This window comes from Bradyrhizobium sp. WSM1743, assembly GCF_000473065.1.
Taxonomy (GTDB): domain Bacteria; phylum Pseudomonadota; class Alphaproteobacteria; order Rhizobiales; family Xanthobacteraceae; genus Bradyrhizobium.
The window spans coordinates 24,645-82,128 of sequence record NZ_KI421493.1; the positions used below are offsets into that span (position 1 = coordinate 24,645).

52 protein-coding genes (1 of these 52 running past the window's edge) are annotated in these 57,484 nt (G+C 65.1%); 40 read left to right on the forward strand and 12 right to left on the reverse strand.

Translation table 11 applies throughout. The features are described 5' to 3' along the window. Positions 1-84: 84 nt before the first annotated feature. The 5 genes from YU9_RS0139080 to YU9_RS0139105 form a co-directional block, all read right to left on the reverse strand. The gene (locus YU9_RS0139080; protein ID WP_027577534.1) at positions 85-1,425 is read right to left on the reverse strand and encodes a cytochrome c; all 1,341 of its coding nucleotides are present in this window, start codon (positions 1,423-1,425) and stop codon (positions 85-87) included. Further along, positions 1,422-3,590: a molybdopterin cofactor-binding domain-containing protein gene (locus YU9_RS0139085; protein ID WP_027577535.1), complete on the reverse strand. Its 2,169-nt coding sequence runs from the start codon at positions 3,588-3,590 to the stop codon at positions 1,422-1,424. Before YU9_RS0139085 ends, YU9_RS0139080 begins: the two co-directional genes overlap by 4 nt. 8 nt (positions 3,591-3,598) lie before the next feature. Then, a complete protein-coding gene (locus YU9_RS0139090) occupies positions 3,599-4,063 on the reverse strand; it encodes a (2Fe-2S)-binding protein (RefSeq protein WP_027577536.1) in 465 nt (154 codons plus the stop codon). 648 nt (positions 4,064-4,711) lie between these two features. Next, on the reverse strand, positions 4,712-6,136 hold the full coding sequence (locus YU9_RS0139100) for a methyl-accepting chemotaxis protein (RefSeq protein WP_027577537.1): 1,425 nt from the start codon (positions 6,134-6,136) through the stop codon (positions 4,712-4,714). A gap of 108 nt (positions 6,137-6,244) precedes the next feature. After that, the gene (locus tag YU9_RS0139105) at positions 6,245-7,993 is read right to left on the reverse strand and encodes a methyl-accepting chemotaxis protein (RefSeq protein WP_027577538.1); all 1,749 of its coding nucleotides are present in this window, start codon (positions 7,991-7,993) and stop codon (positions 6,245-6,247) included. 204 nt (positions 7,994-8,197) lie between these two features. On the opposite strand from YU9_RS0139105, the gene YU9_RS0139110 reads away from it, so the two are divergent. From YU9_RS0139110 to YU9_RS0139140, 7 genes are all read left to right on the forward strand, one after another. After that, positions 8,198-8,944, forward strand: a complete 747-nt coding sequence (locus YU9_RS0139110; protein WP_027577539.1) for a YebC/PmpR family DNA-binding transcriptional regulator — start codon at positions 8,198-8,200, stop codon at positions 8,942-8,944. A 214-nt stretch (positions 8,945-9,158) separates the two neighbouring features. Continuing rightward, positions 9,159-9,686: a crossover junction endodeoxyribonuclease RuvC gene (gene ruvC / locus YU9_RS0139115; RefSeq protein ID WP_027577540.1), complete on the forward strand. Its 528-nt coding sequence runs from the start codon at positions 9,159-9,161 to the stop codon at positions 9,684-9,686. After that, the gene (gene ruvA / locus YU9_RS0139120; RefSeq protein WP_027577541.1) at positions 9,683-10,300 is read left to right on the forward strand and encodes a Holliday junction branch migration protein RuvA; all 618 of its coding nucleotides are present in this window, start codon (positions 9,683-9,685) and stop codon (positions 10,298-10,300) included. Before ruvC ends, ruvA begins: the two co-directional genes overlap by 4 nt. 20 nt (positions 10,301-10,320) lie before the next feature. Next, positions 10,321-11,352, forward strand: coding sequence for a Holliday junction branch migration DNA helicase RuvB (gene ruvB / locus YU9_RS0139125; RefSeq protein ID WP_198028382.1), 1,032 nt, complete (start codon positions 10,321-10,323; stop codon positions 11,350-11,352). A 129-nt stretch (positions 11,353-11,481) separates the two neighbouring features. Continuing rightward, entirely contained in the window at positions 11,482-12,399 is a 918-nt protein-coding gene (locus tag YU9_RS0139130; protein ID WP_027577543.1) for a metallophosphoesterase, read from the forward strand. A gap of 69 nt (positions 12,400-12,468) precedes the next feature. After that, the gene (gene ybgC, locus YU9_RS0139135) at positions 12,469-12,918 is read left to right on the forward strand and encodes a tol-pal system-associated acyl-CoA thioesterase (RefSeq protein ID WP_027577544.1); all 450 of its coding nucleotides are present in this window, start codon (positions 12,469-12,471) and stop codon (positions 12,916-12,918) included. 94 nt (positions 12,919-13,012) lie between these two features. After that, positions 13,013-13,480, forward strand: coding sequence for a nuclear transport factor 2 family protein (locus tag YU9_RS0139140; RefSeq protein WP_027577545.1), 468 nt, complete (start codon positions 13,013-13,015; stop codon positions 13,478-13,480). A gap of 208 nt (positions 13,481-13,688) precedes the next feature. Here the strand turns inward: YU9_RS0139140 and YU9_RS0139145 are convergent, their stop codons facing one another. Together YU9_RS0139145 and YU9_RS0139150 are read right to left on the reverse strand one after the other, a co-directional pair. Beyond that, complete coding sequence (locus tag YU9_RS0139145; RefSeq protein WP_027577546.1) at positions 13,689-14,402, reverse strand: type 1 glutamine amidotransferase; 714 nt, start codon at positions 14,400-14,402, stop codon at positions 13,689-13,691. A gap of 39 nt (positions 14,403-14,441) precedes the next feature. After that, positions 14,442-15,368, reverse strand: coding sequence for a LysR family transcriptional regulator (locus YU9_RS0139150; protein ID WP_027577547.1), 927 nt, complete (start codon positions 15,366-15,368; stop codon positions 14,442-14,444). Between the two features lie 151 nt (positions 15,369-15,519). Between YU9_RS0139150 and YU9_RS0139155 the strand changes: the two genes are divergently transcribed. The 9 genes from YU9_RS0139155 to YU9_RS0139195 all read left to right on the forward strand — a co-directional run bounded on the left by YU9_RS0139155 (position 15,520) and on the right by YU9_RS0139195 (position 24,531). Beyond that, complete coding sequence (locus YU9_RS0139155; protein WP_084299228.1) at positions 15,520-16,476, forward strand: N-carbamoyl-D-amino-acid hydrolase; 957 nt, start codon at positions 15,520-15,522, stop codon at positions 16,474-16,476. 64 nt (positions 16,477-16,540) lie between these two features. Continuing rightward, positions 16,541-17,368 (forward strand): ABC transporter substrate-binding protein, encoded by an 828-nt coding sequence (locus YU9_RS0139160; RefSeq protein WP_027577549.1) that lies wholly within the window; start codon positions 16,541-16,543, stop codon positions 17,366-17,368. Beyond that, on the forward strand, positions 17,365-18,222 hold the full coding sequence (locus YU9_RS0139165; protein WP_027577550.1) for an amino acid ABC transporter permease: 858 nt from the start codon (positions 17,365-17,367) through the stop codon (positions 18,220-18,222). Before YU9_RS0139160 ends, YU9_RS0139165 begins: the two co-directional genes overlap by 4 nt. Next, the gene (locus tag YU9_RS0139170; protein ID WP_027577551.1) at positions 18,219-18,983 is read left to right on the forward strand and encodes an amino acid ABC transporter ATP-binding protein; all 765 of its coding nucleotides are present in this window, start codon (positions 18,219-18,221) and stop codon (positions 18,981-18,983) included. Before YU9_RS0139165 ends, YU9_RS0139170 begins: the two co-directional genes overlap by 4 nt. Before the next feature lie 16 nt (positions 18,984-18,999). Beyond that, positions 19,000-19,815, forward strand: a complete 816-nt coding sequence (locus tag YU9_RS0139175; protein ID WP_027577552.1) for an ABC transporter substrate-binding protein — start codon at positions 19,000-19,002, stop codon at positions 19,813-19,815. Beyond that, positions 19,802-20,686 (forward strand): polysaccharide deacetylase, encoded by an 885-nt coding sequence (locus YU9_RS0139180; protein WP_027577553.1) that lies wholly within the window; start codon positions 19,802-19,804, stop codon positions 20,684-20,686. Before YU9_RS0139175 ends, YU9_RS0139180 begins: the two co-directional genes overlap by 14 nt. Positions 20,687-20,694: 8 nt before the next feature. Then, positions 20,695-21,351 carry an aspartate/glutamate racemase family protein gene (locus YU9_RS0139185; protein WP_027577554.1) on the forward strand — a complete coding sequence of 219 codons (657 nt, stop codon included), beginning with the start codon at positions 20,695-20,697 and terminating at the stop codon, positions 21,349-21,351. A 226-nt stretch (positions 21,352-21,577) separates the two neighbouring features. Further along, positions 21,578-23,161: an ABC transporter substrate-binding protein gene (locus tag YU9_RS0139190; RefSeq protein WP_027577555.1), complete on the forward strand. Its 1,584-nt coding sequence runs from the start codon at positions 21,578-21,580 to the stop codon at positions 23,159-23,161. Further along, the gene (locus YU9_RS0139195; RefSeq protein WP_027577556.1) at positions 23,158-24,531 is read left to right on the forward strand and encodes an amidohydrolase family protein; all 1,374 of its coding nucleotides are present in this window, start codon (positions 23,158-23,160) and stop codon (positions 24,529-24,531) included. Before YU9_RS0139190 ends, YU9_RS0139195 begins: the two co-directional genes overlap by 4 nt. 188 nt (positions 24,532-24,719) lie before the next feature. Here YU9_RS0139195 and YU9_RS0139200 read toward each other — a convergent pair whose 3' ends face one another. Beyond that, positions 24,720-25,619: a LysR substrate-binding domain-containing protein gene (locus tag YU9_RS0139200; protein WP_027577557.1), complete on the reverse strand. Its 900-nt coding sequence runs from the start codon at positions 25,617-25,619 to the stop codon at positions 24,720-24,722. 276 nt (positions 25,620-25,895) lie between these two features. Here YU9_RS0139200 and YU9_RS0139205 point away from each other — a divergent pair, with 276 nt between their 5' ends. Genes YU9_RS0139205 through YU9_RS0139245 form a run of 9 tightly spaced genes read left to right on the forward strand, consistent with a single transcriptional unit; the run spans position 25,896 to position 34,032 of the window. Continuing rightward, positions 25,896-26,930, forward strand: coding sequence for an ABC transporter substrate-binding protein (locus YU9_RS0139205; protein ID WP_027577558.1), 1,035 nt, complete (start codon positions 25,896-25,898; stop codon positions 26,928-26,930). A 23-nt stretch (positions 26,931-26,953) separates the two neighbouring features. After that, positions 26,954-27,994 (forward strand): ABC transporter ATP-binding protein, encoded by a 1,041-nt coding sequence (locus tag YU9_RS0139210; protein ID WP_027577559.1) that lies wholly within the window; start codon positions 26,954-26,956, stop codon positions 27,992-27,994. Beyond that, positions 27,991-28,866, forward strand: a complete 876-nt coding sequence (locus tag YU9_RS0139215; RefSeq protein WP_027577560.1) for an ABC transporter permease — start codon at positions 27,991-27,993, stop codon at positions 28,864-28,866. Before YU9_RS0139210 ends, YU9_RS0139215 begins: the two co-directional genes overlap by 4 nt. Next, entirely contained in the window at positions 28,863-29,669 is an 807-nt protein-coding gene (locus tag YU9_RS0139220; RefSeq protein ID WP_027577561.1) for an ABC transporter permease, read from the forward strand. Before YU9_RS0139215 ends, YU9_RS0139220 begins: the two co-directional genes overlap by 4 nt. Positions 29,670-29,677: 8 nt before the next feature. Continuing rightward, positions 29,678-30,814, forward strand: a complete 1,137-nt coding sequence (locus tag YU9_RS0139225; RefSeq protein ID WP_027577562.1) for an FAD-binding oxidoreductase — start codon at positions 29,678-29,680, stop codon at positions 30,812-30,814. A 27-nt stretch (positions 30,815-30,841) separates the two neighbouring features. Continuing rightward, on the forward strand, positions 30,842-31,138 hold the full coding sequence (locus YU9_RS0139230; RefSeq protein ID WP_027577563.1) for a (2Fe-2S)-binding protein: 297 nt from the start codon (positions 30,842-30,844) through the stop codon (positions 31,136-31,138). Continuing rightward, positions 31,135-32,553, forward strand: coding sequence for an NAD(P)/FAD-dependent oxidoreductase (locus tag YU9_RS0139235; protein ID WP_027577564.1), 1,419 nt, complete (start codon positions 31,135-31,137; stop codon positions 32,551-32,553). The genes YU9_RS0139230 and YU9_RS0139235 overlap by 4 nt, the downstream gene beginning before the upstream one ends. Continuing rightward, positions 32,550-33,677, forward strand: a complete 1,128-nt coding sequence (locus YU9_RS0139240; protein ID WP_027577565.1) for an FAD-binding oxidoreductase — start codon at positions 32,550-32,552, stop codon at positions 33,675-33,677. Before YU9_RS0139235 ends, YU9_RS0139240 begins: the two co-directional genes overlap by 4 nt. Before the next feature lie 7 nt (positions 33,678-33,684). Beyond that, positions 33,685-34,032 (forward strand): RidA family protein, encoded by a 348-nt coding sequence (locus tag YU9_RS0139245; protein ID WP_025034068.1) that lies wholly within the window; start codon positions 33,685-33,687, stop codon positions 34,030-34,032. A 189-nt stretch (positions 34,033-34,221) separates the two neighbouring features. On the opposite strand, the gene YU9_RS0139250 is transcribed toward YU9_RS0139245, so the two are convergent. Further along, positions 34,222-35,550, reverse strand: a complete 1,329-nt coding sequence (locus YU9_RS0139250; RefSeq protein ID WP_027577566.1) for a dicarboxylate/amino acid:cation symporter — start codon at positions 35,548-35,550, stop codon at positions 34,222-34,224. A gap of 180 nt (positions 35,551-35,730) precedes the next feature. Between YU9_RS0139250 and YU9_RS0139255 the strand changes: the two genes are divergently transcribed. The 4 genes from YU9_RS0139255 (at position 35,731) to YU9_RS0139270 (ending at position 40,781) form a co-directional block, all read left to right on the forward strand. Then, a complete protein-coding gene (locus YU9_RS0139255) occupies positions 35,731-37,044 on the forward strand; it encodes a solute carrier family 23 protein (RefSeq protein WP_027577567.1) in 1,314 nt (437 codons plus the stop codon). 72 nt (positions 37,045-37,116) lie between these two features. Beyond that, entirely contained in the window at positions 37,117-37,953 is an 837-nt protein-coding gene (locus YU9_RS0139260) for an SDR family oxidoreductase (RefSeq protein ID WP_027577568.1), read from the forward strand. Between the two features lie 131 nt (positions 37,954-38,084). Further along, positions 38,085-39,884: a cation:proton antiporter gene (locus YU9_RS0139265; protein WP_027577569.1), complete on the forward strand. Its 1,800-nt coding sequence runs from the start codon at positions 38,085-38,087 to the stop codon at positions 39,882-39,884. A 75-nt stretch (positions 39,885-39,959) separates the two neighbouring features. Then, the gene (locus YU9_RS0139270) at positions 39,960-40,781 is read left to right on the forward strand and encodes an NAD-dependent protein deacetylase (protein WP_027577570.1); all 822 of its coding nucleotides are present in this window, start codon (positions 39,960-39,962) and stop codon (positions 40,779-40,781) included. Between the two features lie 9 nt (positions 40,782-40,790). Here the strand turns inward: YU9_RS0139270 and YU9_RS0139275 are convergent, their stop codons facing one another. After that, positions 40,791-41,426, reverse strand: a complete 636-nt coding sequence (locus YU9_RS0139275) for a TetR/AcrR family transcriptional regulator (protein WP_027577571.1) — start codon at positions 41,424-41,426, stop codon at positions 40,791-40,793. A gap of 112 nt (positions 41,427-41,538) precedes the next feature. Between YU9_RS0139275 and YU9_RS44980 the strand changes: the two genes are divergently transcribed. From YU9_RS44980 to YU9_RS0139325, 10 genes are all read left to right on the forward strand, one after another. Beyond that, positions 41,539-42,474, forward strand: a complete 936-nt coding sequence (locus YU9_RS44980; RefSeq protein ID WP_051380685.1) for an NAD(P)H-binding protein — start codon at positions 41,539-41,541, stop codon at positions 42,472-42,474. A gap of 126 nt (positions 42,475-42,600) precedes the next feature. Further along, positions 42,601-43,596 carry an alpha/beta fold hydrolase gene (locus YU9_RS0139285; protein ID WP_027577572.1) on the forward strand — a complete coding sequence of 332 codons (996 nt, stop codon included), beginning with the start codon at positions 42,601-42,603 and terminating at the stop codon, positions 43,594-43,596. A gap of 194 nt (positions 43,597-43,790) precedes the next feature. Continuing rightward, positions 43,791-45,875, forward strand: a complete 2,085-nt coding sequence (locus YU9_RS0139290; RefSeq protein WP_027577573.1) for a hydantoinase/oxoprolinase family protein — start codon at positions 43,791-43,793, stop codon at positions 45,873-45,875. Between the two features lie 2 nt (positions 45,876-45,877). Continuing rightward, on the forward strand, positions 45,878-47,536 hold the full coding sequence (locus YU9_RS0139295; protein WP_027577574.1) for a hydantoinase B/oxoprolinase family protein: 1,659 nt from the start codon (positions 45,878-45,880) through the stop codon (positions 47,534-47,536). Positions 47,537-47,574: 38 nt separating this feature from the next. Beyond that, entirely contained in the window at positions 47,575-48,576 is a 1,002-nt protein-coding gene (locus YU9_RS0139300) for a TRAP transporter substrate-binding protein (protein WP_027577575.1), read from the forward strand. A gap of 10 nt (positions 48,577-48,586) precedes the next feature. Next, complete coding sequence (locus tag YU9_RS0139305; protein WP_027577576.1) at positions 48,587-49,180, forward strand: TRAP transporter small permease subunit; 594 nt, start codon at positions 48,587-48,589, stop codon at positions 49,178-49,180. Positions 49,181-49,211: 31 nt separating this feature from the next. Next, a complete protein-coding gene (locus tag YU9_RS0139310; RefSeq protein WP_027577577.1) occupies positions 49,212-50,516 on the forward strand; it encodes a TRAP transporter large permease in 1,305 nt (434 codons plus the stop codon). A 310-nt stretch (positions 50,517-50,826) separates the two neighbouring features. Then, positions 50,827-52,545 carry a PQQ-binding-like beta-propeller repeat protein gene (locus YU9_RS0139315; protein WP_027577578.1) on the forward strand — a complete coding sequence of 573 codons (1,719 nt, stop codon included), beginning with the start codon at positions 50,827-50,829 and terminating at the stop codon, positions 52,543-52,545. 91 nt (positions 52,546-52,636) lie between these two features. Next, positions 52,637-52,975: a cytochrome c gene (locus YU9_RS47030; protein WP_245266742.1), complete on the forward strand. Its 339-nt coding sequence runs from the start codon at positions 52,637-52,639 to the stop codon at positions 52,973-52,975. Between the two features lie 17 nt (positions 52,976-52,992). Continuing rightward, a complete protein-coding gene (locus YU9_RS0139325) occupies positions 52,993-53,760 on the forward strand; it encodes an ABC transporter substrate-binding protein (protein ID WP_027577580.1) in 768 nt (255 codons plus the stop codon). 204 nt (positions 53,761-53,964) lie between these two features. Here YU9_RS0139325 and YU9_RS0139330 read toward each other — a convergent pair whose 3' ends face one another. Then, complete coding sequence (locus YU9_RS0139330; protein WP_027577581.1) at positions 53,965-54,609, reverse strand: glutathione binding-like protein; 645 nt, start codon at positions 54,607-54,609, stop codon at positions 53,965-53,967. Between the two features lie 106 nt (positions 54,610-54,715). On the opposite strand from YU9_RS0139330, the gene YU9_RS0139335 reads away from it, so the two are divergent. Next, a complete protein-coding gene (locus tag YU9_RS0139335; RefSeq protein ID WP_027577582.1) occupies positions 54,716-55,378 on the forward strand; it encodes a TetR/AcrR family transcriptional regulator in 663 nt (220 codons plus the stop codon). 177 nt (positions 55,379-55,555) lie between these two features. Here the strand turns inward: YU9_RS0139335 and YU9_RS0139340 are convergent, their stop codons facing one another. Next, on the reverse strand, positions 55,556-57,484 hold the 3' portion of the coding sequence (locus tag YU9_RS0139340) for a methyl-accepting chemotaxis protein (protein ID WP_027577583.1). The gene runs 39 nt beyond the window's last position; only the last 1,929 of its 1,968 coding nucleotides appear in the window; its start codon lies off the right edge, out of view — the gene reads right to left on this strand; the stop codon is at positions 55,556-55,558.

Here is a 57,484-nt window from a genome sequence, read left to right on the forward strand (position 1 = left end):
GAGACCGTCACCCCACCCCGGCTCACATCTCGCTGCGCTCCATGTGAGCCGACCCTCCCCCTCCAGGGGAGGGTAAGAGCAGCGCTACTCCGCCGTCTGCTCGCGCAGCTCCGCCACATCCTTCGCCGTCAGCTTCGAGCCCTTTGCTCCGAACCGTGCCGTGACATAATTCGCAACCGCCGCGATCTCGTCGTCCGTATACGCGCTGCCGAACGCCGGCATCGACAGTGCTCCATCCGGCGTGTGGCGTTTGGTCCCCGAGATCACGATCTGCGCGACGTTGGTGGCGGCGGGGTCGTTGACGGCCCAGGTGCCGGTCAGCGTCGCCATCGGCGAGACCGGGCTCTCGCCGCTCCAGCCGTGGCAGCTGGCGCAGGCGCTGGCGAACACCTTCTTGCCGCGTGCATCCGCCGTGACGCCGTCGCGGTGCGAAGCGGGTGCGACGGGTGCCGTGGTGGCGGGCAGGTCGGGCGAGGGCTGCGGCGGCACGCTGCGTAAGTAAGCAACGATGCTGCTTATGTCCTCGGGCGCGAACTGGCTAAAGCTGTGGTCGACCGCTTCGCCCATCGGACCCGAGGCCGAGCCATGGCTAGGTGCATGGCCGAGCGACAGATAGGAGATCAGATCCTGGTCGCTCCAACTGCCGAGACCTGTTGCCTTGTCGGAAGAAATGTTGAAGGCGCGCCAGCCCGCCGTGATCGCGCCGGCGAATTTCTTGCGATTGTCGAGCGCGAAGCCGAGATTGCGTGGCGTGTGGCACTCGCCGCAATGCGCCAGAGCCTCGGCGAGATACGCACCACGATTCCACTCCGGGCTCTTCGAGGTATCCGGCGTAAAGCGTGTGTCCGGACTGAACACCGCCGACCAGAACATCATCGCCCAGCGCTGGTTGAACGGGAAGGAGAGCGTGTTGTCAGGCGCTTTCGCGCGCACCGCCGGCAGGCTGAACAGATAGGCCTTCACCGCCAGCACGTCCTCATCCGTCATGAAGGTGTAGGACGTGTACGGCATCGCCGGATAGAGCCGCGCGCCGTCACGGCGCTTGCCGTGCTGGACCGCGTTCAGGAAATCCTGGTCGGTGTAATTGCCGATGCCGGTGTCCTTGTCCGGCGTGATGTTGGTCGAATAGAGCGTGCCGAACGGCAGCTTGAAGGCAAGCCCGCCGGCATAGTCCTTTTCGCCGGGCTTGGTGTGGCAGACCATGCAGTCGGCCGCCTTGGCGAGATATTCGCCGCGTTCGACCAGGCTCGCTTTCTCGAGTCTTGCCGGCACGCCCGTGGGCTTGCCGGCGCGGTAATCCGCCAGCGCCACCTTGGTGCCGCCTGCGAAGTCGAGCGGGCCGGGCCCGCGAACGATGAACACGCCGAGTGCCGCAACGATGGCGATCACGACCAGGCTTCCGAGGATACGCATCTTGCCGCTCATGCCTTCTTCCCCGCAGCCAGCAGTTTTCGGTCGATGGGTAAGCGCCGCAGCGCCACACCGGTTGCCGCGTAAATCGCGTTGCGCAGCGCCGGCGGTCCGGCATTGACGCCGGCTTCGCCGATGCCGCCGGGCGCCTCGCCGCTCTTGACCACGATGACCTCGATCTTCGGCGTCTCGTTGATGCGCATCATGCGGTAGTCGTGGAAGTTCGACTGCTGCACGCGGCCTTTGTCGATGGTGATCTCGCCATAGAGCGCGGCGGTGAGGCCGAAGATCAGCCCGCCCTCGATCTGCGCCTTCACCGTGTCGGGGTTGACCGCGATGCCGGTGTCGACCACCGAGGTGATGCGGCGAAGCGCGATCTCGCCGACATCGTCGATCTCGGCCTCCACCACGGTCGCGATGAAGCTTGCGAATGACGGCTGCACGCAGACGCCGCGGCCGACGCGCGGAGGCAGCGGCTCGCCCCAGCCGGATTTCTCCGCGACCTGGTTGAGCACCGCGAGCATGCGCGGGTTTTTCGTCAGCATGGACTTGCGGAACTCGATCGGGTCCTTGCCGGCCTTGCGCGCGAGTTCGTCCATCGCGCATTCGACCGCGAACACGTTGTTGTTCGGGCCGACGCCGCGCCAGAAGCCTGTCGGCACCGACAGCGGCTCGGCGCGGACATACTCGACGTGGAAATTGGCGAAGTCGTAGGGCGCATCGACCGCGGCGTCGACCGCGTCGATGTCGATTCCCTTCTGGAACGCCGGCGGCAGCCAGCGCGCCAGCACGGCGGAGCCGGCGACCTTATACTTCCAGCCTGCGACCTTGCCGTCGACCAGCGACGCCGTGATCTGGTCACGATAGACCGGGCGGTAGACGTCGTGCTGGATGTCCTCCTCGCGGGTCCACACCACCTTCACGGGGTAATCGACCTGTTTTGCGATCTTGACCGCCGCGACAACCATGTCCGGCTCGAGCTTGCGGCCGAAGCCGCCGCCGAGCAGATGGTTGTTGACGATGACCTTGTCGATCGGGAGTCCCGCGGCCTTCGCCGCTTCGGACTGCACGCGCGTCATGATCTGCGTGCCGGTCCAGATTTCGCAGGAGTCGGGCTTCACGTGCACCGTGGCGTTGATGGGCTCCATCGAGGCATGCGCCAGGAACGGCAGCTCGTAAGCCGCTTCGAACCTGTCGCCGCTCGCCAGCGCCTTGGCGATATCGCCGTCAGACTTGGCGACTGCGCCGTCCTTCTGGCTGGCCTTGCGCAGATCCTCCCAGATATCTTTCGTGGTGATCCCAGCGTTCGCTCCCTCGTTCCACTCGATCTTGAGCGCTTCGAGGCCCTTCTTCGCCGCCCACATGTGGTCGCCGATCACGGCGACCATGTCGTCGAGCACGACGACCTTGCGCACGCCGGCGAGTTTTATCGCGGCGCTGTCGTCGACCTTGCCGACCTTGCCGCCGAACACCGGGCAGGCGGCGATGGTCGCGAACTTCATGCCGGGCAGGATCGCGTCGATGCCGTAGACGGCCTTGCCGTTGACCTTGTCGGGCGTGTCGAGCCGCTTCAAGGGCTGGCCGATGAGAACGAAATCCTTGGGATCCTTGACGGCGACGTCCTTCGGTGGCATCTGGCCCTGCGCGGCAAGCGCCAGTTCGCCATAGCCGAGCTTGCGGCCGCTCGCGGCATGAGCGACCTCGCCCTTCGATGCGGTGCAGCTTGCGGCGTCAACGCCCCACTGGCTGGCCGCCGCCTGCACCAGCATGGCGCGCGCGGTGGCGCCGGCCTTGCGCAGCGGCAGCCACCAGGCACGGATCGAGTTGGAATTGCCGGTGACTTGCAGGCCGAAGGTCGGATTGCCGTAGAGCTTGTCGTTCGGCGGGGCGTGCTGCACCTCGACCTTGCTCCAGTCGGCATCTAGCTCCTCGGCGAGCACGGCAGAGATCGACGTGTACGTGCCCTGGCCCATCTCGACCTGTGGCATCATCAGCACGGTGCGGCCGGTCTCGTCGATGCGGATGAAGGTGTTGGGCGCGAACTTGCCCTCGGTCGTATCGCGCGGCTGCACCGGCTCGTTGACGGCGGCGCGCAGCGGCAGATGGAAGGCGAGAACGAAGCCCGTGGCGAGACCGCCGGTCAGAAGCGCGCGGCGGGAGACGCTGTGATGTGCATTCATGGCAGGCCTCACGACTGACGGCCGTTGGCGGCCTGCTTGATGGCCTCGCGGATGCGCACATAGGTGCCGCAGCGGCAGATGTTGCCGGCCATTGCAGCGTCGATGTCGGAATCATCCGGATTCGGAGTTGCCGCCAGCAGCGCCGCGGCTGCCATGATCTGGCCGGACTGGCAGTACCCGCACTGGATCACTTCGGCCTCGAGCCAGGCCTTCTGCACCTTCGCGCCCGCAGGCGTGCTGCCGACATGCTCGATGGTGGTCACAGTGCGGTTCTCGACCGCGCTCACCGGCAGCACGCAGGAACGGACGGCCTTGCCGTCGACATGCACCGTGCAGGCGCCGCATTGCGCGATGCCGCAGCCGAACTTGGTGCCGGTCATGCCGAGGATGTCGCGCAGCACCCACAGCAGCGGCATGTCAGGTGGTGCGTCGAAGGATTTTGTCTGGCCGTTAATGGTGAGTGTCGTTGCCATATGCATTCCTTTGCCCGGCGATCGCTTGCGACGATCACGTCGACGAATTTTCGCGTGACCCTAATCATATCGATGCGAAACGATGAAGCTTCCAAATTCGCAGCAATGCATATTTGCGCGCTCAGCACGTCAGACCATGACGTTCACGAATTTGTGCGGCGATCGCTGCAAGAGTTTTGGGCTATTTGATATGATAATCGTCATGTTTTGACGCATTTTCATCGCATGTGTCGCCGATCGCCGCAGATGATCGTGCAAATGCGCAAAGCCGTGCGATGACGAAATTCGTGCGATTGGGAAAGTCAGGCGGCGGCACGTCCTTGCTTGCGGCCATCCTTCGAGACGCCCGCCGTTGGCGGCCCTCAGGATGAGGACCGAGTGTGCGGCCGTAGTTTTGACGAGCACCGATGCGGCTAAGCCTCGTTCTGAGGAGACCGCGAAGCGGTCGTCTCGAAGGACGAGGCGCGCGCTCAGGCCCCGCCAAGGTCAAATGTACAATTTCGGAATAATAGCATTATGCGCCTGTTTTGCCCGACGAGTCAAAGCGCGCCATAGCCCGCCGGTAAGCCATTGATTTCACACACCCCGGCTACTGTGTATGGGGTTGTTTTCGAGCTTTTTATTTTGGGGATACGGAAACGCCGTCGGTCAGCCCTGCCGAAAGCCCATCCGGAAGGCGCCCCAGTGCTTGCCGCGGATCACGATCGGGGAGGACAGGTCCTTCATCAGCACGAACTGCCCGCCACCCATGTCGCGGCGATAGGTCTGGAACAGGAAGGGCTTTGTGTTGGCCGCGACCTTCTTCACGGCGCGGTCGGTGAACAGGCGGCGGTTGCGACAGTTGGCGTTGTTCCAGACGGGGTCCTTGCCTTGCGGCAGGCGGTAGTTCGGATTGTGGGTCGGCAGGTACCCGCCCTTGGCCCAGGCGACGCAGAACACGATGCGGGGATCGGATTTCTGGATCGGGTCCTGGATCGGCGGCAGCACGCGATCGGTGAAGTCGACGTAGTTGGTGAGGTACTGCTTCGGATCGGTGCCGGGGATCTCGCGGTAGTTCTCGTCCATGAGCTGGTCGAGCGTGATCTCGCCGCGGTCGATCGCGGCTTCGAACTCGGCGGAGATCCGCTTCGCAGTGTCGACGACGGCACGGATCAGCGGCGCATCCGACGTCTCGACGCCGCTGTCGGCGATCAGCGCGATCAGGCCTTCGGAGCTGTCGAGCAGTTTTGCGACGCGCTCGTCGGCGCTCTTGAGATCGCGCGAGGAGAGGTCGACGCCTTTTGCGAGTTCGTTGAGCTCGCTGATGACGGTGTCGCAGTGTCCGAGATTGGAGGTCGCCGCGCGCGCGACGCTGTCGATCTCCGCTTCCACGGAAGCAAAGCCCTGCTGGACGCGCGAGATGATGCCGGAGATCTGCTGGGCACCTTCGCCGGCGGTCTTGGCGCGCTGCGAGGCGTCGCTGCTTTCACCGATCAGGCCTTCGATCTGACCGTCGAGATCGCGCACGGTGTCGGAGATCTGCTGGGTGGCCTGGCGGGTGGCTTCCGCGAGGTTCTTCACCTCGCTCGCGACCACCGCGAAGCCGCGGCCGGCATTGCCGGCGCGGGCCGCTTCGATGGTGGCGTTCAGGGCAAGCAGATTGGTCTGCTTCGCGATCGCCTCGATCGAGCCTGATACCTTCGCCACCTGCGCCAGCGCCGCGCCGACGGCGCTGAGGCGCGCCTCGATCCGCTCTACGGCTGCGACGAGCTCGGAGATGTGACTGACCGCCGTGTCAACGGCGCTGCGCGACTGTGCGATCTCGCCGACTGCCGCCGATGTGGTCGTTTGCACCGCCTGCGATGCGTTGGCGATGTCGTGGTTGGCCGAGACCATCGTCTCGGCCGTCTTCTGGAGATGGTGGAACCGCTCCGACTGGTTGGCGACACGGTTCGCGACTTCCTGGACATTGCCGGCGATGTCGGCGAGCTCGACACCGAGACCGCCGATGCGGTCGGCGAGCTGGTCGATCAGCCGTGCGCCGAGCGTCCGGTTGGATCCGGTGTCCAATACTGCAAGTTGTGCGGCGGACATGTCTTGGGCTTCCTCCAGTCAGAGCCGTTCGTCGGCCCTCCGCGGCCTTCCCATTCCGATTTGCGACTTAGAGGATGATTCGGGGACGGCGTCTTGCCTGAGCGTGCACTACAGTTTGTAGGCGGTGCGAAATCCGCCCCAGTGCCGGCCCTGCACGCGGATCGGAACGTCGATCTCGCGCATCATCACCGTGTTCCCGTTGCCCATGTCGCGCGCATAGCTCTGGACCAGGTACGAGCGCAGGTTGCGCGCGGCGGCGAGCCCCGCCGGATCGTTGAAGATGCGCCGGTTGCGGCTGTTGGCCGTATTCCAGGCGACGTCGCCCGGCCGCTGCGGATGCGAATAGATCTTGTTGTGCACCGGCAGGAAGCCGTTGCGGTCGACCATGGCGCAGAACGCCATCCGCGGGTCCTTGGCGAGAAAGGCTTCCTGGAACGGCGGCAGCGCGCGGTCGGCCCAGTCGAGATATTTCGTGCGGTATTGCTGCGGATTGGTTCCGGCGATTTCGGCATAGTCGGTGTCGAAAAGATCGTCGATCCTGACTTCGCCGCGGGCAACCGCCTGCTCGCAGATCTTGGTCAGCGCATTGCCCGCCTCCATGGCGCGGGTGACGAACTCCGTGTTCTCCTCATGGATCGACCAGAGCTTGTCCTCGATCTTCTCGTTGAGCGCGGCGTTGGGACCAACGAATTGCGCGCGGGCGCCGGCCTTGGATTGCTCGATCACGCGCAGGCGGCAGGCGCCGATGTCTTCGAGGCTGCCCTCGATCATCGCTTGCGGTGCAAGCCGGCCTGCGTCCGTGCCACCGATCAGCACGCCGTCCATCGCGATTTCATAGACCGGCATCGTGCCGCGCGCGCTCTCGAATTTGAGATGGCAGGGCAGCCGCTCGGTCTTGCGGCGGTCGTTATGCTCGCTCTGGCGCAGCAGCACCGCGCAGCGCGATTTCAGCTTTTGCGCAAAAGTGGTGACGGCCTTGCCGGCACTGGCGACGCTCTCGCCATGGGTCTCGGCCGCCTTGGTCGCCGCATCAATCTCGGCCGCGCTCTCGCCGACCGAGATGATGAACTCCGAGGCGCTGGCGGCATTGCCGGAGACTTCACTGGTCGTGGCGTTCTGCTCGGCGACCGCGCCGTTGACGGTGTCGAACACCGGGCGGATCGCCTCGATCGCTTGCGAGATGCGGTGCACCGCGTCTGCAGAGCCTGCGGCATCGCGCTGCAGCGCGTCGATCTTTTTTGTGATCTCTTCGGTCGCACTCTGGGTCTGCACCGCGAGGGCCTTGACCTCAGTGGCGACGACCGCAAACCCCTTGCCGGCGGCGCCCGCACGCGCGGCCTCGATGGTCGAGTTGAGCGCGAGCAGCGTCGTCTGGCGTGCGATCTGCGCGATCAGATTGACGACATTGCCGATGGCGGCGGAGGATTCGCGCAAGCGATCGACATTGGCGCGGGCTTCCTGCGCCGCGGCGCTGGCCTCGTCGGCGAGCTTGCCGGCTTCGCGGACCTGCGCGCCGATGCCCAGCGCGGACTGGGTGAACTTGTCGGCGGCATGGGCGAAGGTTGAGGCGGTCGACTGGGCGGCGTTGGTGCGGCCGGTCAGGGCGTCGGTGCGGTCGCGGATGGCGGCAAGCGTCGCGGCGGTCGCCTCGGCGCCGCCGGCCACCGAATTGGCGGCGCGCTCGAGCTGGCGGATCATCGCGCCGAGCTCGAGTTCCAGCAATTCCAGGATTTCCCTGGCCGAATCGCCCTCGCTGGCCGGGGCGGGCTCGGAATTGGCCACCGGCTGCGCGGCCTGCGGGGTGGCCGCCGGCGCAGCCAAATCCGGCAGACGCTTCCGAAACAATCCGAATGCCATCGGGTCTCTCTTGTCGGGGAACGGTCGGGCGCTATTTTCGCAGTCCGGAGTGAAATCAGGGTTAACGGTGCCTGACCTCTAGGCAGGAGCCCGTACGGTGTTACCTTAAAGTCGGAGAGCCTCTTTCATTCCAGTGGGTGGACGGCCTATAAGGCCGCGCTTCCCACGCTCACCTTGGCGCACGATTCCTTTACGAGACCACGCATGGCCGGACATTCCCAATTCAAGAACATCATGCACCGCAAGGGGCGGCAGGATGCGCAGAAGTCGAAGCTGTTTGGCAAGCTGGCGCGGGAAATCACCGTCGCTGCCAAGCTCGGCACCCCTGATCCCGCCATGAACCCGCGCCTGCGCGCCGCCGTGATCGCCGCGCGCCAGGAGAACATGCCGAAGGACAATATCGAGCGCGCCATCAAGAAGGCGGCCGGCAATGAGGGCGAGAATTATGACGAGATCCGCTACGAGGGTTATGGCCCGGGCGGCGTCGCTGTCATCGTCGAGGCGTTGACCGACAACCGCAACCGCGCCGCCTCCGACATCCGCTCCTTCTTCACCAAGTCCGGCGGCAATCTCGGCGAAACCGGCTCGGTCTCCTTCATGTTCGACCGCACCGGCATCATCGAATACGACCGCAGCGTCGCCTCCGACGACGCCGTGCTGGACGCTGCGATCGAAGCCGGCGCAGACGACGTCGTTTCCGGCGAGGGCGGCCACGAGATCTACGCCTCGACCGAAAGCTATCGCGACGTCGCTAAGGCGCTCGAAGCCAAGTTCGGCGAGCCGCGCAAGGCCGCGCTGATCTGGAAGCCGCAGAACACTGTTACGGTGGACGACGAGACCGGCGAGAAGCTGCTCAAGCTGATGGACCTGCTCAACGAGCACGACGACGTCCAGAACGTCTACGCCAATTTCGAGGTGTCGGACGCGCTGATGGCGAAGATGGGCGGCTGACGCCGTTCTCGTGTCCCGGACGCGCTACAGCGTGAAGCGCTGCTGCGCAGAGCCGGGACCCATGGTGCGTCAGATGCCGGCGGCGATATGGGCCCCGGTTCGGCGCCGCACCGCTTTGCGCTGCGTCGCGCCCGGGGCACGGGACCGTCACTTCCCCTGTTACTTCCGTTCTGTTTCTGTTTCCCCCAGAGCAGCCAGCCGCTATCACTGGCCCATGACTGCGCTCCCGATTCGTGGCCCCGTTCGCATCATCGGCATCGACCCCGGCCTGCGCCGCACCGGCTGGGGCGTGATCGAGGCCGAGGGCAATCGCCTGATCTACGTCGCCTGCGGCTCGGTGGAACCGCCGGACGATTTGCCGCTGTCGAGCCGGCTGCTCGCGATCCATGAAGGGCTCGCTTCCGTCCTGTCCAGCCACCAGCCCATGGAAGCTGCGGTCGAGCAGACTTTCGTCAACAAGGACGGGGTTGCGACGCTGAAGCTCGGCCAGGCCCGTGGCGTCGCCATGCTGGCGCCCGCAATGCTCGGCATCTCTGTCGCCGAATACGCGCCGAACCAGGTCAAGAAGACCGTGGTCGGCGCCGGCCACGCCGACAAGCAACAGATCGCGATGATGTTGAAGATATTGCTGCCGAAAGCCGAGCCGCCGTCCGCCGACGCGGCTGACGCGCTCGCCATCGCCATCACCCACGCCCATCACCGCCAGAGCACGGCGCTCAGGCTGAAGGTGGTGGGGATATGATCGGCAAGCTCAAGGGCCTGATCGATTCCTATGGCGAGGATTTCGTCATCCTCGACGTCGGCGGGGTCGGCTACCAGGTGCACTGCTCGTCGCGTACCTTGCAGCATCTGCCGTCGCCCGGCGAAGCTGCCGTGCTGTCGATCGAGACTTACGTCCGCGAGGATCAAATCAAACTGTTCGGCTTCCGCACCGACCAGGAGCGCGAATGGTTTCGCCTGCTCCAGACCGTGCAGGGCGTCGGCGCCAAGGTCGCGCTCGCGGTGCTCGGCACGCTGTCGCCGGCCGACCTCGCCAACGCCATCGCGCTCCGTGACAAGGCCGCGGTGGCGCGCACGCCCGGCGTCGGGCCCAAGGTCGCCGAGCGCATCGTCACCGAATTGAAGGACAAGGCGCCGGCCTTCGCCAACGTCGATCCGCATGTCGTGCATCTCGCCGGTGCCGTCGACGACCAGCGCGCGCCGCGCCCGGTGGCGGATGCGATCTCGGCACTGATCAATCTCGGCTATGGCCAGCCGCAGGCGGCCGCAGCGATTGCGACGGCCTCACGCAGTGCGGGTGAGGGAGCCGAGACGGCGCAGCTCATTCGGCTTGGTCTGAAGGAACTGGCGAAGTGAGCGATCCCAAGGCCAACCGCATGGTCTCGCCCGAGCGCCGCAGCGACGATGTCGGCGACACCGCGCTGCGTCCGCAGTCGCTGTCCGACTTCGTTGGCCAGCAGCAGGCGCGTAAGAATCTCTCGATCTTCATCGAAGCCGCCCGCAAGCGCGGCGAGGCGCTGGATCATGTGTTGTTCGTCGGCCCGCCCGGCCTCGGCAAGACCACGCTGGCGCAGATCGTGGCGAAAGAGCTCGGAGTCGGCTTTCGCGCGACGTCCGGTCCTGTGATCGCCAAGGCCGGCGATCTCGCTGCCCTGCTCACCAATCTCGAAGAGCGCGACGTGCTCTTCATCGACGAGATCCATCGCCTGAGCCCGGCGGTGGAGGAGGTGCTCTATCCCGCGATGGAGGACTTTCAGCTCGACCTCATCATCGGCGAAGGGCCGGCGGCGCGCTCGGTGAAGATCGAGCTGTCGAAATTCACCCTGGTCGGCGCCACCACGCGCGCCGGCCTTCTCACCAATCCCTTGCGCGATCGTTTCGGCATTCCGGTCCGGCTGAATTTCTACACGATCGAGGAACTGGAGAGCATCGTCAGCCGCGGCGCGCGCGTGCTCAATGTCGGCATGAGCGCGGAGGGCGCCAACGAGATCGCGCGCCGCGCCCGCGGCACGCCGCGCATCGCCGGCCGTCTGCTCCGCCGTGTGCGCGATTTCGCTTCGGCCGCCGATGCGGACAAGATCGACCGCAAGATCGCCGACCACGCACTCAGCGCGCTCGAGGTCGACGCCGCGGGCCTCGATGCCATGGATCGCCGCTATCTCACGACCATCGCGCTCAACTATGGCGGGGGCCCGGTCGGCGTCGAGACGATGGCCGCTGCGTTGTCGGAGCCGCGTGATGCAATCGAGGACATCATCGAGCCCTATTTGATCCAGTGCGGCTATCTGCAGCGCACGCCGCGCGGCCGGCTGCTGACCTCGCACGCCTTCCGCCATCTCGGCCTCGCCGAGCCCAATCGCGATGCGGCGCAGTTCGGCCTGTTCGGCACGGATGACAGCGACGAGTGATCTGCTGAAACGTTCGCCGTTCCGGCTTTGATGAATTTCCGGTAATCTCGTGCAGACGATCTGCACGAACGCACCGCAATTCCGCTCCAATCGGATATCATCAAGACGCCGCATCACCAGCGAGCTTCCATGATCACGCGCCGTCATCTCATCCGTTCCATCGGCGGCCTGTCCGCCCTCGGCGTCTCGACCGCGGCTTATGGCGTCGGCGTCGAGCCGATGCTGCGGCTCCGCGTCACCCGCTATCATCCGACGCCGCGGCAATGGCCGGCGGATCTTCCGCTGAAGATCGCCGTCATCGCCGATATCCATGCCTGCGATCCCTGGATGCCGCTGGACCGGATCGAGGCCATCGTCGACCGCACCAACGCGCTGAATGCCGATATCATCGTGCTGCTCGGCGACTATGTCGCCGGCCTGCATCAGGTCACGCGCATCATCCCGTCGAGCGAATGGGCGAGGGTGCTGGCGGGCCTCAAGGCGCCGCTCGGCGTCCATGCCGTCATGGGCAACCACGATTATTGGGATGACAGGACGGTGCAGCGGGCCGGGCAGGGGGCGACCGTCGCGCATCGTGCGCTGGAGGCGGCCGGCATCCCCGTCTACGAGAACGATGTCGTGCGCCTCACCAAGGACGGTCGTCCGTTCTGGCTCGCCGGCCTCGGCGATCAGCTCGCCTTCCTGCCGGCGCGACGCTTCCGGAGCATGGTGCGCTTCGGTGCCGACGATCTCAATGCGACGCTCGCCAAGGTCACGGACGATGCGCCCATCATTCTGCTCGCGCATGAGCCCAACATCGCGCCGCGCGTGCCCGCGCGCGTCGCGCTGCAACTGTCCGGCCACACCCATGGCGGCCAGGTCCGCCTGCTCGGCTGGTCCCCCGCGGTTCCGCCGCAGCATGGCGTCCGGCTCGCCTATGGGCATGTCAGGCTGAAATGCGACGTCATCATCTCCGGCGGCCTCGGTTGCAGCATCATGCCGCTCCGCGTCGGCGTGCCGCCGGAGATCGTCGAGGTGACGCTGGGGCGAGAGCCTTTGGTGGCGTAACCCACGCTTGCGCGGCCCGCCGTTTTTGCGCAAAACGAGCCGGTTACCGACAGCGAAGAGGCTCGCGACGTGACAGCTCATCTCGACGGCGAGATCCGCGACGGCCGCCACCACATGCAGGTCCGTGTCTACTACGAGGACACCGATTTTTCCGGCATCGTCTACCACGCCAATTATCTGCGCTACATGGAGCGCGGACGCACCAACCATCTCAGGCTGATGGGCGCCGAGCAGCAGGCGCTGTTCGAGCAGACCGAGACGGAAGGCGCCGGCTTCGCCTTCGTGGTGCGCTCGATGCACCTGGACTTTTTGAAGCCCGCGCGAATGGACGACGTGCTCGACGTCGTGACTTGGCCGATCGCGGTGAAGGGGGCCTCCATTATGCTGGCGCAGGAGGTGCGGCGCGGCAACGACGTGCTGGTGAAAGCCGAGGTCCGCGTCGCCTTCATCAGCGGTGGCCGCGCCCAGCCGATCCCGAAGTCGATCCGCACGCTGATGAAGGCCGATTTGATTTCCTGATCGCCCGATAAGTGATCTCCTGATTTGTGCTGGCCTATCGACTCCGGCAGCTGCGGCGATAAATTCGCGGCCCCGATCAACCGATGAGGCCATCATGTCGCGCCCGCCGCTTCCACCCTTCACCCGCGAGACCGCCGCGCAAAAGGCCCGCATGGCCGAGGACGCCTGGAATTCACGCGATCCGGTGCGCGTGTCGCTCGCCTATACCGAGGACAGCCGCTGGCGCAATCGTTCGGAAGTTTTTCAGGGCCGCGAGGCCATCGTCGCGTTCCTCACCCGCAAATGGGAGAAGGAGCAGGACTATCGCCTGATCAAGGATCTCTGGGCCTTCGACGGCAACCGCATCGCCGTGCGCTTCCAGTACGAATGGCACGATTCGAGCGGCCAGTGGTATCGCTCCTACGGCAACGAGCAGTGGGAGTTCGACGAGCACGGCCTGATGAAGCGCCGCGAGGCCTCGATCAACGACATCGCGATTGCGGAGAAGGATCGGCGGTTTCACTGGGCGGCGCCGGGACCGCGGCCGGCGGATGTGGCCGGGCTGGGAAGCGATCCGTTCTGATGTTTGCGAGATAGAGCGGCGGGCGCGCTGCACCCTCTCCCCTTGTGGGAGAAGGTGGCTCGCCGCGCAGCGGCGAGACGGGTGAGGGGTCTCTATCCGCGAATCGACTCTCAATTGAGCGCGCAGACAGAACCCCTCATCCGGCGCTTCGCGCCACCTTCTCCCGCAAGGGAAGAAGGGAAGAGGTGCGCGGGGCGAATGCTGCGGACTACGGAGTCGTCCGCTTCGCCAAAAATCGCGTAATCGCCCCGCCGAGCTTCGCGCTATCCATCGGCTGCGCCAGCGACGCCCTTGCTGTGGCAACGACATCCTCCGGTGCCTTGCCATCACGCAGATCGCAACACACTTGCGCGAATGCCACGTCGAATTCCGGATGCGGCTGCACTGTCAGCGTCGTGCCGTTGGCGTAGAGCAGGCCGGCATGCGGGGTGAAGTCGGACGAGAGGATCGTCAGCGCATCATTCGGCGCCTCGATCACCTGATCCTGATGCGAGGCGGCGATCGCGATCGTTTCGCCCTCGACCACGCCGTTCTCCGGCAGCACCTGATAGACGTGCCGGCCGATGCCCCAGCCCTTCTCCGACTTGCGCACGATGCCGCCGAGCGCCTGCGCGATCAACTGATGGCCGAAACAGACGCCGACCATCGGTGTCTTGTTGGCGTAGGCCTTGCGGACAAAGTCCTCCATCGGCGCGATCCAGTCGAGTCCGTCATAGACACCGGCCGCCGCACCGGTGATCAGCACCGCTTCGAGCTTGCCGGGATCGGGAAGTGCATCGCCATTCGGGATGCTGATGACGTCGACCGTGGCAGTGGGATCCTCGGCGCGGATCATGCGCTCGAACATGTCAGGAAACGAACCGTGGCGCTCGCGATGCTCTTGAGGAACGAGCCCGGTCTCGATGATCGTGATGCGTGGCATGTGCCTCCCAGGCCAAAGGTTGCGCGTGTGATCGCAAGTTCAGTTGCTTTCTGCCCCATGTTGCTGGTGTGGCGCTGTGCGCTCCAGCAGCGCGCTCTCCTTTCGCACCTCGTTGAGAAAAGCCTTGGCGAGACGCGACAGCGGCTCGGCTTCCGACCATAGCATATAGGCGACCGCCTGCGTCATCGGCGTGAACGGCCGGACGATGAGGCCGCTGCCGCCGTTCTGCCGCGGCGAGAAGGGATCGACCACGGCGGCGCCGACGCCGGCAGCCGCGAGCACGCAGGCCGTGTTGCAGTAGCGCACCTCGACGGTCGGCCGGAACGGCGCGCCGGCACGGGCAAAACTGTCGCGCACGGCTTCGCCGAGCCGCGTGCCGCGCTCGAGCCCGATGAAGGGTAGGCTGGAAAGATCGGAAGCGGATATCACGGGTCGGTCGGCGAGCGGATGCTGCGGCGGCAGCACGCACACCATCTCGCCGGTATGCACCACTTCATGCGCGATGCCGGGATGATGCGTCAGCCCGAGCGCGAAGCCGAGCTCGGCGACGCGGCTCAGCACGCCCTCGATGATGCCCTCGTAGCGCCGCACGTCGAAGAACACACGTGTCTCCGGGCGGCGGCGCAGGAACCCCGATAGTGCGGAGGGAATGATGCTGTAGGCGAGCGGCGGGGTCGCCACGATGGCGAGATGTCCGGAGCGGTTCTCGCGCAGATCGCGCACGCGGTTCTCGAGCTTGGCGTGCAACGCGAAGATCGCTTCGCTCTCCTTGTAGAGCGCCATCGCTTCGGCAGTCGGAAACAGCCGGTTGTTGACGCGTTCGAACAGCGCAAAGCCTGCCTGCGCTTCCATCGTCTTCAGCGCATTGCTGACCGCGGGCTGCGACAACGCCAGTTCGTCCGCCGCCGCGACCGTGGTGCGGTGGCGGATGACGGCACGCAGGATTTCGAGCTGACGCAGGTTCATATCACTGCCGATTATACTCAGGGGCAAAAGATCATAGCAGAACGAATTGATTCTGCAGCCTCGCTCATCCGTAATGGCAGCGGATTTGCGCGCCGCATCAAAGGGTTCATTCGCCCATTGAGACGGCAATGCGCACAGATTGGAGGCAGTCTTGGTTCGTGTCCTTCGCGCCGCCGCCGCCCAGATGGGGCCGACGCAAAAAGCCGATACGCGCGAGCATACGCTGGCGCGGATGCTCGCGCTGCTGGAGGAGGCCGCCGGCCGGGGCGCTGGCCTCGTGGTGTTTCCGGAGCTTGCCTTCACCACCTTCTTTCCGCGCTGGCTGCTCGAAGGCGAGGCGCTCGACCAGTATTTCGAGCGCGGGATGCCGAACCCAGCAGTGGCAAAGCTGTTCGACCGGGCGCGTGCGCTCCGCGTCGGCTTCTACGTCGGCTATGCCGAACTGACGCCGGAGGGGCGGCGCTACAATTGTGCCATCCTGGTCGATCGCGACGGCGAGATTCTCGGGCGCTATCGCAAGGTGCACCTGCCGGGCTCGGTCGAGCCGCGGCCGGGCGCGCGCTACCAGCAGCTCGAGAAGCGCTATTTCGAATATGGCGACCTCGGCTTTCCCGCCTTCCGCGCCGGCTCGTCCTGGGCCCACGCCATCATGGGCATGATGATCTGCAACGATCGCCGCTGGCCGGAATCCTGGCGCGTGCTCGGGCTGCAAGGCGTCGAGCTCGTCTGCATCGGCTACAATTCGGCGGCCTACGATCCCAATGGCGGCACGACGGAAGACGGAGCGCTCCGCACTTTCCACTCGACGCTGGTAACGCAGGCCAACGCCTACATGAACGCGACCTGGGCGATCTCGGTGGCGAAGGCGGGCGAGGAGGACGGCTCCGGGTTGATCGGCGGCTCCTGCATCGTCGATCCCAACGGGCGCATCGTCGCACAGGCGCAGACGCTGGCCGACGAGGTGATCGTCGCCGACATCGATTTCGATCTCTGCCGCCAGGGCAAGGACAAGATGTTCAACTTCGCCGCCCACCGGCGGCCGGAGCAATACAGGGTGATCACCGAACGTGCCGGCGTGATCGAGCCGGCCGTTCTCGACGCCGACTGAGCAAATGGCACGGCGCTGGCAAAGGAGCTGACGCAAAAGAGCTGACGTGGGCAAAGGAGCTGACATGACACGCCTCTCATTTTCTCTCGTTGTTGCCGCGCTTGCTGCGGTGACCTCTGCGCGAGCCGCCGAGCTGCCGGCGGAGATCAAGCAGGCGGGCACGCTCAAGCTCACCGTCAACTCCACCTACGCGCCGATGGAATATCGCGATCCCGCGACGGGCGAGCTGGTCGGGCTCGACATCGATCTCGCGGGCGAACTCGCCAAGCGGCTCGGCGGGCTCAAGATCGTCTGGAGCGAGACGCCGTTCGCCGAGCTGATCCCCTCGCTTCAGACCAGGCGCGCCGACTTTATCATCTCCGGCATCTCCGATCGCGCCTCGCGGCGCGAGACCGCCGATTTCGTCGACTACCTCGCGACCGGCCCGCAGTTCTTCGTGATGGCTGAGAGCGAGGCGAAGGCCGCGACCGATCTCTGTGGCAAGAAGGTCGGCACTACCCGCAGCACCAGCTTCCCGGTCGAGATCGAGAAGTGGAGCAAGCAGAATTGCGAGCCGGCCGGCAAGCCGGCGATCCAGTATGTTCCGGGCGAGAACTCGATCGATGTCCGCAATCAGCTCAAGCAGGGCCGCATCGACGCCGCCGTGCAGGGCAGCGAGACGCTGCCTTATGCGCAGACGCAGGAGCCAGGCAAATACCGCATCCTCGGCGAGGCCTTCGCGAAGGGCTATCAAGGCATCATGTTCCGCAAGGACGATGCGGCCTTGCGCGAGGTCGTGACGGAGAAGCTCGCCGCCATGATCGCCGATGGCGCCTATAAGGCCATTCTCGACAAATGGGGTTTGGGGGCCAACGCGGTGGCCCAACCCATGCTGAACGCGGCGCCGCAATGAAGCCGGCGCCGGCACTCGCGCAAGGTTTTCCCGATCTGTCGGGCACGCGGATCGCGCGCGAGCCGCACTGGTTTCGCTGGATCAGCGCGGCCCTGATCGTCCTCGTGCTGGCGGCGATCGCGCGCGCCTTTGCGAACGGCCAGATCGAATGGTCCTATGTCGGCCGGTTCCTGACCGTCAAGGTCATCCTCGAAGGCATCGTCAACACCATGGTGATGGCGGTGCTGGCGATGATGCTCGGCATCTTCCTTGGCATCGTCGTCGCCATCATGCGGCTGTCGCCCAATCCGGTGCTGAAGTCGGTTGCCGCCGGTTACACCTGGTTGTTCCGCGGTACGCCGCTGATCCTGCAACTGCTGCTGTGGTTCAATCTCGCGCTGGTGTTTCCGACCATCGGCATCCCCGGCCTGTGGACCGCGCGCGCCGTCGACGTCATGACGCCCTTTCTCGCCGCGCTGCTCGGGCTCGGCATCAACCAGGGTGCCTACACCTCTGAAGTGATGCGCGCCGGCATGCTGTCGGTCGACATCGGGCAGTATGAGGCGGCGCAGGCGATCGGCATGGGACGGCTGCGCGCGCTGCGCCGGATCATCCTGCCGCAGGCGATGCGCGTGGTGATCCCGCCGCTCGGTAACGAGTTCATCGGCATGGTGAAGGCGACTTCGCTCGCGAGCGTCATCCAATATCCGGAACTGCTGCACAACGCCGAGAACATCTACTATGCCAATTCCCGCGTCATCGAGCTGCTCATTGTCGCCGGGCTCTGGTACCTGCTCGTGGTCTCGATCCTGACTCCGCTGCAGATGCTGCTCGAACGCCGTTTTGCACGCGGCACATTGCGGCTGGCGCGATGACAAAACCCCTCGTCGCAATCCGCTCCGTCAGCAAGAACTTCGGAGAGTTTCAGGCTCTCAAGAACGTCTCGCTCGACGTCTGGCCCGGCGAGGTGATGTGCCTGATCGGTGCGTCCGGCTCCGGCAAGACCACGCTCCTCCGCTGCATCAACCAGCTCGCCACGATCGATGCCGGCGGCATCTGGCTCGATGGCGAGCTTTTGGGCGTGCGCGAGCACGGCGGGCGGCTCCATCGATTGAGCGAGCACCAGATCGGCCGACAGCGGCTGAAGACCGGCATGGTGTTCCAGCGCTTCAACCTGTTTCCGCACAAGACCGCGTTGGAGAACATCATCGAAGGCCCGACCCAGGTTCAGGGGCGCAAGCTAGATGAGGTGCGCGCCGAGGCGATCGAGCTGCTCCGGCGCGTCGGGCTGGCGGCCAAGGCGGACGCCTATCCGGCGCAGCTCTCCGGCGGCCAGCAGCAGCGCGTGGCGATCGCGCGGGCGCTCGCCATGAAGCCGATGCTGATGCTGTTCGACGAGCCCACCAGTGCGCTCGATCCCGAGCTCGTCGGCGAGGTGCTCGCGGTCATGAAGGAGCTGGCAAAGAGCGGCATGACCATGATGGTGGTGACGCACGAGCTTGGTTTCGCCCGCGAGGTCGCCGATCGCGTCGTCTACATGGACCAGGGCGCGATCGTCGAGCAGGGGCGCGCTTCGGACGTTCTGGGCGCGCCGCGCGAGGAGCGCACCAAGGCATTTCTTTCGGCTGTGATCTGAAACTGGGGGCGTGGTGATGAAGAGACTTTTGGTAGCGGCGGCGTTCCTGGGCGCCATGAACGCATCGGTAATGGCGATCGAGCTGCCACCTGAAATCGCCAAGCGCGGCAGCATCAAGGTGGCGCTGGTGCCGAACTATCCGCCGATGGAATTCCGCGATCCCGCCACCAACGCGCTCTCCGGCTTCGATGTCGAGTTCGGCGAGGCGATCGGCCGCAAGCTCGGCGTCAAGATCGAATGGCAGGAGACTAGTTTCGCCGAGTTCATGCCGTCGATCGCGACGGGGCGGGCGGACGCGATCCTGTCGGGCTTCACCGACTATGCGAGCCGGCATGAGACCGCGACCTTCGTCGACTATCTTCGCAGCGGTCCGCGCTTCTTCGTGCAGCAGTCGCGCGCAGCGGAGTTCAAGGATGCTGTCGCGCTCTGCGGCAAGAAGGTCGGTGCCAGCCGCCGGACCATGTTCCCGGCCCAGATCGCGGCCTGGAGCGAGAAGAACTGCGGCAGCAATCCGATTCAGTTCGTCGGCACCGACGGTTCGGCGGATGCCCGCACCCAGCTCAGGCAGGGACGTATCGACGCCGCGGTGCAGGGCGACGAGACGCTGCCCTACATCATGGATCAGGAGCCCGGCACCTATGTGCCGGTCGGCCAGACCCTTGCGCAGCAATTCACCGGCATTGCCCTGCCCGTGAAGGAAAAGGTGCTTCATCAGGCGATGCTGGAGGCCGTCGATGCGCTGATCGCGGACGGCACTTACAAGAGCCTGCTGGCGAAGTGGAAATTGAGCGACAACGCAATAGAGAAGGCGACCATCAATGCTGGACAGTAAGGCACTCCAGAGCATCCCGCTCGTTCCGGCCAACACCGCGGATCCCGCGCCCGCATATCCCTGGCCGAAGCCGTACAATTCGGCGATGTTCCTGTCGTTCGACGTGGACGCCGAGAGTGCCTGGACCAGCAAGGACGCGGTGCATGCGCAGCGGCTCATCACCATGAGCTATGGCGGCTATGAGGCCCGCGTCGGCACGCCGAAGTTGCTGGAGCTGCTGGACCAGCTCGATCTCAAGGCGACGTTCTTCGTTACGGGGTGGTCGGTCGATGCGCATCCGGCGATGGCCGAATCGATTCTGAAGGCCGGCCATGAGATCGGCCATCATGGCTATCACCATTTGTTGCCCGATCCGGGTGATCCCTGGATCGAGGAGGAGCTGGAGCGCGGCTTTGAGGCGCTGAAGCGCCGGCTCGGGGTCAAGCCGACCGGCTATCGCGCGCCCTATGCCGAGTTTACCGAGGAGCTGCGCGTCGCGCTGGTGCGTCATGGCATCGTCTATACGTCCTCGTTCCGCGACGATGTGCGGCCGTACCGCCATCGCCTCGCCGACGGCAGGCCCGGCACGATCGAGCTGCCGGTCACCGCGAGCTATGACGACTGGATGCACGGCCTGTCCGCACGCTTCAGTCCGCGCTCGATCTTCCCCAAAGAGCACGTGCTCTCGATGTGGAAGGACGAGCTGGATGAGGTCCGCGACTGGGGCGCGATGGTCACGACGGTGCTGCATCCGCAATGCAGCGGCCGTCCGATGCGGCTGCGCCTGCTGCGCGAGTTCCTCACCTACGCAAAGTCGTGCCCGGATGTCTGGATCACCACTGGCGAGAAGATCGCGGAAAACTTCCTGCGTCACGAAGCCGGCAGCCGCTGAGCAATGCAATGACCCGTCGTCGCATTCTCGTCATCAACCCCAACTCCTCGGCGTCGGTGACGGCGGCGATCGACGACGCGGTGGCGCCGCTGCGCATCGCCGGCGGGCCTGACATCGAGGTCGTGGGCCTTGCCGAAGGGCCGCCGGGCATCAGCACGCAACGCGATGCCGACAGCGTCGTCATGCCGCTGGTGAACCGCGTGTCGCGCGACGATGCCGATGCCTTCGTGCTCGCCTGCTTCAGCGATCCCGGCCTGCACGCGGTGCGTGAGGCCGCCGGCGGACGCCCGGTCATGGGCATCGCGGAATGCGGCATCTTCCGCGCGCTGATGCTCGGCGAGCGTTTTGGAATCATCGCCCTGTCGCCGTCGAGCATCCGCCGCCAACAGCGCATGGTCCGGGTGATGGGTGTCGACAGCCGCTATGCCGGAAGCTGGTCGGTTGGTGCGAGCGCAGCGGAGACGGCAGGCGCCGACATCCGCGGCCGCCTGATCGACGCCGGCCGCGCGCTGGTCACGCAATGCCGCGCTGATGTCGTGGTGATGGGCTGCGCCGGCATGGCCTCGCACCGCGCGAGAATCGCGGATGCGATCGGCGTGCCCGTAGTCGAGCCCGCGCAGCAGGCGGTCGCGGCTGCAATCGGCGCGGTGTTGCTCAATGCGTAAAACGGAAATGATACCGCCCTCGCTTTCTGGCATCGCTCCGGCCAGGCACTCGCTGCGACCTCTCCCGCTGGCGGGAGAGGTCGCGCCGAAGGCGCGGGTGAGGGCTCTCTCCTCTTGGGGATTGTCCCGCCGCGGATGCACCCTCTCCCCAACCCTCCCCCGCAAGCGGGGGAGGGAGCGCAGCGACGCTGCGGCTGCATATCACATCCGTTAGGAGCCTCTTGCAATGCCCATCTCCCGCCGTTCGCTCCTCAAGGCCGCCGCCGCAGTCCCGGCGCTGTCGCTGCCGGGCATCGTCCGCGCTGAATCGCAATCCACGCTGCGCTTCATCCCCGTCATCGACCTCGCCTTCGTCGATCCCATCTACTCGACCGCACAGGTGTCGCGAAACCATGGCTTCATGGTCTACGATACGCTCTACGGCATGAGCTCATCGCTACAGGTCTCGCCGCAGATGCTGTCGGGTCACACGATCTCCGGTGATGGTCTCCAATGGGACCTCAGCTTGCGCGACGGCCTGTTCTGGCATGACGGCGAGCGCGTGCTCGCGCGCGACTGCGTCGCCAGCATCCGCCGCTGGGCAGCGCGCGACGGCTTTGGCGGCGAGCTGATGGAGGCGACCCACGAACTGTCGGCCGCCGACGATCGCACCATCCGCTTTCGTCTCAAGCGACCGTTCCCGCTGTTGCCGCAGGCGCTCGGCAAGGCCGCGATCAACGCCTGCTTCATGATGCCGGAGCGGCTGGCGAGCCAGGACCCGTTCAAGCCGCTCACCGAGGTCATCGGCAGCGGCCCGTTCCGCTATCTCGCCGACGAGCGCGTGCAGGGCGCGCGCAACGCCTATGCCAAATTCGAGCGCTACCAGCCGCGCACCGACGGCAAGCCGGATTGGACCGCGGGCCCGAAGATCGTGCACTACGATCGCGTGGTCTGGACCACCACGCCCGATGCCGGCACCGGCGTCGCCGCGCTCCAGACCGGCGAGCAGGATTGGCAGGAGACCACGCCGCACGATCTGTTGCCGGTGATCAAGGCTGCCGGCGATATCGAGACGCGCGTCCTCGATCCCAGAGGCTACGCTTGCATGCTGCGTCTCAATCATCTGCAGCCGCCGTTCGACAATCCCGCCATCCGCCGCGCGCTGCTCGGCGCGATCGACCAGTCCGCCTTCATGACCGCTGTCGCGGGCACCGATCCGGCCTTTCAGGTCTCGCCCATCGGCTATTTCGCCCCTGATACGCCGATGGCGAGCGACGTCGGTCTCGACGTCTTCCGCGGTCCGCGCAACTACGACAAGGTCAAGGCTGACCTCAAGGCCGCCGGCTACAACGGCGAGAAGATCGTGCTGCTCGTCCCGACCAACTCGCTGGCGCAAAAGCCGCTCGGCGAGATCGCGGTGGATAGTTTGCGCAAGGCCGGCATGAACGTCGAATATGCCGGGCTCGATTTCGCCGTGGTGTTGCAGCGTCAGCTCAAGAAAGATGCGATCGGGCAGGGCGGCTGGAGCGCGGCGGTCGGCAATTGGCAGGGCATCGACTGGCTCAACCCGGCCGGCAACACCAACATCCGCGGCGAAGGCAAGGTCGCAGGCTGGTATGCGAGCGAGAAGATGGGGCCCTTGCGCAGCCAGTGGCTGGCGGCCTCCGAGCTCGCCGAGCAACAGCGGATCTGCCGCGAGATCCAGGCGGTCGCGTTCGAGGAAATCCCCTATATTCCGATCGGCCTGTACAAGCAGCCGACCGCCTATCGCAAGGCCATCACCGGCATTCTCGACGGCACCGCCGTGTTCTGGAACGTGCGCCCCGCATGAGCAGCACAGCAATCTTCGGCAGCTATGTGCTGTCACGGAAAGACGGCGCGCAGGATGTGCTGCGCGACCATTGGGTCCTGGTCGAGGGCAAGAAGATCGCCGCGGTCACGCGCGACAAGCCGCGCGCGGACGAGGTCTATGACCGCCCCGGCCGCTTCGTCCTGCCGGGCCTGCTCAACCTGCACAATCACTGCTTCTCAGAGGCCGTAGCGCGCAGCCACACCGAGGACGGCAACGGCCGCCGCAACAACCAGAGCATCGTCTATACGGTACTGCTGCCGCTCACCAAGCGCGGCGCCGATATCCTGTCAACGGAAGAGCGGCTCGCGGTGGCGCGGCTCGGCATCCTCCAGCTCCTGAAGGGCGGCGCCACCACGGTGATGGAGCCGTTCCGTAACTCGATCCCCGAGATGTTCGACGCCGCGGAAGAGATGGGCATCCGCTTCTACGGCGCGCCCTATCTGTTCTCGACCTCCGACGCCAAGGCCGGCGCCGATGGTGTGGTCCAATATTCCGGCGATGACGGCGCAGCCGACATGGCGACGTGGGACGCGCTCTATCAGCGCTGGCACAATCGCGGCGACGGCCGCATCAGCCTCGCGATGAGCCCGCATGCCACCGACACCTGCGGTCCCGATCTTCTGAAGGCTTGCGCTGTGCGGGCGCGCGAACTCGGCGTGCCCATCACGACGCACATGGCGCAGAGCCGCGCCGAGGTCGAGACCATCGGCAAGCGCTATGGCGGCCGCACGCCGGCGCAATATCTCGATTGGCTCGGCCTGCTGGCACCGGACCTGATGGCGGCGCATTGCATGTTCAGCAGCGATGACGATCTCAAGCTCATGGCCGCGCGCGGCATGACCGTGCTGAACTGCCCGCGCGTGTTCGCGCGCGCCGGCATCACCGCGGCGTTCAGCCGCTTCGCCGAGCACGGCGTGCGCACCGTGGTCGGCACCGACGGCTACAACATGGACCTGCTCGGCGAGCTCAACGCGGCCTCGCTGATCTCCAAGATCACCTCGGCGCGCCCTGACGTCGCGAACTCACCTGAGCTGATCGAGGCGAACACGGCTGTGGCCGCCGATGTCATCAAGCGCCCCGATCTTGGCCGGATCGAGCCGGGCGCCACCGCCGATCTTACCGTCGTCGACCTCACTCATCCGCATCTTCAGCCGCTGTTCGATCCGCGCCGCGCGCTGATCGCGCTTGCCAACCGCGCCAATATCGACCAGGTCATGGTCGACGGCCGCGTGCTGGTGGATGAAGGACGCTATCTCGGCGCGGATGAGGCGGCGATCGCGGCAGCGGGCGGCGCCGCAATCGGCAAGATCTGGGATTTGCCGGAGGCGCAGGCGGCGTTCAACGGTTGAGCGCCGCTGATGCCACGAAGACGGTGCGCTCCCTCTCCCGCTTGCGGCAGAGGGCAGGGGAGAGGGCTCTCTCCTCGTAGGGACACTCCCCGTGTGGAGAGAGCCCTCTCCCGGCGCTACGCGCCGACCTCTCCCGCAAGCGGGAGAGGTTGCGGCGAGCCTGTAGCTGCACTGTTCAAACCCAAGCCCTAGTCCTCGAACTCCACCAGCGCCTTGCGCATGGTCTCGACCAGATCCAGCGCCACCGGCGACGGACTGCGCTGCGCCGGAAAGACCGCGGAGAATTCGAAATCGATGCGCGGCAGGAAGCGGCGCACGACGACGCCGCGCGTTGCGAATTCCTGCGCCGTGAAGGGATCGCAGATCGCGACGCCAAGCCCTGACGACACCATGCCGCACATGATTTCCGACAGCGTGGTCTCGACCCTGAGCACGCGGCGGACATCGTGGCGGTGGAAGACCTGGTCGACGAGGTGCCGGCTCGACGATCCCGCGGACAGCGAGATGAAGGTCTCGCCTTCGAAATCGCGCGGCTCCAGGATTTCCTTCTCCGCGAGGCGATGACCGGTCGGAAGCACTGCCACGCGCGCCGGCGCTGGCAGTCTCTGGCTCGGCAGACCGGAATGCGCGATCGGCACCTCGGCAAAGCCGACGTCACATTGATTGTTCAGCACCCAGTCGACCACGATCGGCGAGATGACACCGAAGAAGGCCAGGTTGAGGTTTGGCCGCTCCTTCAGGAAGTGACCGGTGAGCCGCGGCAGATAGCCGTTCGACAGCGCCGGCAGTGCTGCGATGCGTAGCGAGCCCGTGCGGCGGCCGCGGATTTCTTCCGCCGCCGCAGTGATGCGTTCGAGGCCGACGAAGGAGCGCTCGACCTCGGTGTAGAGCGCCATCGCCGCGGCGGTCGGCACCAGACCGGTGCCGCGCCGCTCGAACAACTCCATCTTGAGCAGCGCCTGGAGGTCGCGCAGTAGCCGGCTCACCGCCGGCTGCGTCACCACCATCAGCTTCGCTGCCTCGGTGACGCTGCCGGTCAGCATCGTCGCCCGGAAGGCCTCCACCTGCCGCGAATTGATCCGCGCCATCCCGAGTTCCATCTATAACATTTCGGCATGCAAAGGGTGCCATTATTCATTGGACGATGGAAGTATAGGTTGCGATCTTTTTCATCAGGACTGGAGACAGCCCGCTTTTTCGGCAGATTGGAGGGATTCAAACCTCCAGATCGCGCCAAAACCCGCCGAATGGGGGCCGGAGCCCTGATCGGACACGGATTGGCGCGGAAGGAAATGCGGCAACGCGCTCCAGCCAGCGAGACTCGTCGGCACGTCACCTCATTCCGGTATTGGAGATCGGTCCATATGAAGACTCTTCGCCTTCTGACAGCGGTCAGCATCGCGGCGCTCGTTGCCGCCCCGTCGATCGCCTCGGCCCAGCAGAAAACGCTCTATGTCGCCGGCTACGGCGGCTCGTTCGAGAAGACGATTCGCGACGAGGTGATCCCGGCCTTCGAGAAGGAGAATGGCGTCAAGGTCGAATACGTCGCCGGCAACTCCACCGACACGCTGGCCAAGCTGCAGGCGCAGAAGGGCAATCAGCAGATCGACGTCGCCATCGTCGACGACGGCCCGATGTATCAGGCGATCCAGCTCGGCTTCTGCGGCAAGCTCGACGGCCTGCCGGCCGATCTCTACGACACCGCCCGCTTCAAGGACGATCGCGCCGTCGCGATCGGCATCGTCGCCCCCGGCCTGATGTACAACACCAAGGTGTTCAAAGAGAAAGGCTGGGCGCCGCCGACCTCGTGGAACGACCTGAAGGACACGAAATACGCCAAGCAGCTCGTGATTCCGCCTATCAACAACACCTACGGTCTCGAAGCGCTGGTGATGCTGTCGAAGATGAATGGCGGCGGCGAGACCAATGTCGATTCCGGCTTCAAGATCTTCAAAGAACAGATCAATCCGAACGTGCTGGCCTATGAGCCGTCGCCGGGCAAGATGACCGAGCTGTTCCAGTCCGGCCAGGCGGTGATCGCGGTGTGGGGCACCGGCCGGGTGCAGAGCTTTGCCAACACCGGTTTCCCCGTCGACTTCGTCTATCCGAAAGAAGGTGCGGCGACGCTGCTGACCACGGCGTGTCCGATCGCCAAGCCGAATGCCTCGCCGCTCGCCGCGAGCTTCGTCAAGATGCTGCTCGATCCCAAGATCCAGCTCGTGATGCTGAAGGACTACGGCTATGGCCCGGTGCTGAAATCGCTGGTGATCCCGCCGGAGCTCGGCAAGATGGCGCCGATCGGCGAGCGCGCGGCCAAGCTCTATAATCCGGACTGGACCGTCATCAACGAGAAGCGCGAGGAATGGACCAAGCGCTGGAACCGCGAGGTCGAACGCTGATCGGCTGCGGCGGAGACAGCGTCATGGCTTATCTCGAGCTCGATCGGGTCGCAAAACAGTTCGGCACGCAGACTGTGGTCGATGACTTCAGTCTGTCGGTGGGGAAGGGGGAGTTCATCTCCTTCCTCGGCCCGTCGGGCTGCGGCAAGACCACGACGCTGCAGATGATCGCGGGCTTCCTCGATCCCACGCGCGGCGCGATCCGCCTCGAGGGCAAGGACCTGACCGCGGTCCATCCGGCCAAGCGCGGGCTCGGCATCGTGTTCCAGAGCTACGCGTTGTTCCCGCACATGACCGCGGCGGAGAACGTCGCCTTCGGCCTGGAGATGCGCAACGTGCCGCGCAACGAACGGGCCGAACGTGTCCGCGCCGCGCTCGCGATGGTGGGCCTCGCCGGTTACGAGGACCGCCATCCGCGCCGCATGTCCGGCGGCCAGCAGCAGCGCGTGGCGCTGGCGCGCGCGCTAGTGATCAAGCCGAGCGTGCTGCTGCTCGACGAGCCGCTGTCGAATCTCGACGCAAAACTGCGTGAGGAGATGCAGATCGAGCTGCGCCAGATCCAGCGCACCATCGGCACCACCACGATCCTCGTCACCCACGACCAGAACGAGGCGATGTCGCTGTCGGACCGCATCGTGGTGATGAGCCAGGGCAAGATCGAGCAGATCGGCACGCCGCAGGAAACCTATGAGAAGCCGGCCTCGGCCTTCGTCTCGCAATTCCTGGGCAAGACGAACGACTTTGCCGGGACGATCGACCGGACCGTCTCGCCGACGCAACTGGTGGCGGGCTCCTGGCGTGCACCGGCGCCGGCCGGGCTCGGCGGTCCCGTGACCGTCAGCGTTCGCCCCGAAAGAATCGGCTTTGGCGATGCAGGGCTCAGCGCAAAAATCATCACGCGCATCTTCCAGGGTAATCACTGGCTGTTCCAGTGTGACAGCGAATGCGGCCCGGCGATCGTAATCCGCCAGAATGACGGCCAGGCGCAGCCGGCCGAAGGCGACGCCGTTCGCCTGTCCTGGCGTCCGGAAGACATGAGCGTGCGCACGAGGGCCGGCGCATGAGCGCGATGGCCGAGGAACGCAGCGCACGTGCGCCGTGGGCGCTGACGGCGCCCGCCTTGATGCTGTTCGTCGGCGTGCTGCTGATCCCGCTGGCGATGACGGTGATGCTGTCGTTCCACGATTGGGGCCAGTACAAAGGCATCGAGCCGGTCTTCATCCTCAAGAACTGGCACGAGATCGCGACCGATCCATATTACGCCGAGATGTTCTGGCGGACGTTTCGTATCGCGATCCTGACCACGCTGCTGACTGCCGTGTTGGGCGCGCCCGAGGCCTACATCCTCAATCGCATGAGCGGCCGCTGGAAGAGCTTCTTCCTGCTGGTCATCCTCGGGCCGCTGCTGATCTCGGTGGTGGCGCGTACGCTCGGCTGGGCGCTGCTGTTCGGCGGCAACAATGGCCTCGTCAACAAGCTGCTGATGTCGCTTGGCGCGATCCGCTCGCCAATTCCGTTCATGTTCACCGAAACCGGCATGGTCGTCGCGCTCGCGCATGTCATGATGCCGTTCATGGTGTTGTCGGTGTGGGCGGCGCTGCAGCGGCTCGATCCGCAGATCGAGAACGCCGCGATGTCGCTCGGCGCCGGCCCTGCGACCATCATCCGCCGCATCATCATGCCGCAGATCATGCCGGGCGTGCTGTCGGGCGCGATCATCGTGTTCTCGCTCTCGGCCAGCGCCTTTGCGACGCCCGCGATCATCGGCGGCCGCCGGCTCAAGGTCGCCGCGACGCTCGCTTATGACGAGTTCCTCAACACACTGAACTGGCCGCTTGGCGCGGCAGTTGCGACGCTTCTGCTGGCCGCACTGGTGCTGATCGTCGTCGGCAGCAACGCGCTGATCGAGCGCCGCTATGCGGAGGTGTTCCGATGAGACGGAACGGCCCGCTGGCGCTGATCTTCCACAGCATCTTCGTCGTCGTCATGGTGGCGCCGATCCTCGTGGTCTGCCTCGTCGCCTTCACGCCCGAAGGCTTTCTGTCGCTGCCGACCAACGGCTTCTCGCTGCGCTGGTTCAGGACCATCGCGAACTATCCCGAATTCGTCCACGCCTTCTGGGTCAGCCTTGGCCTCGGTGCGCTCTCGTCCTTGATGGCGCTGCTCTTCGCGGTGCCTGCCGCGCTCGCGATCGCGCGCTATCGTTTCCGTGGCCGCGATGTGCTCGCAGCTCTCTTCCTGTCGCCGCTGATGATCCCACATGTTGTGCTCGGCATTGCTTTCCTGAGATTCTTTACGTCAGCCGGTCTCGGCGGCAGCTTCGCCGCGCTGATCATCGCGCACATCATCATCGTGTTTCCGTTCGCGCTGCGGCTGACGCTGGCGGCTGCGACCGGCATGGATCGCTCGGTCGAAATGGCTGCGGTCTCACTCGGTGCGGGCGGCTGGACGCTGTTCCGCCGCGTGACGCTGCCGTTGATCCTGCCCGGCGTCATCAGCGGTTGGGCGCTCGCCTTCATCCAGTCCTTCGACGATCTCACCATGACCGTCTTCCTCGCCGCGCCCGGCACCGAGACGTTGCCGGTGCGCATGTTCCTTTATATCCAGGACAACATCGATCCGCTGGTGACGTCGGTCTCGGCCTGCGTGATCGCGATCACCATGACCGCCCTCATTCTGCTCGACCGCTTCTACGGGCTCGATCGCGTGCTCGCCGGCAAGGGCGATACGGGACGATAGGAGAACCTATGCGAACGGATTACGACGTCGCCGTCGTCGGCGGCGGACTGCTCGGCTCCGCCATTGCCTGGGGCCTCGGCCGCCTCGGCAAGAGGGTTGCCGTGCTCGACGAGGGCGACATCACCAAGCGCGCCTCGCGCGCGAACTTTGCGCTGGTCTGGGTGCAGAGCAAAGGGCTCGGCATGCCGGCCTATACGGTGTGGACCGTGCAGGCGTCGCAGGCATGGGGCCGGCTCGCCTCGGAGCTGAAGCAGCAGACCGGTCTCGATGTCTCGCTGCAGCAGAACGGCGGCTTTCATCTCACCCTCGGTGAGGACGAATTCGGCCAGCGCACCGAGCTCGTCAAGCGCATGCACAACCAGGCCGGCGCGGCCGACTACAAGATGGAGATGCTCCCCGCATCCGAAGTGAAGAAGGCGCTGCCGCTGATCGGGCCGGAAGTGTCCGGCGGCAGCTATTGTCCGCTGGATGGCCACGTCAATTCGCTGCGCACGTTTCGCGCGTTCCACACCGGCTTCAGGGCGTTCGGCATCGACTATTTTCCGGAGCGTCCGGTCTCGGCGATCAGCAAGAGCAGCGGCGAATTCCGCCTGACCACGCCGAAGGGCGAGCTGCGTGCCGCCAAAATCGTGCTCGCCGCCGGCAATGCCAACCAGACGCTGGCGCCGATGGTCGGTCTTTACGCGCCGATGGGGCCGACCCGCGGCCAGGTCGTCGTGACCGAGCGCACCATGCCGTTCCTGCCGCATCCGCTGACCACGATTCGCCAGACCGACGAGGGCACGGTGATGATCGGCGACAGCAAGGAGGACGAGCTGGATGATCGCACGGTGAAGCCGTCGATCAGCGGCGTCATGGCCGATCGCGCGCAGCGCATGTTCCCGCATCTAGCGCGGCTCAACGTGATCAGGAGCTGGTCCGGCATTCGCGTGATGCCGCAGGACGGCTTTCCGATCTACGACCAGTCGGAGACGCATCCCGGCGCCTTCGTTGCCTGCTGCCATTCCGGCGTGACGCTCGCCTCCAACCACGCCTTCGAGATCGCGCGCATGGTGGCGCAGGGCGCGCTCGAGCCTGAGCTGGTCGGTGCGTTTTCGGCCAGCCGCTTTGGTGGCGCAGGCGCTGCCAACAGTAGCGGTTACTAGAGATCACAAGAAGCCAAGGGGCATCCCATGTTTAGACGATCCGAACAGGACGAGCGCCCACAGGTGCAGATCTTCGTCGACGGCGTTGCCGTCGCGGCGCGCCAGGGCGACACCGTGTCCGCCGCGCTATTGGCATCCGGTCAGGACGCACGCCGTTCCACCGCAGTGAGCGGCGCCCCGCGTCTGCCCTACTGCATGATGGGCGTGTGCTTCGACTGTCTCGTCACCATCGATGGCGTCGGCAACCGCCAGGGCTGCCTCGTGCCCGTCGCCGAGGGCATGCAGATCGAAATCCAGAAGGGCAAGCGGGAGATCGGAAAATGAGTGTGGCTCCCAAGCGCGACGACTACGACGTCGTGGTGATCGGCGCGGGGCCTGCGGGTCTCGCTGCCGCGGCGACCTCCGCCGAAGCCGGCCTGTCGACGCTGCTCCTCGACGAGAACATCGGCCCCGGCGGCCAGGTGTTCCGCGCGATTTCTTCGACGCCGGTCACCGACCGCAATCAGCTCGGCGCGGACTATTGGGTCGGTGCTGATCTCGTGCAGTCGCTGCGCGCGAGCAACGCGGAGGTGATCCAGCGTGCCACGGTCTGGAGCCTCGACCGCAACCTCGACATCGCCGTCTCGATCGGCGGCGCCTCGGCCTTCGTCAAGGCGAAGCGCGTGATCCTTGCGACCGGTGCGCTGGAGCGGCCGTTCCCGATTCCCGGCTGGACGCTGCCAGGTGTGATGACCGCAGGCGCGGCCCAGACCATGCTGAAGTCCTCGGCGCTGGTGCCCGACGGGCGCACCGTGATCGCAGGCCAGGGCCCGCTGCTCTGGCTGCTCGCCGCGCAGATCTTGCGGCTCGGCGGCCGCATCGATCGCATCCTCGATACCACCGAGCGCGGCAACTACTTCGCGGCGCTGCCTCATGCCTTCGCCTTCCTGACCTCGCCTTATTTCGCCAAGGGCCTGTCGATGATGCGCGAGGTGAAGGCGAAAGTTCAGGTCGTGTCGGGCGTCACTGAGCTTGCGGCATCGGGCGATGGTCAGCTCGCGAGCGTCAGCTATGTTGCCGGCGGCAAGCGCGAGACCATTCCCGCGGATCTGTTGCTGCTGCATCAGGGCGTGGTGCCCAACGTTAATCTGGCGATGGCGGCCGGCATTGAGCATCGCTGGGATGATCTGCAACTGTGCTGGTCGCCGGTGCTGGACGCGAGCGGCAATTCGTCGGTCGCCGGCATCGCAATCGCCGGCGATGGCGCGGGCATCGGTGGTGCCAATGCAGCCGTGGTGCGCGGTCGCATTGCCGCGCGCGCCGCTGTGGAAGCACTGGCCCCTGCGGCTGCCGCAAACCTTCCCGCAATGGCAACGCTCCGTTCCGATCTCGCCAAGGCCGAGCGTGGCCGCCTGTTCCTCGACACGCTGTTCCGCCCCGCGCCACAGTTCCGGATTCCCTCAGGCGATACCATCGTTTGCCGTTGCGAAGAGGTGACGGCAAAGGACGTTCTGGATTCCGTCGCGATCGGTGCGACCGGGCCGAACCAACTCAAGGCCTATCGCCGCACCGGCATGGGCCCGTGTCAGGGCCGGCTCTGCGGCCTCACCGTCACCGAGCTGATGGCACAGGCGCGGGGCAAGACCCCGCAGGACATCGGCTATTACCGGCTGCGCGCGCCGGTGAAGCCGATCATGCTCGCCGAGCTCGCTGCTGTTCCGAAGAGCGAGGCCGACGTCAAGGCCGTGGTGCGCGGATGAGCAGACACGTGGATGCAATCGTCATTGGCGGCGGCATCCACGGATGCTCGACCGCGCTGCATCTGTGCCTTGCCGGCCTGAAGCCGGTGCTAATCGAGAAGGACTATGCCGGCCGCCACGCCTCCGGCGTCAATGCCGGCGGTGTACGCCAGCTCGCGCGGCACATTCCCGAGATTCCGCTCTCGATCCGTTCGATGGGCATCTGGGAGAAGATCACTGAGCTTGTTGATGACGACTGCAGCTTCGAGAGTCACGGCCAGGTCCTCGTCGCCGAGAACGAGGACGAGCTCGCCGTCTGCCGCGCGCGTGTTGCCGAGCTCAACGCGCTCGGCTTCACCCATGAGGAGCTGATCGACGCAGCGGAATTGCGCCGGTTGGTTCCTGCGGTGGCCGAGACGTGTCCCGGCGGCGTGGTGTCGCGCCGCGACGGCGCGGCCAATCCGGCGCAGACGACGACGGCATTCCGCCGCAAGGCGGAGCAGTTAGGTGCGACCGTGCGCGAAGGCGTAGCGGCCAGAAACATCCGCTACAGCGATGGTCTCTGGCACGTCGATGTCGGTTCGGAGAGTTTTGCCGCGCCGGTACTGGTCAATGCCGCCGGCGCCTGGGCCGGCAGGATCGCGGCTGATCTCGGCGAGCCCGTGCCGGTCGAGACCGTGGCGCCGATGCTGATGATCACCTCGCGCGTGCCGCACTTCATCGACCCCGTCGTGATCCTGCGTGGGCGAAAGCTCTCCTTCAAGCAGTTCAAGAACGGCACTGTGCTGATCGGCGGCGGCCATCTGGCGACACCCTATCAGAACCGCAACGAGACGGTGCTGGACTGGAAGAGCCTTGCGACCAGCGCGCAGACCGTTTTCGAGCTGTTCCCGGTGATGCGCAGCGCCACGATTGTCCGCGCCTGGGCCGGCATCGAGGCGAAGATGAAGGACGACATTCCCGTGTTCGGGCCTAGCTCCCGCCACAAGGGCCTCTATCACCAGTTCGGCTTTTCGCTGCACGGCTTCCAGCTCGGCCCCGGCGCCGGCGCCGTCATGGCCGAGCTGATCGTCGACGGCGGAACCCAGACCCGCGTCAGCGATCTCGGCATCGACCGCTTCCATCCTTCCACGCTCCAACAATGAGGACATCATGAGCATCACCCGCAGCATCCGCACGCCGATCATGCATCGCGCCGTCGAGGCCAACGGCTTCGTCTTCCTCGGTGGCACCATCGCTGACGACACCTCGGTCTCGATGGGCGACCAGACCCGCAACATCCTCGGCAAGATCGCCGGCTATCTGAAAGAAGCGGGAACCGACAAGTCGCGTGTGGTCAGCGCCTCGATCTTCGTCACGGATCTCTCCAAGAAGAAGGAGATGGACGCAGCCTGGACCGAGTTCTTCGGCGACAATCTGCCCACCCGCGCCACCGTCGGCGTCGCCGATCTCGGCGGCGGCGCGCTGATCGAAGTGGTGGTCACCGCGCTCAAGGGTTGATCGCGATAGGCCGACCGGGACGTCAGCGCCGCACAATCCTGGTGAAGATTTTCAAACGCCCGACGCCCTGCCCTCAGCGCGTCGGGCGGAAAAAATGAGTATCAATCCGTGATCCCAACGCCGTAGTTGTGACCCGTGCCGCGCCAATTTTCCACTCCGGGAAACTACCGCATGGAACTGAACGAGGTTTCACGCACCTCCACGCGGTTCCAGCGACTCGCCGATCTCAAGCGGATGGGCCATGGTCTCGTGCAGCGCATCGCGGTCGAGCTCGCCTTCGGAAATGCTGATGACGACGCAGGCGACGCCATTGCCGATCAGATTGGTCAGCGCGCGGCATTCGCTCATGAACTTGTCGATGCCGACCAGGATCGCGATCGACTGGATCGGAATATCAGGCACGATCGAGAGCGTCGCTGCGAGCGTGATGAAGCCGGCGCCGGTCACGCCCGAGGCCCCCTTCGAGGTGATCATGGCGATGCCGAGGATGCCGAGCTCCTGCCAGATGGTCAGATGCGTGTTGGTGGCCTGCGCCAGGAACAACGTCGCCAGCGTCATGTAGATATTGGTGCCGTCGAGGTTGAAGCTGTAGCCGGTCGGAATCACGAGGCCGACCACCGAGCGCGAGGCGCCGAGAAGCTCCATCTTCTGAATCATCTGCGGCAGCACCGTCTCGGAGGACGAGGTACCCAGCACGATCAGGAGCTCGTCCTTGATATAGGCGATGAAGCGCAGGATCGAGAAGCCGACGAGGCGGGCGATCGCACCTAACACGATCAGCACGAACAGGATGCTGGTGAGATAGAACGTGCCGATCAGCGCGGCAAGATTGAGCAGCGAGCCGAGGCCGTAGGCGCCGACGGTAAACGCCATTGCGCCGAAGGCGCCGATCGGCGCGACGCGCACGATGATGCGGATAATGCCGAAGAACATTTTTGCGGCCTTGTCGATCGCGTCCGCAATGGGTTCGCCGGCCTTGCCGAGGAAGGCGATGGCGAACCCGGAGAGAATCGAGATCAGCAGCACCTGCAAGAGGTCGCCGCGTGCGATGGCGCCCAGATAGCTGTCGGGGATGATTGCCATCAGATGGGCGACGATGCCCTCCTCCTTGGCCTTGGTGACGTAGGTCGCCAGCGATTTCGGGTCGATCGTGGCGGGATCGATGTTGAAGCCGTGTCCGGGCTGGAGGATCTCGCCGACCAGGAGTCCGATCGCGAGCGCGACGGTCGAGACCGTCTCGAAATAGATCAGCGATTTCAGCCCGACCCGGCCGACACGCTTGAGATCGCCCATCGAGGAGATGCCGTGCACCACGGTGCAGAAGATGACAGGCGCGATCATCATCTTGATCAGCGCGATGAAGCTGTCGCCGAGCGGCTTCAAGGCTTTGCCGAGATCGGGATAGAAATAGCCGATGAGCACACCGAGCGCGATCGCGATCAGCACCTGGACGTAAAGGATTTTGTACCAGGGCTGGTGCCGGCGATGGACGGCTGGCTGGATCGCGACTTGTGTCATAGAGTGAGCCCCGGAACGCATTGATCTTGCAGGATTTGAATCTTGCATGGGCTGCATCATGTGATGGCCGCTGCAGAAGCGACAATCACATTTTTGTCTGTTCGCACGAAGATCGATCGCCGCGCCGCACTTGGGGGAAGCACCTGGGGGAAGCACTTGGGGGAAGCACTTGGGGGGAACATGTCGACTGCAACAGGCTCGAACCAGCAAGGCTATTTTCCACGTTGGACGTTGAAGACCTCGGGCGTGATCATGCCGGAGGAGCGGCTGTCCTGGGGGCAGACCATTGTCTCCGGTCTCCAGCATTGCGTCGCGATGTCCGGCTCGACGATCATCGCGCCGCTGTTGATGGGATTCGATCCCAATGTTGCGGTCCTGTTCTCCGGCATCGGCACTCTGATCTTCTTCGTCATCGTCGCCGGGCGCGTGCCGAGCTATCTCGGCTCGAGCTTCGCCTTCATCGCCGTCGTCATCGCCGCCACCGGCTATGCCGGGCAGGGGCCGAACCCGAACCTGTCGGTTGCGCTCGGCGGCATCGTCGGCGCCGGCGTGCTGTACGGCCTGATTTCGCTGATCGTGATGTGGTCCGGCGTTGGCTGGATCGAAAGGCTGCTGCCGCCGGCCGTCACCGGCGCCGTCGTCGCCGCGATCGGCCTCAACCTCGCGCCCGTGGCGATCAAGGCGGTGATCGGAGGCGCGTTCGACACCTGGATCGGGCTCGCGACCGTCCTGATGATCGGCGTGGTCGCCGTTGCCGCGCCAGGCCTGTGGCGCCGCCTGCCGATCATCCTCGGCGCGGTTGGCGGATATCTCTTGTACTTGCTGTTCGCGAACGGCCTCGGATTCGGCAAGCCGATCGACTTCAGTCAGCTCTCGGCCGCGCCGTGGCTCGGCCTGCCGAATTTCACCACGCCGACCTTTCAGGCCGATGCAATCTTTCTGATTGCGCCTGTTGCGGTGATTCTCGTCGCCGAGAACCTCGGGCACATCAAGGCCGTCGGCGCCATGACGGGCCGAAGCCTCGATGCCTATCTCGGCCGCGCCCTGTTCGCCGACAGCCTTGCGACCATCGTGGCGGCCTGCGGCGGCGGCACCGGCGTCACCACCTATGCCGAGAACATCGGCGTCATGGCGGCGACGAAGGTCTATTCGACCTTGCTGTTCGCCTTCGCAGCCATTGTGTCGATCCTGCTCGGCTTCTCGCCGAAATTCGGTGCGTTGATCCTGTCGATCCCCGGCGCAGTCATCGGCGGCCTCTCGATCGTGCTGTTCGGATTGATCGCGGCGATGGCGGGACGAATCTGGGTCGAGAACAAGGTCGACTTCGCCAATCCTGCAAACCTGATCACCGTCGCCGTGGCGCTGACCGCGGGCGCAGGTGACCTCACGCTCAAATTCGGCGCGTTCACGATCGGCGGGATCGGCACCGCGACTTTTGGCGCCATCATCCTGTATCAGATCCTGAGCTCGCGGCTGACGCGGCGCGCCGGATGAACCGCAGCAATGCTCTCGGAGATGGAACAAAAAGCCGGTTCCGTCGATGATCAGGCATCCCGGAGATAACTCATGCCACAAACCGATCGCTCAACCTCCTTTCCGTCGCGCCTCGTTGGTCAATACGCGCTGGTGACCGGCGCCTCGCAGGGGATCGGCCGCGCCGTCGCCATCCGCCTCGCCCAGGAGGGCGCGACGGTTGCCATCAACTATTTCGATCATCCTAGGAGGGCCGAGGAAACGCTCGCCCTTGCGCGGACGGCCTCGAGCGACCGCGGCCACGGCAAGCTCGATCACATCATCGTCAAGGCCGACGTCGGCAATGAGGGGGACATCGCAGCGATGTTCGAGACCATTCTGGCGCGCTGGAAGCGGCTCGACTGCCTCGTCAACAATGCCGGCTTTCAGAGGGAGTCGCCGAGCGAGGCGCTGGACGTCGAAACCTATCGCCGGATCATCGACGTCAATCTCAACGGCGCCGTGCTCTGCGCGCAGAAGGCGCTCGCCCATTTCGTCGCGCGCGGCGGACGGGGCTCCATCATCAACTGCTCCAGCGTCCACCAGATCATCCCGAAGCCCGGCTATCTCGCCTATTCGATCAGCAAGGGCGGCATGGCCGGTCTGACGCGCACGCTGGCGCTGGAGTTCGCCGGCCGCGGCATCCGCGTCAACGCGGTCGGTCCCGGCGCAATCGACACGCCGATCAACACGGCTTGGACGGGCGATCCGGAAAAACGCGGCGTCGTCACCAGCCACATTCCCATGGGCCGCGTCGGCACGCCGGAAGAGATCGCCGCCGTGTTCGCCTTCCTCGCCTCGGATGATGCGAGCTACATCACAGGGCAGACGATCTATGCCTGCGGTGGCCTGACGCTGTTTCCGGAATTCCGGGAGAACTGGGCGAGTTGAACGTCAGCTTCGGAACACGCGTGTCCCGCGCGGGGATAGAGGTCAGGGCCGGGTAGGGGTCTGCGGCGCCGTGTGCTATCGACCGTGGACGACGCTGCCGCTATTGGCAAGCGGCGACACATGAAGGGCTTGTGACCACAACCATCAACATCAATGCCTACAGTGACGCGCTGGTGGTCCTCGGTACCGCCGGCGTCGTGGTGCCGATTGTCCGCCATTGGGGTATCAACCCCGTGCTGGGCTATCTCGGTGCCGGCGCCATTCTCGGTCCGCTCGGGCTCGGCTCGCTCGTACAGCAACTCCCGTTCCTTTACTGGTTCACGGTGGCGGACGCGCAGAACGTCGAGGGTATCGCCAATCTCGGCATCGTGTTCCTGCTATTCCTGATCGGGCTCGAATTGTCGTTCAGGCGGCTCGTCACGATGCGACGCCTGGTGTTCGGGCTTGGCGGCCTGCAGGTCCTGGTGACATCAGCCATGATCTTCAGCGCGACGCTGCTCTTCGGGCAGAACTCCGACACGGCCGTCATCCTCGGCGCGAGCCTTGCGCTGTCCTCGACGGCGATCGTGCTCGAACTCCTGTCCGCCGAGAGGCGGCTTTCCACCACTGCCGGGCGCGCCAGCTTCTCGGTGCTGCTGGCCCAGGACCTTGCGGTCGTTCCCATTCTGGTTTTCGTCTCGGTGCTCGGCGCAGGCAGCGGCGGCTCCGTCGTGGCGCACATCTCCAGTGCGGTCCTGAAGGCCGCGCTGGCGGTCGCGGCCCTCACTCTGCTCGGACGGCTGCTGATGCGTCCGCTGTTCCAGATGGTTGCGGGCACCCATTCGACGGAATTGTTTGTTGCCGCCACCTTGTTCGTCATCGTCGGCGCAGGGCTTGCCGCACACCAAGCCGGCCTGTCGATGGCGCTCGGAGCATTCGTCGCAGGACTGATGCTGGCGGAGACCGAGTATGGCAAGGCCATCGAGGCCGCCGTCGAGCCGTTCAAGGGCTTGCTGCTGGGCATCTTCTTCTTCACGGTGGGCATGGCCATCGACTTTCGCGTGTTCATGCGCGAGCCTGGTTGGCTGCTGGTTGCCGTTATCGGCATTCTCGCCGGCAAGGCAATCGTACTCATCATCCTCGGCCGCCTCTTCAGGCTCTCATGGCCGGCGGCAATCGAGATCGGCTTCCTGCTGGGTCCGGTCGGCGAATTCGCTTTCGTCAGCATCGGAATGGCGGCGGCCGGCGGCCTGATCGAACCTCGCGTGTCGAGCTTTGCCGTCGCCATCACCGCCGTGACGATGGCCTTGACGCCGCTTCTGGGCATGCTCGGACGACGATTGGCCGCGAAGCTCGGTCACGAGCGTGCGCTCGATCCTGAACTCGCGGTTCGGCCGCCCGGCGACCGGGCTCAGGCCATCGTGGTCGGCTACGGCCGCGTTGGAAAGGTCGTCTGCTCGCTGCTGACCAGCCATGGCCTGGACTACATCGCCGTCGATCACGACCCGGTCGCCGTGGCGCGCGACCGCCGCGACGGTCACAAGGTCTATTTTGGTGATGCGACAGAACCGGGCTTCCTCGAAGCCTGCGGCCTGATGCAGACGACCGGTGTGATCATCACCATCCAGTCGCGACCAGCGATTGATGCTGTCGTCGAGCGGATCCGCGCGGTGCGGTCGGATGTGCTGATCGTTTCACGGGCGCGGGATGCTGATCATGCCCGTCACCTCTATGCGATCGGCGCCACCGATGCAGTGCCGGAAACGATCGAGGCAAGCCTGCAGCTTTCGGAAGCCGCATTGGTCGGCCTCGGAGTTGCGGTCGGGCATGCGATAGCCTCGGTGCACGAGAAGCGGGACGAGTTTCGGCTGACGCTGCAGCAAGCCGCCCGCATTGCAGGACAAGAGAAGGCGCGTCCGCTCGACCTCACCGGGCGCCGGCCTCCGCGATAGCCGCCGATCCGGGCGGCTGTACGCCGCGACTGTCGTGATCTGGCAAAACCCGCCCGCGCGAACTACATCTCCGCCATGACCAATGCTCCGCTGGCAAACCCTCCGCTCCAGGATTTCATCGGCCGGCACGAAAATCTGTTCGTGCTGACCGGCGCCGGCTGCAGCACCAATTCAGGCATTCCCGACTACCGCGACAGCCAAGGCAATTGGAAGCGGACCCAGCCGGTCAATTTCCAGGCCTTCATGTCGGACGCGCATACGCGCCGGCGCTATTGGGCGCGCAGCCTGATCGGCTGGCGGCGGTTCGGTCAGGCGAGACCGAACGATGCGCATCATGCGCTTGCGCGCCTCGAGGCGAACGGCCGGTGCGGGATGCTGTTGACGCAGAACGTCGATCGGCTGCATCAGTCGGCCGGCCACCGGCAGGTGATCGACCTGCACGGGCGGCTCGATCTTGTCCGCTGCATGGGCTGCGGCCGCAAGACGCCGCGCGACGAGTTTCAGCACGATCTTGGCTGCGCGAACGCCGCATGGCTGACGCTCGACGCGGCGGATGCACCTGACGGCGACGCCGATCTGGAGCACGAGGATTTTTCCGCCTTCAAAGTGCCGCCATGCCAATCCTGCGGCGGCATCCTCAAGCCCGACGTCGTGTTCTTCGGTGAGAACGTCCCCCGCGACATCGTTGCCACCGCGCAGGATCATCTGGCAGAGGCCGACGCCATGCTGATCGTCGGCTCCTCGCTGATGGTCTATTCCGGCTTCCGCTTCGTGCAGGCGGCCGCGCGCCGCAACATTCCGATCGCGGCGGTCAATCTCGGCCGCACCCGCGCCGACGATCTCCTGACGCTCAAGGTCGAGGAGCGCTGCGAAGCGGCGCTTGCATTCCTGCTCTGAACAGCGCGGTCAGCCGGGCGTCGGATGGAGCTTCAGGAATGCTGTTGACGCCCCGCTCGCGCGCCGCGAGATCTCGCTGGTGCTCGGGCGGTTGATCGCCTGCAGCAGCAGACCCGTCATCAGGTCTCCCCATAACAGCGCCAGGAAGGTCTCGGCCATGGCGTCCGGCTCCCCGGCGACGAGATCCGTCGATCTGGCGTTCGCCATGATCGTCCGGAGCGAATCGCGGGTGGGCTTGCGGGCAATGCTATCCAGCGCATGGGCGACCTTTGGTGCGTGGACGGCTTCGGATATCGCCAGCCGGAACACGGCAACGACCACCGGGTCGGTCGTTTCCGTCAGAAGCTTCGTCCCGAACGCGGTGAGCACTTTCGCCAGCATCCCCCTGTCGCGGACCGCGGGCAGGTCCACCGGCGCCTTGATCCGCTGGGCGCGCTCGGTGATGCACGCAACCAGCATCGCCTCCTTGTTGCCGAACAGGGAATAAAGCTCGCGCTTTGAGACCCGTGCACGCGTCGCGATCTCCAGGGTGCTGGTCTGCGCGTAGCCACCTTCCACGAACGCGGAAAGCGCCGCACCCAGGATCCGCTTCCGGACCTCCAATCCCTCAGCATCCGCCTCGGTCGGCTCGATCTTCGGACTCATCGACGCAAACTTCCCCCTGCTTCCTCTTGACTCGGTACCGTGTGGTACCATATCGAGCCTCGTGTGGTACTGCATCGTACCAGAACGAAGTGAGACGGGAAAGGATCGAGACATGACAGAAGTTATCCTCGTGACCTCCGCGGCAGGAGGCACCCAGGGCCAGACGGGCCGGCACGTGTCCGAAATGCTGCTCCGGCGCGGTCATCACGTTCGTGCATTCGTGCGCCAGATCGACAGCCGCTCCGACCGGCTGAAGTCACTCGGCGCCGAGATATTCGCCGGCGATTTCCTCGACGTCCGCTCAGTCGAGCAGGCAGCGAAAGGCGTCTCGTCGATCTATTTCGCCTATCCGGTCCAAGACGGACTGGCCGAGGCAACCGCGGCGATGGCGTTCGCCGCGCGCCGGCATGGCGTTTCCCGGCTCGTCAATCTCGTGATGTACCAGTCGTCGATCGACGCACCGACACCGCGGATGCGGCAGAACTATTTGTCCGAGCAGGTCTTCGAATGGGCCGGCGTCGGGCCGCTGCATCTGCGGGCCACCGTCTTCTACGAGAACGTGGCGCGACTTGTCGGGGCCAGCCTGCCGGAGCGCGGCGCCATCCGCCTGCCGCTCGGAGACGAAAGCACCCTTCTGCCGTTGATCTCGGCTGAGGACGTGGCCCGGGTCGCCGTCGGCCTGCTCACGGGTTCGCGGCAAGCCGCGGAATCCGCATATCCCATCATCGGGAGCGTCAACTCCATTGCAGACATCGTCGGGGCGTTTGCGCGCGTCTTCGACAGGGACGTCCACTACGAGGAAATCAGCGACGCGGAATGGCGCAACGAAGTTCTGTCGCGAGGCTGGAACGCGCATGCGGTCGAACATCTCTCCTCGCTCTGGAAGTCGCTCCGGGCCGCCCGGCTCTCGGCCGAGACCGCACGCTTCGCTGTGACCGATACCATCGCGAAGATCGGTGGTGCGGAGCCGAAGACGTTCGAGCAATTCGTACGCGAGCGACAAGCCGAGTTGCTCGCGCAGGCGCCCGCCGCCAGGGCGAAGGCCTAGCCGGGAGGAATGCTCATGGACAGACGCCGGTTTTTGACCGCGGCCCTGGCCCCGCTCGCATTGCAAGCGGCGCCACACGCAGTGACGTCAAGCGCCTTTGCAGCGAGTTCGGAACGGGATGACAAGATGACCAGGACGACGCAACGAATTATCGAAGCCAACGGGATCCGCATCAACATTGCCGAACAGGGCGAAGGGCCGCTGGTGCTGCTGGTCCACGGTTTTCCCGAGACGTGGTACTCTTGGCGGCATCAGATCAACGATCTTGCTGCGACCGGCTTCCACGTGGTCGCTCCCGACATGCGCGGCTACGGCAAGAGCGAGGCGCCGCAGGCGATCGACCAATATACGATCCTGCATCTCGTCGGTGACATGGTCGGCATTCTCGACGCATTGGGCGCACCGACCGCCGTCATCGTCGGGCATGATTGGGGCGCCAGCGTCGCCTGGCAGGCGGCGCTCACGCGACCTGATCGCTTCAGGGCCATCGCCGCCCTCAGCGTTCCGTTCCGGCCGCGCGCCAAGGCGCCGCCGACCACCCTGATGCCGCGCACCGAGACTGCGCAGTTCTACCAGCTCTATTTCCAGGAGCCGGGACCTGCGGAAGCCGAACTCGGGCGCGATCCGCGCGCGACTCTTCGCAACATGCTGTTTGGCGCGTCCGGCGACGGCGTGGCCGCGGCTCGCGCGGCCGGCGGGACAGCGACGAACCTTGCGATGGTCCCGAAGGGCGGCGGTTTCCTGCAAGGACCCGGTGCACCGGCAACGTTGCCATCCTGGATCAGCGAAAGCGACCTCGACCATTACGGAGAGGAGTTTCGACGAAGCGGCTTTCGCGGCGCGTTAAACTATTACCGTAACCTCGATCGCAATTGGGAAATCACGGGTGCCTTGACGGGCCTTCAGGTCACCATACCCGCGCTCTACATGGCGGGCGATCGTGACTTCCTGCTGTCTTCCCCCGGAACGGACCAGTTGCTCGCAAATCTGAAGACTCTCGTTCCTGGCCTGCGAAAGGTCCAGATGCTTCCGGGATGCGGCCATTGGACCCAGCAGGAGCGGCCAGGCGAAGTCAGCGCCGCCCTCGTTGAATTCATGCGCGCACTGCCAAGCCGCTCATGAGCGATGTGGCTTTCGCAAAGCGTCGTCAGGGCCGGTCGAACAGCCGGCCCTGATTTGCAAAGGGAGGTCGCCAAGCCACGTTGGTTATGTGCATAGGTGCCACGCAAAACCGCCTTCTCGACCAGCGCGCTCGCTGGTATGAAAATTGCTCAGTTTCACCCATGAATCATGGCGATCAGCACGGAGAATTTGGAATGCTTCAGGGAGCCGAGGTGCGGCTTGCCGTGGATATCGGTGGCACGTTCACGGATATCGTGCTGGACGTGGGACAAGACCGCAAGACGCGCAAGGTGCTGACGACGCCCCAGCGCCCCGAGCAGGCGGTGCTCGACGGCATCCGCCTCATCCTCACTGATGCGCGTGCGCATATCAGCGACATCGACGTCTTCATTCACGGCACGACGCTCGCGACCAATGCGATCATCGAGCGCCGCGGGGCAAAAACGGCGCTGATCGCGACCGAGGGCTTTCGCGACGTGCTCGATATCGGCACCGAAAGCCGCTACGACCAATATGATCTTAGCATCGACAAGCCGAAGCCGCTGGCGCCGCGTTCCCTACGCTTTACCGTGCCCGAGCGCATCGACGCCCATGGCGCCGTCCGCCTCCCGCTGGACGAGACTGCCGTGCGTGCGCTCGCGCCGAAATTGCGTGAGCTCGGCGTCGAGAGCGTCGCGATCGCTTTCCTGCACTCCTACGCCAATCCCGAGCACGAGCGGCGCGCGGCCGCGATCCTCGGAGAGGAGATGCCCGGCATTTCGGTGACGGTGTCATCGGCCGTGTGTCCGGAAATCCGCGAATATGAGCGCACCTCCACCGCGGTTGCGAACGCTTATGTGCAACCACTGATCGACGGATATCTTGCCCGCATGGCCGATGCCCTGCAGGTCGAGCAGTTCCGCGGTGCGATCTATCTCGTCACGTCAGGCGGCGGCGTCACCTCGATCGAGACGGCCCGTCGCTTTCCCGTACGCCTCGTCGAATCCGGTCCTGCCGGCGGCGCCATCTTCGCGGCGCAGATCGCGGCGCGCCTCGGCGAGAGCAAGGTGCTGTCCTTCGACATGGGCGGCACCACGGCAAAAATCTGCCTGATCGAGAAATACCAGCCCGAGACCTCGCGCGTGTTCGAGGTCGATCGCGCCGCGCGCTTCCTCAAGGGCTCCGGCCTGCCGGTGCGTATTCCCGTGATCGAGATGGTCGAGATCGGCGCCGGTGGCGGCTCGATCGCGCATGTCGACGCGATGAAGCGCGTCACCGTTGGCCCGGAGAGCGCCTCGTCGGAGCCAGGCCCCGCCTGCTACGGCCGCGGCGGCCAGCGCCCGGCCGTGACCGATGCGGACGTTACGCTCGGCATGATCGATCCTGATGCCTTCGCGGCCGGCACGATCAAGCTCGATCCGGAGCTTTCGAAACAGGCGCTGCTGCGCGATGTTGGTGCGCCGCTCGGCCTGTCGGCGGAAACCGCGGCCTATGCCGTGCACGAGGTCGTCTGCGAGAACATGGCGAGCGCGGCGCGCGTGCATGCGGTCGAGCGCGGTGCCGTGGTCGGCCAGCACACGCTGATCGCCTTCGGCGGTGCCGCCCCGCTGCATGCGGCGCGTGTCGCCGAGAAGATCGGTGTCTCCCGCGTGATCGTGCCTTCGAATGCCGGCGTCGGCTCGGCCGTCGGATTCCTGGCGGCTCCCATCGCCTATGAATTGGTGCGCAGCCGCCACGTCCGGCTCGATGATTTCGACACCGAGGCGGTCTCCGATCTCTTGCAGGAGATGGCGACCGAGGCGCGTGCGCTGGTCGAGCCCGGTGCAGCCGGTGCGCCGGTGCGCGAGCGCCGCGCGGCCTTCATGCGCTATGTCGGCCAGGGCCACGAGATTTCCGTCGAGTTGCCGAACCGGCGGCTGACGACGGCTGACCTCGCCGGCCTGCGCCAGAACTTCGAGGCGGATTATTCCGCGATGTTCGAGCGGCCGATCCCGGGCGCCGCGATCGAGGTGTTGAGCTGGTCGGTGCTTGCCACGACCGAGGCGCGCAATCCGCCCGCCGTTGCTTCCGTCGCGCGCAAGCCCGCGGCCAAGGCGTCCGGCAGCCGCAAATTCTTCGACGGCCGGGCAGGCGAGGTGATCGAGATCCCGCTCTACCGCCGCGAGGACATGGCGCCGGGCGCGACCATTGCCGGTCCCGCCGTAATTGCGGAGGACGAAACCTCCACCTTCGTCTCCACCAGTTTTGACGCCCATATCGACGGTGCCGGCAGCATCGTTATGGAACGAAAGGCGGCCTGATCATGAGCAAGACAAATGGCGCGAATCTGATCGACCTCCAGATCATGTGGCACCGGCTGATCGCCGTGGTCGAGGAGCAGGCGCAGGTGCTGCTCCGCACCGCCTTCAGCCCGATCGTGCGCGAATGCGGCGACCTCTCCGCTGGCGTGTTCGACCTCAAGGGGCGGATGCTGGCGCAGGCGGTGACCGGCACGCCCGGCCACGTCAACTCGATGGCGGAATCGGTCAAGCACTTCATCGCCCACTTCCCGATCGAGACGATGAAGCAGGGTGATGCCTACATCACCAACGATCCCTGGATGGGCACCGGCCATCTCAACGACTTCGTCGTCACCACGCCCTGTTTCAAGGACGGCAAGGTCGTCGCGCTGTTCTCCTGCACCAGCCATCTCATGGACATCGGCGGCATCGGCTTCGGGCCCGATGCCACAGACGTGTTCATGGAGGGGCTCTACATCCCCATGCTGAAGCTGATCGACCAGGGCGTCGTCAACGAGACGTTGATGGCGATGATCCGCACCAACACGCGGCTGCCTGTAGACACTGAGGGCGACACCTATTCGCTCGCCGGCTGCAACGACGTCGGCTGCGAGCGCCTGGTCGAGATGATGAACGAGTTCGGCATCGACACGCTCGACGAGCTCGGCGATTACATCTGCGACCGCTCGCGCGAGGCGGTGCTGGCCGAGATCGCCAAGCTGCCGAAGGGCAGCTGGCGCAACACCATGGTAGTCGACGGCTATGATGCCCCGGTCACTCTGGCGGCGATGCTGACGATCTCGGAGCAGGGCATCCACGTCGATTTCGACGGCACTTCGGCTGCGTCAAAATTCGGCATCAACGTGCCCTTGTCCTACACCACCGCCTACACCGTGTTCGGCCTCGGCTGCGTCGTCGCCTCGCAGATCCCGAACAATGCCGGCTCGCTCTCACCGCTGACCGTATCGGCGCCGGCGGGCGCGATCCTCAATGCGCCGAAGCCCGCGCCGGTCGCCTCGCGCCACATCATCGGCCAGATGCTGCCGGACGTCGTGTTCGGCTGCCTGCGCCAGATCATTCCCGATCGCGTGCCGGCGGAAGGCACCTCGTGCCTGTGGAATCTCAATGTGCGCGGGCAGACGCGAAGCGGCGTCGGCGGCAATTACGGGTTCTCGATGGCGGTGACCTCCAATGGCGGCACCGGGGCGCGCTTCGGCAAGGACGGGCTGTCGGCGACCGCTTACCCAAGCGGCGTGCGCGGCACGCCGGTGGAGATCGCGGAAACGCAGACGCCACTGATCTTCTGGCGCAAGGAGCTGCGTCCGGATTCCGGCGGCGCAGGGCGTACCCGCGGCGGCCTCGGCCAGATCATCGAGGTCGGCAGCGGTGTCGATGCGCCGTTCGACATTCTCGCTGCATTCGATCGCATCGATCATCCGCCGCGCGGCCGCGACGGCGGCCGCAACGGCGAGGCCGGCTATGTCGGCCTGAAGTCCGGCAAGAAGCTGCGCGGCAAGGGCTTTCAGCAGGTGCCTCCGGATGATCGCCTCGTGGTGCTGACGCCCGGAGGTGCCGGCATCGGTGCGCCAACCGAGCGCGATCGGGCAGCCGTCAAGGATGACATCGAAAGCGGCCTCGTGTCTGCCGACAATGCGGCTTCAGTTTATGGGTGTGCGCGGTGACGCCATTCGGCGTCGGGCATAGCGAACGGAGGGGAGCAATGATCACGCGAAGGAATTTCACCGCGGGCGCAGCGACGCTGCTCGCCGCAGGCCACATCTCCACCCGTGCACGGGCGGCGACGGTGAGCTGGGACATGTCGACGGTGTGGCCCGACGGCAATTTCCACACCCAGAACGCGATGGCCTTCGCGGAAGAGGTGAAGAAGCAGAGCGGTGGCACGGTCAGCATCACCGTCAAGGCCGGTGGGCAGCTCGGCTTCAAGGGTCCGGAGCATCTGCGCGCCGTGCGCGACGGCCTCGTGCCGCTCGCCGACGTCCTCAACATCCAGCAGGTCGGCGACGAGCCCTTCATGGGTGTCGAGAGCATTCCCTTCCTCTGCGGCTCGGTGGACGAGCTCAAGGTGCTGCACAAATATGTACGGCCCGAATATGAGAAGATCGCCGCGCGCAACAACCAGAAGATCCTCTATATCGTGCCGTGGCCGACGCAGTATCTGCATCTGAAGGCGAAGGTCGCCGACGTCGAAGGTCTGAAGAACATCAAGATCCGCGTGCCCGACAAGAACGCGGTCGACATGCTGAATGCGATCGGCATGGCGGCGGTGATGATCCCCTGGGGCGAGACGATTCCCGCGCTCGCCTCTGGCGCAGTGGCAGGCGTCTCCACTTCGTCGGTGTCGGGCGTCGACGGCAAGTTCTGGGAATTCCTGAAATACGTCTACCCGACCAACCATGTCTGGTCGTCGCAGATGCTCACCGTCAATCTCGATTCCTGGAAGGCACTCTCCGCAGATCAGCAGAAGCTCGTCGCGGATATCGCGGCCAAGATGGAGCCCGGCTTCTGGGCCAACTCGCTCAAGGCCGACATCGACAGCCTCAACCGCCTCAAGGAAGGCGGCATGGAGGTGGTGCCGGTCTCGGAAGCCATGATGACGGATATCCGGTCCAAGACCGCGCCGCAGTTGGATGCCTTCCTCAAGCGCGTGCCGGCGGCCGACAAGCCGGTGCGGGCCTATCTCGCCGAAATGAAGCGCGGCTGAGGGCGGAGGCGTGGTGAGCGTTACGCCCGAAGCACCGCAGAGCCTCAATGCAGCGGCGCCCGCGCCGCTGCGCATCGTCCTCGACTGCATTGATCGCCTCGGTCGGCTCGACGGCTGGATCGGCGGCGGGTGTCTCTTGATGCTGACGCTGCTGATGCTGTGCGAGGTCGCAACCCGCTTCCTCTCGAACTTCCTGCCGTTCTTCCCGCCGACCATCTCGATCGCCTGGGAATACTCGTCTTACCTGATGGCGGCGTCCTTCACCTTCGGCGCCGCCATGACCCTGCGCGTCGGCGGCCACATCCGTGTCGTGCTGCTGCTGAAGAACGCACCGGTGCCGGTGCAGCGCGCGCTCGAGATCCTCTCGGCGGCGGCCGCCTTCGCCTTCATGGCGTTCCTGACCTCGGCCATGGCGAAATTCGCCTGGAGCGCGTTCGTGCGCGGCCAAGTCTCGACCTCGAGCGACACGCCGCTGTGGTTTCCACAAGCCGTCGTCACCTTCGGCATGCTGCTGCTCACGCTTCAGTTCCTGGCTCGCGCGATCCAGGCCGCGCTCGGTCTGCCGCTGGAGGATCATCGCATGAAGGCCTCGCCTGTCGAATGACCGCCTTACCCGCTCCCGGAATCAAGACCGCATGACCATCGAAGTCGTTGCCCTGTTCGCGATCTTGTTTGCGCTGCTGGCCTGCGGCGTGTGGATCGGCCTCACGCTTGCGCTCACCGCGACGCTGCTGCTCGCGATGTTCCGCTCCATCCCGCTCGACAAGCTGCTGCCGCAATATGCCTGGAATATCCTGACCACGCAGGAGCTGCTGGCCCTGCCGCTGTTCATCCTGATGGGCGAATTGCTGTTCCGCACCCGCCTGTCGCGCTCGCTGTTTCAGGGATTGGCGCCGTGGGCCGGTCTGTTGCCCGGCCGCCTGCTGCATGTGAACGTGATCGGCTGCACTATCTTCGCTGCGATCTCCGGCTCGTCGGCCGCGACCACGCAGGTGATCGGCCGCATGTCGCTCAACGAGCTGCTGCGCCGCGGCTATTCCCGCGACATCGCGATCGGCTCGCTTGCCGGCGCCGGCACGCTCGGCTTCCTGATTCCGCCGTCCAACATCATGATCATCTACGGCGTGCTCGGCGATGTCTCCATCCTGAAGCTGTTTACGGCCGGTGTGCTGCCGGGGTTTCTGCTCGCCGCCACCTTCATGGCTTGGGTGATGCTGCATACGAGTCTCAATTCCGCGATGGTGCCGGAAACTGAGGCCAAGCTTTCGCAGGTGCCGTGGAGCGAGCGCTTCGCCGCGCTGAAGGATCTCGCGCCGGCGCTGTTTTTGATCGCCTGCGTGCTGGGCTCGATGTATGGCGGGCTCGCGACGCCGTCGGAGGCCGCCGCTGTCGGCGTGCTCGGCGCGGCTCTGGTGGCCTGGGCGCAGGGCTCGATGTCGCAGCAGGTGCTGCGCGACGTGCTGATCGGCTCGGTCGTCACCTGCTCGATGATCGCGCTGATCGTGCTCGGCGCCTCGATCCTCGGCAATGCCGCGGCCTTCCTCGGCATCCCGCAGGCGGTGGCCGCCTTCGTCAAGGGCCTCGGTCTGTCGCCGTTTATGCTGATCGTGGCGCTGATCGTCTTCTATCTCGTGCTCGGCTGCTTCCTCGACGGCTTCTCGATGATCGTGATGACGCTGCCGATCGTGCTGCCGATCGTGAAGGGCGCCGGCTTCGACGAAGTCTGGTTCGGCGTCTTCCTCGTGCTCGCCGTCGAAATGGCGCAGATCACGCCGCCGGTCGGATTCAACCTGTTCGTGATCCAGGGCCTGACCGAGGATGGTCTCGGCTACATCGCGCGCGTCACCTTGCCCTATCTCATGATCATGATCGGCTTCGTGCTGCTGCTGACGCTCTGGCCGGGCATCGTCACGATACTGCCGAAAATGCTTTACGGATAAGCCGCTCCGTGCCGACGGAGGCCAAACGGTCAGTGCCACTGTCGTTTCAATTCGCTCGACGCGCCAATTCGCCGCCCGCGCGCATTCCATCTTTGCATGCCCTTTGATCCGTCGTACGCTGTGCGCGCAGAAATGCGACAGCAATCACGCCGGTGAACGTGGCTCCCTTGGCGACATGCGCCGAGAGAGGGGGCATCTGTTGGCAGCTCATGTCCGATGGAGGACAATCGACGCGTACTGAACTGCAAACATTCCTCGAAGCGGCGTTCACGGGACGCAATCAATAAACATCAAGCGGGAGGAAATGCATATGAGGAAGCAGTGGCTCAACTCGGGCTTGCCTGTTCTCGCCGTTGCGGCATTTGCGGCATCGGCGGCATTGGCTCAAACCGTGGATACGTCCCGGATCGAGGCCGCCGGCCAGAACGATTGGCTCACCTATCACGGTTCGTACAAATCCCATCACTACAGCCCGCTTGCGCAGATCAATGCGAGCAACGTCGGCAATCTCGGCGTGGCCTGGATGCACATTCCCGGACGATCGACGCGCGGGCTGCAGTCGATGCCGCTCGTTGCCGACGGCGTGCTGTATTACACCGGTTCTTACAGCCGGGTCTTTGCGCTGAATGGCGCGACGGGCGAGGTCCTCTGGTCGTTCTTTCCGGAGCTGGATGAGGCGCTGATCAGCCGGCAGACCCACTCTCCCTACAACCGCGGCGTAGCTCTCGGCGAAGGCAAGGTCTTCGTCGGCACGATGGATGGTCGTCTTTTCGGGCTGGATGCGAAGACGGGCAAGGTTCTCTGGGAAACCAGGCTGATCGACTCGCAGAAGCTCACGGTCGGCTTCACTGGCGCGCCGCTTTACGCGAAGGGGAGCGTGATCATCGGCGCGCAAGGCGGCGAATGGCCGGGGCGCGGCCCGATCTTCGCTGTCGATGCCAGCACCGGAAAGAAGAAGTGGGAATTCCTGACGGTCGCCGGCACCGACGAGGCCATGAAGACCTGGGGCAACGAGTCCTGGCGCACCGGCGGCGGTGGCGGCTGGATGCCGGGCACCTACGATTCCGAGACCAATACCATCCTGTGGGGCACCGCAAACCCGGCGCCGCTCTATGACTGGTCGGGCGCCGACTACAAGACGCAAGGTGCGCGTCCCGGCGACAATCTCTACACGAGCTCGGTGATCGGGCTCGATATCGATACCGGCAAGCTGAAATTCTATCATCAGGAGCTGCCGCACGATGCCTGGGACTTCGACAGCGCCGTCGGCGAGTTCGTGATGCTCGAGCGTGACGGCCAGAAATACGTGGTTCATCCGAACAAGGGCGGCTTCGTCTTCGTCTACGATCGCAATCTCGGCGTGAAGAACGTCTGGCGGCTGGTCGAGAACATCAACTTCGTCAAGGATATCGACCCCAAGACCGGAGCGCTGATTGGCCGTCGCGATTTCTCTGCAGGGAAGGTCACCGAACCGCCGCTGTGTCCGTTCATTGGCGGCGGCGTCAGCTGGAACTCCGGCTCGTACAATCCGAAGACCGGCCTCTACTACAAGATCGGGCAGGAATGGTGCATGACGCTGGATGTTCAGAAGACGACGCCGGTCACCACGCCGCAGGTCCAGCTCAACATCGGTGCCGATTTCAAGATGGCGCCTCCTCCGGGCGGGGAGATCTACGGACACCTCGACGCGCGCGATCCCATAACGGGAGCGAAGAAATGGGAGGTCCGCTATCCCGAGCCTCCGCTTGGCAGCGTGCTGTCGACCGCGGGCAATCTCGTCTTCGTGCCTGATTCCCGTGGCGTGCTGCATGCCTATGATGCCGAAACCGGGGCCGAGCTGTGGAAACACAATAACGGCACCGGCCACCAGGGCGGCATCGTCAGCTACTCCGTCGGCGGCAAGCAATATATCGCCGTGACAGCGGGCTTCGGCGGCATGCTGGCGGACGAATATGCGCCGAACTTCGGCGGCGTCTACAAGAGCATGCCGCGCGACGACGGCGCCTTGGTCGTCTTCAGCCTGAAATAGTCTGCCGCAAATGTTCGATCGAGGAGCGGGCGCAAGCCCGCTCCTCATAGATTGTAGCAGCCATGCGCGGTTCAGGAATGGAGCGTACCTGTTGAGACTGCCTTTCAAGACGATTCCGGCTGGGCTGGGCGCCTCTTTGCTATGGACTGCGATGGCCCAGGCACAATCCGCGACGCCCGCGCCGGAGAATGCGACGTTCGAGGTCGAGCAGGTGTTCGCCGGGACGTGCGGCTTTTGTCACTCCGACGGTGGCCGGGCGCCCGGCAAGGGGCCGCAACTGATGAATTCGCCGCGCGACGACGACTTCATTCGCAGCCGCATCAAGCACGGCAAGCAGGGGGCGATGCCGGCATTCGAGGGTGCCTTCACCGACGCCCAGATCGATCAGGTTATCAAATACATCCGCGCCTTGAAACCGCGCGACGGCTGAATCGCAGAGAGCGCGGAATGAAGGCATTTGTCCTGGTCATCGTCGCCGCCGCCATCGTTCTGTCGGGACCGGCCCAGGCGCGAACCCTGGACGCGATCCGCTCGAGCGGCGTGATCGGGCTGTGCGCGCATCCCAATTCGCTTCCCTTTGCGCACAAGGCCGGCGATCCGCCCGGCTTTCAGGTTGAGTTCGGTCGGGTGCTGGCGCGCGAGCTCGGTGTCGCGCTCAGGCTCGACTGGATCATCACACAGTACCAGATGCGCAGCGCCGGATGCGACATTCTTCTGGACGTCATCGCCGATCGCGAAGCGCAAGGCGAAACCCGCCTGAAAATCTCAAAACCCTACTATCGCACGGGTGTCGCGCTCGCGGTGCCGCCATCCAGCACGCTCACCTCATTCGGGAGCCTCAACGAGGCGACCAGGGTGGGCGTGCAGGTTGGATCGATCGCAGCCATGATTATCGGTCAACGGCGCGTGCCGACGTCGACATTCGGCTTCGAGAGCGACAGCTTGGAGGCCGTGTCGAACCATGAGATCGATGCCGCCGCTGTCACGCCCACCGCGGCGAGCTATTTTAATCTGACGCATCCGGACAAGGCGCTCCGAATCGTGGATCGTGATGAGAGCGTAGTCGATCTCAATTGGAACGTCGCCGTCGGCATGATCCGCCCGGACGATGCGTTGCGCGAAGCCATCGACGGAGCAGTGGAGCGGCTGCGAAGCGACGGCACGATCGACCGGATCTACCGCCGCTATGGGATCGTGCTGCAGGCGCCGAGATAGTGAGCTGCACGACGGAACGGCTTTGGTTGAATCGATTGCTGCGGTTCTTTCACCTCTCCCGCAAGCGGGAGAGGTCGGCGCGAAGCGCCGGGTGAGGGCTTTCTCCTCTTGGTGATTGTCCCATTGGAGAAGCGCCCTCTCCCGCAAGCGGGAGAGGGAGCGCACCTCCGTCGTTGCAGCGATCGAGCCTCATTTCATCGCGCTTCAGGCCGCCGCCTTCTTCCGCGCGAGCTCGGCCTTGTACAGCTCGAACTCCTCCGCGATCGCTTTCGCGATTGACGGCCGCTGACGCAGGCGCTCGTAATACGCCTTCACGTTCGGCCATTTCGCAAGCTCGATCGGCGGCGTCGCCATGGTCCAGTTGATGACCGTGACGAGATAGGCATCGGCCACGCTGAAATGGTCGAGCAGGAACTCGCGTCCCTCGAGGTAATTGTCGAGATAGTCGAGCCGCGACAGGTTCTTCTCCAGGGCATAGGCCTTGGCTTCCTGCGGCGCCTTGCGGTCGAGCACGGGGATGAAGAGACCCTTGTGCAGCTCGGTGCCGATGAAGCAGAGCCATTGATGCAGCCGCGTGCGTTCGATGCCGGCGCTCGCGCCGAGGCCGGATTGCGGAAAACGGTCGGCGACATATTGCAGGATCGCGGCGTTCTCGGTCAGCACCACGCCATCGTCGGTGCGCAGCGTCGGCACGAGACCGATCGGGTTCACGATGCGGAAGTCGGACCCGTCGTTCAAGACCTTCTTGGTCGGCGGATCGACTTCGAGGTAGTTCGCCTCGGCGCCGGCTTCATACAGCGCGACGCGTGTCGCCATCGAGCACGCAAGCGGCGAGAAATAGAGATCCATCTGTAGCCTCCTTGGGCAATTCCTCTTTGGGTGTCGCTCAACCTGGCCAGATTGATTTTTGTACCATCTTGCATAATATGGGTGTGGTCAAGGATTATTTTGCGAAATGGTACAAAAATCAAAGCCGCCAGCTGCTGCCAATCAGCCCGAGCGCCGCGGCGAACCTAAGCGCCGCGGACGTCCCCGCGCCTACCAGCCCGATATCGCGCTTGGCAAGGCGCTCGACCTGTTTCGCAAGCAAGGTTTTGCGGCCACCTCGCTCGACGATCTCAGCGAAGCGACCGGCATGAATCGTCCGAGCCTCTACGGCGCCTTCGGAGACAAGCGCGAGCTCTACATCAAGACCTACCAGCGCTATCGCGAGGAGGCCGGCGCTTCCATGGTCGAGATCTTTCGCCAGGAGATGCCGCTGCGGCAGCGGCTGGAGCGCATCTACGCGTCGGCGCTGGACATCTATCTGTCCGGCGACACCGGACCGCGCGGTTGCTTCACAGTCGTGACCGCGGCGTCCGAAGCCGTTGGCGATCCCGAGATCCGCGCCATGGTGCTGGACGGCCTCACCGGACTCGACAAGGCTTTTGCCAGTTGCTTCCGTCGCGCCAAGGAGAAGAGCGAGTTGCCGGAGAGCACCGATCCGATTGCGCTGGCGCAGATCGCCTCAGCCACCATCCACACCATTGCCATCCGCTCGCGCGCCCGCGTGCCGCGCAAGGAGCTGGAGGCGATCGTAAAGGGCGCGATCGATGTGATGCTGGGAGTCAAGCCCTAGCCGTCGTCCCGGACAAGCGCGCCCAAAGCGCGCGCAGATCCGGGACCCATAACCTCAGGAAGGAGTTTGACGAAGACTTGGAGATGAGAGCTTCGCGCCAAACTTCTGTCCCTCTGGTTATGGGTCCCTGCGTTCGCGGTGACAAGACCGAGGATGCGGGCGCGATATTGGGTCCAACTACGCCGCGCGGATCTGCGCGAGAAAACGATCGACCTCGTCGCGCAGCCGCTGCGACTGCTTCGACAGCTCGATCGCCGAGCCCAGCACTTCCTCGGCCGCCGTGCCCGTGGCTGCGATGCCATCGGTGACGCCCGCGATGTTCTGCGAGACCTCGCCGGTGCGGGCCGCAGCCTGCTGGACGTTCTGCGCGATTTCCTGCGTCGCCGTGCCCTGCTGCCCGACGGCGGCGGCAATCGCCGAGGAGATTTCGTCGACCTGCTGAATCGTCGTGCAGATCGACTGGATGCCGTCGACCGCGCCGGCCGTCTCGCCTTGCACGGCCGTGACCTGTGCGCCGATCTCTTCTGTCGCTTTCGCGGTCTGCGTCGCCAGTGCCTTCACTTCGGACGCGACCACGGCAAAGCCGCGGCCGGCTTCGCCCGCGCGCGCCGCTTCGATCGTCGCATTGAGCGCCAGCAGGTTGGTCTGGCCGGCAATGCCGTTGATGAAGGAGACGACGTCGCCGATCTTTTGCGCGGCATCGGCCAGGCTCTGCACGCGCGCGTTCGACTGCCGGCCGTCGCTGGCGGCCTTGCCGACCACCGCCGTCGCATGCGCCAGCCGCCGGCTGATCTCGGTCATCGATGAGGATAGTTCTTCCGCGGCCGCCGCCACCGTCTGCACGTTCGCCGAAGCGAGTGCCGAGGCCGACGACACCGTGCGGGTCTGCTCACGCGACTGCGCGACGATGGCCGACATCGAGCGCGAAGTGTGCTCCATTTCGACCGCCGCTGCGGATACCGTGCTGACGACGTCGCGGATGTTGGCCTCGAAATTGTCGGCAAGTGCAGCGAAGCCGCGACGCTTCTCCGCTTCGGACTGCGTCTTGGCCTCGAGCTGCTCGGCCTGGAGCTTCGCAAAATTCACCGCATTGTCGCGGAACACCGCGACCGCCTTGACCATGGCGCCGACTTCGTCATTCGCCTTGCCGATCGGGACGTCAACGTCGAGACGTCCGTCCGCGAGCTCGCGCATCACGGAGGTGATTGAGAGGATCGGCCGCGCGATGCTGCGGGCGATGAGATAGCCGACGATCGCGGCGAGCATGAGGCCCAGCGCGGCGATGCCGATCGAAAGCCACCAGGCATGGTCGGCCGAGGCCTCGTAGTCGGCATTGTCCATCACGAGCTCGACGGCGCCGAGCGGCTTGCCGGAGAAATCCCTGATCGGCCCGAGCAGCGCGGCAACCGGTGTATTGTCGAGCCTGGCCTGTCGCACCGTGAACTCACCGCCGGAGGCGCGGCCGTAATCGGCCGCGTCGAAGAAGCTCCTGCCCTTCAGCGTGCCGCCGAACAGCTTGAAGCCCGAGCCGTCGGCGAGATGGAAGGCGACGTCGACGTGGCGGTTGGTCCTGAAGTCGTCGAAGAAGGGCTGGCCGAAGGTCAGGCCGAATTCGACGGTGCCGAGATGCTTGGCCCCTTGCGCGATCGGCACCACGCCGCGGATGCCGAGCCCCGCCACGCCGCCCTCGAGCCCGACCACGACCTTGCGGTCCTGGTTGGCGACGACGACGGTCCTGCGGAAGCCGGAGAGGTCGTCGCCGAATTTCGCCGACTGGTGCACGCGCAGGAACGAGGTCGCCGGCGGCACGTGAAACTGGAACTGGTCGACGCCGTAGTCGGACTTGATGGCGGCAAATACCGGCCCGAACAGGCGCACCAGCGCCTCGCGGTCCTGCTTCGCCATCGCCTCCTGCGTCGCCGGCATCGCCGCCACCACGGCGCTCATCGCGGCGGCGCGATGCGATTCCTCGGCGATGCGCGATTGCAGGGCATCGTAGTGGCTGCGGAGCTCGCGCTGGTCGGCGCGGTCGATGATCCCCGCCATGATCCACATCGCGCCCAGCACCGCAATCAGCGCCGTCGCCGCTGCCGTCACCGCCAGCGC

Coding starts and splice junctions, on each gene's coding strand:
- YU9_RS0139190 (WP_027577555.1), top strand. CDS start 21,578: ATGCCCATCTCCCGCCGTTCGCTCCTCAAGGCCGCCGCCGCAGTCCCG.
- YU9_RS0139130 (WP_027577543.1), top strand. CDS start 11,482: ATGATCACGCGCCGTCATCTCATCCGTTCCATCGGCGGCCTGTCCGCC.
- YU9_RS0139255 (WP_027577567.1), top strand. CDS start 35,731: ATGTCGACTGCAACAGGCTCGAACCAGCAAGGCTATTTTCCACGTTGG.
- ruvC (WP_027577540.1), top strand. CDS start 9,159: ATGACTGCGCTCCCGATTCGTGGCCCCGTTCGCATCATCGGCATCGAC.
- YU9_RS0139160 (WP_027577549.1), top strand. CDS start 16,541: ATGACACGCCTCTCATTTTCTCTCGTTGTTGCCGCGCTTGCTGCGGTG.
- YU9_RS0139105 (WP_027577538.1), bottom strand. CDS start 7,993: ATGGCATTCGGATTGTTTCGGAAGCGTCTGCCGGATTTGGCTGCGCCG.
- YU9_RS0139200 (WP_027577557.1), bottom strand. CDS start 25,619: ATGGCGCGGATCAATTCGCGGCAGGTGGAGGCCTTCCGGGCGACGATG.
- YU9_RS0139310 (WP_027577577.1), top strand. CDS start 49,212: ATGACCATCGAAGTCGTTGCCCTGTTCGCGATCTTGTTTGCGCTGCTG.
- YU9_RS0139205 (WP_027577558.1), top strand. CDS start 25,896: ATGAAGACTCTTCGCCTTCTGACAGCGGTCAGCATCGCGGCGCTCGTT.
- YU9_RS0139100 (WP_027577537.1), bottom strand. CDS start 6,136: ATGTCCGCCGCACAACTTGCAGTATTGGACACCGGATCCAACCGGACG.
- YU9_RS0139275 (WP_027577571.1), bottom strand. CDS start 41,426: ATGAGTCCGAAGATCGAGCCGACCGAGGCGGATGCTGAGGGATTGGAG.
- YU9_RS0139220 (WP_027577561.1), top strand. CDS start 28,863: ATGAGACGGAACGGCCCGCTGGCGCTGATCTTCCACAGCATCTTCGTC.
- YU9_RS0139230 (WP_027577563.1), top strand. CDS start 30,842: ATGTTTAGACGATCCGAACAGGACGAGCGCCCACAGGTGCAGATCTTC.
- YU9_RS44980 (WP_051380685.1), top strand. CDS start 41,539: ATGACAGAAGTTATCCTCGTGACCTCCGCGGCAGGAGGCACCCAGGGC.
- YU9_RS0139145 (WP_027577546.1), bottom strand. CDS start 14,402: ATGCCACGCATCACGATCATCGAGACCGGGCTCGTTCCTCAAGAGCAT.
- YU9_RS0139085 (WP_027577535.1), bottom strand. CDS start 3,590: ATGAATGCACATCACAGCGTCTCCCGCCGCGCGCTTCTGACCGGCGGT.
- YU9_RS0139140 (WP_027577545.1), top strand. CDS start 13,013: ATGTCGCGCCCGCCGCTTCCACCCTTCACCCGCGAGACCGCCGCGCAA.
- YU9_RS0139175 (WP_027577552.1), top strand. CDS start 19,000: ATGAAGAGACTTTTGGTAGCGGCGGCGTTCCTGGGCGCCATGAACGCA.
- YU9_RS0139150 (WP_027577547.1), bottom strand. CDS start 15,368: ATGAACCTGCGTCAGCTCGAAATCCTGCGTGCCGTCATCCGCCACCGC.
- YU9_RS0139235 (WP_027577564.1), top strand. CDS start 31,135: ATGAGTGTGGCTCCCAAGCGCGACGACTACGACGTCGTGGTGATCGGC.
- YU9_RS0139245 (WP_025034068.1), top strand. CDS start 33,685: ATGAGCATCACCCGCAGCATCCGCACGCCGATCATGCATCGCGCCGTC.
- YU9_RS0139270 (WP_027577570.1), top strand. CDS start 39,960: ATGACCAATGCTCCGCTGGCAAACCCTCCGCTCCAGGATTTCATCGGC.
- YU9_RS0139325 (WP_027577580.1), top strand. CDS start 52,993: ATGAAGGCATTTGTCCTGGTCATCGTCGCCGCCGCCATCGTTCTGTCG.
- ruvA (WP_027577541.1), top strand. CDS start 9,683: ATGATCGGCAAGCTCAAGGGCCTGATCGATTCCTATGGCGAGGATTTC.
- YU9_RS0139250 (WP_027577566.1), bottom strand. CDS start 35,550: ATGACACAAGTCGCGATCCAGCCAGCCGTCCATCGCCGGCACCAGCCC.
- YU9_RS0139300 (WP_027577575.1), top strand. CDS start 47,575: ATGATCACGCGAAGGAATTTCACCGCGGGCGCAGCGACGCTGCTCGCC.
- YU9_RS0139110 (WP_027577539.1), top strand. CDS start 8,198: ATGGCCGGACATTCCCAATTCAAGAACATCATGCACCGCAAGGGGCGG.
- YU9_RS0139170 (WP_027577551.1), top strand. CDS start 18,219: ATGACAAAACCCCTCGTCGCAATCCGCTCCGTCAGCAAGAACTTCGGA.
- YU9_RS0139335 (WP_027577582.1), top strand. CDS start 54,716: ATGGTACAAAAATCAAAGCCGCCAGCTGCTGCCAATCAGCCCGAGCGC.
- YU9_RS0139185 (WP_027577554.1), top strand. CDS start 20,695: ATGACCCGTCGTCGCATTCTCGTCATCAACCCCAACTCCTCGGCGTCG.
- YU9_RS0139215 (WP_027577560.1), top strand. CDS start 27,991: ATGAGCGCGATGGCCGAGGAACGCAGCGCACGTGCGCCGTGGGCGCTG.
- YU9_RS0139225 (WP_027577562.1), top strand. CDS start 29,678: ATGCGAACGGATTACGACGTCGCCGTCGTCGGCGGCGGACTGCTCGGC.
- YU9_RS0139195 (WP_027577556.1), top strand. CDS start 23,158: ATGAGCAGCACAGCAATCTTCGGCAGCTATGTGCTGTCACGGAAAGAC.
- YU9_RS0139285 (WP_027577572.1), top strand. CDS start 42,601: ATGACCAGGACGACGCAACGAATTATCGAAGCCAACGGGATCCGCATC.
- YU9_RS0139260 (WP_027577568.1), top strand. CDS start 37,117: ATGCCACAAACCGATCGCTCAACCTCCTTTCCGTCGCGCCTCGTTGGT.
- YU9_RS0139290 (WP_027577573.1), top strand. CDS start 43,791: ATGCTTCAGGGAGCCGAGGTGCGGCTTGCCGTGGATATCGGTGGCACG.
- YU9_RS0139315 (WP_027577578.1), top strand. CDS start 50,827: ATGAGGAAGCAGTGGCTCAACTCGGGCTTGCCTGTTCTCGCCGTTGCG.
- YU9_RS0139080 (WP_027577534.1), bottom strand. CDS start 1,425: ATGAGCGGCAAGATGCGTATCCTCGGAAGCCTGGTCGTGATCGCCATC.
- YU9_RS0139240 (WP_027577565.1), top strand. CDS start 32,550: ATGAGCAGACACGTGGATGCAATCGTCATTGGCGGCGGCATCCACGGA.
- YU9_RS0139210 (WP_027577559.1), top strand. CDS start 26,954: ATGGCTTATCTCGAGCTCGATCGGGTCGCAAAACAGTTCGGCACGCAG.
- ruvB (WP_198028382.1), top strand. CDS start 10,321: ATGGTCTCGCCCGAGCGCCGCAGCGACGATGTCGGCGACACCGCGCTG.
- YU9_RS0139295 (WP_027577574.1), top strand. CDS start 45,878: ATGAGCAAGACAAATGGCGCGAATCTGATCGACCTCCAGATCATGTGG.
- YU9_RS0139165 (WP_027577550.1), top strand. CDS start 17,365: ATGAAGCCGGCGCCGGCACTCGCGCAAGGTTTTCCCGATCTGTCGGGC.
- YU9_RS0139180 (WP_027577553.1), top strand. CDS start 19,802: ATGCTGGACAGTAAGGCACTCCAGAGCATCCCGCTCGTTCCGGCCAAC.
- YU9_RS0139330 (WP_027577581.1), bottom strand. CDS start 54,609: ATGGATCTCTATTTCTCGCCGCTTGCGTGCTCGATGGCGACACGCGTC.
- YU9_RS0139090 (WP_027577536.1), bottom strand. CDS start 4,063: ATGGCAACGACACTCACCATTAACGGCCAGACAAAATCCTTCGACGCA.